Raw genomic sequence first — 54,984 nt, 5'->3', positions numbered from 1 at the left:
TCGCCGCAGTAGAAGTAGTACGCCGGCAGTTTGCCGGTATTCTCGCCGCCGGCGGTCACGGCGGAAACGTCGGCTCCCATCGCGGAGGCGGCGAGCTTTTTCGCGCGCTCGGGCGTTACCTCGGTCTCGCGCTTCAGCATCGCGCTCTCCTTGTTAAGCGCGAAGTCGGAGTAAGGGCCGTCGTAGATCAGCGTCGGGTAGTTCTCGAAGCCGTTCTCGACGTCCGCGAAGCCGCCGGAGATCGCGATCCCGTCGTTGTTTATGCCGGCGAGGAAGCCGTTGGCCTTTTTACTCACCTCGGTCAGCATCACGGTCTTGTCCGAGACGGAGGCGACGAGCTCGTTAAGTCCGGCGTTGACCTTCGACGCGAGCTCTGAAAGCCGCGCAAGCGCCGCCGTTTCCTCGGCGGTCATCCTTTCGCCCGCGGCGACGCGTTCGGAAACGTAAAGCGCGTATTCCCCCGCCTGCGACAGAAACTTATTTACGTTGTCGAGCGAGGCCTCCGTGACCGGAAGCATACCGAGGTTCGCCTTCGCCGCACCCGCGTCGCGCCATATGCCGGAGGCGATCGTGCCGAGCATCGCCGGCGTGGAGGCGTATTTGCTCTTCTGCAGCAGCGTATCCATACTGCTGACGCTGGAGGAAAGGTCTGTCAGCGCGCGGCGGTAGCCGTTCTCGAGCTGTTCGCGGTAGTCCCACGCGAGCGAATATCCGGAGACCGCGAAACCGACCGCGACCAACAACGCCGCGGAAGCGTAGCTGATAATGCGGACGAGCGTCCGGCGCTTCATCTTATTCATAGAATCATCCCTTTTCGCTTTTTCTGTATTTTGCCGCGAAAACGGGGTTTTATGAATTATTGTTTGACATACGCGCCGCCGTTTGCTACAATAGCGGTATGAAGATACTTGTCGCCATGAGCGGCGGCGTTGACAGCACCGCGGCCGCGCTCCTGCTGAAACGGCAGGGGCACGACGTCGCCGGAGCCACGCTCGACCTGCTCCCCGAAAACGGAAATAAGCGCGATATCGAGGACGCCGCCGCCGCGGCGGCCGCCATCGGCATACCGCATTACGTCTTCGAACTAAAGGACGTCTTCGCGGAGAAGGTCATAGGGAACTTCTGCGCCGAATACGTCCGCGGCAGGACGCCCAACCCCTGCGTGCAGTGCAATATGTTCGTCAAGTTCGGCGCGATGGCGCGGATGGCGGCGGAGCTCGGTTACGGCACGCTCGCCACCGGCCATTACGCGCGCGTCTGCCGCGAAAAAGGCAGGTATTTCATCAGGCGCGCCTCCGACGCGAAGAAGGATCAGAGCTACGTGCTCTACGGGCTCACGCAGGAGCAGCTCGCGCATGTCGTCTTCCCGCTCGCGGATATGACGAAGGAGGAGATCCGCGCGCTCGCCGCCGAGGCGGGGCTGAACGCCGCCTTGCGCCGCGACAGCCAGGATATCTGCTTCATCAAGGACGGCGACTACGCCGGTTACCTGCGCGAAAAGCAGGGCGTCGTTCCCGTTCCCGGCGACTTCGTCGACGCGGACGGAAACACGCTCGGAAGGCACGACGGAGTGATTTATTACACCGTCGGACAGCGCAAGGGACTCGGCGTGACCTTCGGCGAACCGCGCTACGTCGTCGCGAAGAACGCGGTTGACAATACTGTTACGCTCGGCAAAAACGAGGATCTGTTCGTCAACACCGTCCGCGTACGCGAGCTGAAACTGCAGAAGCTCGCCGCGCTCGACTCCCCCGTCCGCGTGACCGCGAAAACGCGGTACGGTCAGCGCGAAACCCCCGCGCTCCTCTCCCCCGACGGAGACGGCGCGGCGCTGGTTTTCGACTCGCCGGTGCGCGCGCCCGCGCCCGGACAGTCCGCTGTCTTTTACGACGGCGACGACATTGTGGGCGGCGGGATAATAATCTGAATATACTCATAATAAAAGGCCGCAGTCAGCGACTGCGGTCTGTTTTATTACGCTTTTTTCGCGGTTATTCCGCGGCGCGCTCCTTCTCTTCCGCGAAGGCGGCGACGGCGGCTTCTATCTGCGAGTTGATGTCGTTCGCTTCCATACGGTAGGCCTGCTCGATACACTTGGCGACGGAGACGGCGTTGCTGCTGCCGTGCCCCTTGATGATGACCTTTTTCGTGCCGAGGATGACGCTTCCGCCGTAGTTGCGGTAGTCCATGAACTCTTTCTGTTCCTTGAACATCTTCTTCATAAACAGCGCGCCGACCTTGTTGCGCATACGGGAGGAGATGTCCTTCTTGATCTTTTTGAGCATCAGCAGCGCGGTGCCTTCGGCGCTCTTGACGAGCACGTTGCCGGAGAAGCCGTCGCAGACGACGAGATCGTAGTTGCCGGACATAAGGTCGCGGCTCTCCATATTGCCGACGAAGTTCAGCCCTTCGGCGGATTTCAGCATCTGGTAGGTCGTCCTGCGGAGCAGGTCACCCTTCTCCTCTTCGACGCCGACGTTGAGAAGCGCGACGCGCGGATTCTTGACGCCGAAGACGCTCTTCATATAGATGCTGCCCATAACGGCAAACTGGCAGAGACGCGGCGCGGTGCATTCGACGTTCGCTCCGCTGTCGCAGACGCCGACGATCCTGCCGTTCATAGTGGGCATTATCGGGCAGAAGGTCGGGCGGCTGACGCCCTTGAGGCGTCCGACACGCATTGTCGCGGCGGCTACGAGCGCGCCGGTGGAGCCGGTGCTGACCATGCCGTCCGCTTCGCCCGCGCGCAGCATCTCTATCGCCTTCATCATCGAACTGTCGGGCCTGTGGCGGACGACGTCCGTCGGCTTGTCGTTGCAGTCGATGACGTCGGGCGCGTGAACGACGGTACAGCGTTCCTTCAGGCCGATGCGCTTCATTTCGTCTTTGATGATCGCTTCGGCGCCGGTAAGAACGACCTCGAGGTCGTAGAAGCTTTCGATCGCCATTTTGGCGCCGCCGACGGTCGCGGAAACGCCCTTGTCCCCTCCGAAGCAGTCAACGATTATTTTTATCATAAAGAACCCTCCTTCGAGGTAAAAACGCGGTTCAGCGGCGCTTCGAGTGGAAACAGAGCCCGACGGAGTCGGGGCCGCAGTGCGCGCCCGCGGTCGGGTTGACGGGGAACTTGACGATCTCGACGTCGGGTCCGTACTTCTCGCGGAGCATCTCCTCGACCTGCTCGACGATATCGGGCGCACCGGTGTGAGCGATGATGATGCGGTGACCGGCAACGTCGTCGCCGAGCTCGTCAGCGTATCTGAACAGCGCGTCAATGGCGTTCGCTCTGCCGCGCTCCTTGCCGATGCTGAGCATCTGCCCTTCCTCGTTGATGTGTATCAGCGGGCGTACTCCGAGCAGCGTTCCCATAGTGGCGGCGAGCCCTCCGACTCTGCCGCTGCGCTTGAAGAACTTGAGGTTATCGGCGAAGAAGTATATGGTAAAGTGATCTCTCTCTCTATCGAGGTGCGCGATTATCTCGTCCGCGCTCTTGCCGGCCTTGTAAAGCTCGGCCGCTTCAACAGCGAGCGTATAACCCAGCGCCGTGATGGCCTTCGTGTCGTATTCGCGGAAGACGGCGTCGGGATACTTTTCCTTCAGCTCCGCTACGGCGGCTCGCATATTCACGAACGTCTGGCTCATCAGCTCGGAAAAGTGAATGTAGAGTATTTCGTCACCCTGCGCGAAGAAGGGCTCGAAATACTGCTTATAGCGCTCGGCGTTCACCGAACTCGTGGTCGGGAGCTCGCCGCCCGACGCGGCGCGCTGACGGAGCATATCGTAAAACTCTTTTGAATCAAATTCTTCGTAATCTTCATAAGGGCAGATCAGCTTGCCGTCGACGGTGTAAGGCATGCTGATAAGCTCAAGCCCGTATTCCTTAGCGGTCTTGAGATCGACGTCGCAGTCGGTATCAACAAACAGTCTGAGCATTTTCGCAACCTTCCCTTTTCTTTCTACTCCAGGATAAGCACGAAGTCGTGTATCGGCTGGCCGCCGTCTATCATAATGACTTCGGTGCGCTTGTAGCGCTCGGTAAGCGTCGCGTAGACGCTCTGCGCCTCTTCTTCGGTCGTGTCGCGGCCGCATATGAGCAGCATAACGTCGCGGCTCGCGCTGTCGAGCTTTTCGGCGAGCCCGAGGAGCGCCTCGCACTTGTCGGGACTGTCGACGTAGATCTTATCGTCGGCGAAGCCGATGTAGTCATCCTTGCGGACGGCAACGCCGTCCATTTCGGCGTCGCGGCTCGCGCGGGAGACCATTCCGGTAACGACGCTGTCGATTATACTATCTACGTTTTCGAGTATGCTGTCGGTGTCGCCGGAAGTCGTATCGAGCATCGAAAGCGATGCGTAGCCCTCGCCTATCGTGCGGCTCGGTATGACGCGGACGTCGGCGTCTTTGTAAAGCTCCGCCGCCTGACGCGCGGTCAAAATAACATTGCTGTTATTTGGATATACGAGGATCGTGGATGCGTTGATCTCCTCGAACGCTTCGATAAAATCTTTTGCGGACGGATTCATGCTCTGTCCGCCGTCAACGACAACGTCGGTACCGAGCGATGTGAAAACCTGCTTTATACCATCTCCGGAAGCAACGGCGACGATGCCGTACGCCTTCTTCGGTTTCGGCGCGGATACGGTAAAGCGGTTCCGGATCGTTGCCTCATGATGCTGGAGCATCATGTTTTCGATTTTCAGCGTCAGGAATTCGCCGTACTGCTGGCCGAAATCGAGGATCTCGCCGGGAGTCATCGTGTGCACATGCACCTTGACAACGGTGTCGTCGCGGAAGCAGACGACAGAGTTGCCGAGCTCGTTGAGCTTCGCGGTGAAGGCGTCGACGTCGAAGGCGTCAACGTCGCACTTGGACTGCTGCAGGCGGAGCAGGAACTCCGTGCAATAGCCGAATTCGAGCTGCATATCGCTGGTGAATGTGGCGATGTCAATATTTTTCGCCGCAGATGCCGACGGCGCTGAACCCGTTCCGGAAACGCTGCCTCCTTCGCCGTAGAGAACATCGCGCATACCCTCGACTATGTAAACGAGGCCGGCTCCGCCGCTGTCGACAACGCCTGCTTCTTTCAGCACATCGAGCAGGTCCGGCGTTCTGTCAAGCGAACGGCGCAGTTCCGCCGTGAAATCGTCAAAGTATTCTTCCAGCGTTTTGTACGCTGAAATACGCTCTCCGGCATAATTGGCGGCATCCTTGATCACGGTGAGTATGGTGCCTTCAACGGGCACGGCCACCGCGCCGTAGGCCTCTTTTACAGCGGCGTAGAACGCCGCGCCGACTTCAGTGACGCCTGCTTCTTCCTTACCGTCGAAGCCCTTTGCCAAACCCGCGAATATTCTGGAAAGGATGACTCCCGAGTTTCCGCGCGCGCCCATGAGCATACCGCGCGCCGCCTTCGAAGCTGCTTCGCAAAGCTTCCCTTCACCGCCGACGGCTGAAGCCCCGGAATCCACAGTCATATACATATTGTCCCCCGTGTCACCGTCAGGGATCGGGAAAACATTAAGATCGTTTACGATTGTTCTGTTAGCGTACAGATTCGCGGCTCCGCTTTTTACCATTTCGGCAAAAAGCAGGCCGGTCATACATACGGTATTCATCGAGATTACCTTCCTTTACGGCAAGCAGCGCCGTTGTTATAGTAGACGCAGTCGGAATCCGAATTCGCCTCAAGCGGCGATATTTCGCCGACGTGCGCAATCGGCGTATTATAACGTCTACTTGTGAAGTATATCATATTAACTTGTGAAGTATATCATCTTTTGCTCTAAAAGTCAATAGCAGAGGTTTTTTTTCTTGCCTCCTTCGCGCCTGTTTGTTTTCTTCCATCGGCGCCAATCAGGATTCAACTGCATATAATGCCGTGAAAGGAATGTATCCTTTCAGAACTATTCGGGAGGATAACAAATGGCAACTACCTTTTATAATACGGCAACATTGTCCTATAACGGCGTTACGACAACGTCGAATACCGTCACGGGCGAGATCGCCGACAACCTCACGGTCGCGAAGACCGCGTTGACGGACGGATACACCGCCGGTGCCGAAAAGACCTTCGTGATAAACCTCGTCAATACCGGACAGACCGCGCTTAACGGCCTTACCGTTACCGATGACCTTGGCACTTATACTCTTGAAACCGGAAATGCGACGCCTTTGACTTATGCTGAAGGTACCGCGCAGTATTTCGTTGGCGGCGTTCTGCAGACGGAACCCACCGCGACTGCGGGACCTCCCCTCATATTCACCGGAATCAACGTACCCGCGGGTGAAAATGCCGCCATCGTTTATCAAGCGACCGTTAACGAGTTCGCACCGCTCGACGTCGGCGGCTCAATAACCAACACCGTTACCGTCACCGGCGACGGACTTACAGCCCCGGCGACCGCAAGCGCGACAATCACTGTGGAAAACGAACCTATGCTTTCGATCGGCAAAGCCGTCAATCCCACTTCCGTCACCTCCGACGGAACGCTGACCTACACCTTCACTATCAACAACACCGGAAACACCGCCGCAGACGCTACGGATAATGTCACCGTGACCGACGCTTTCACTCCGGAGCTTTCCGCTCTCACAGTTACGCTTGACGGCGTCCCGCTTTCCGCAGGCACGGGTTACACCTACTCCGGCGGGACGTTCCGCACCGTCCCCGGCGTTATCACCGTCCCCGCCGCGACCTACGCGCAGACGGCAGCCACCGGCGCTTGGACTGTAACTCCCGGGGCCGCGATCCTCACCGTTGCCGGAACCGTGTAACGCAGAGCAAGAAAGCTGTCCTGATATTAAATAACCTTTGCAAGCCGCCTCGTTTCGAGACGGCTTTTCCCTTTTTATAACCATATTATAAAAAAGAGCGATTTATTGTTTTTTCTTCTTGACAACCGCGTTTATATTTGATAGAATATAGTCAGTATTATAAGCAAAGGAGATACTAATATGAAATTCAAGAGATTCCTTTCCGCTATCATCGCCTGCGTTATGCTTATGGCTGTCGCAGTTCCGTTCGCCGCGTTTGCCGAAAGCGCCGTTCAGGTCATAGGCGGCGGCGCCGAGACCACTCCCGGCGGAGAAGCCGTTGTCCACATCAATCTCGACGGCGCCAAGATCGGCGCTTTCGCCCTTACCGTCACCTTCGACGCTGAGAAACTGCAGTATATCGGCTGCGAGACCTCTGAAGAGTTCGGCGCCATTCTCACCGAAGAAGGCGGCGTTTTCCTCGTCAACGACAACGACAAGGATACCGGCAAGCTGATTATCGGCGGCGCCATCACAGTCGGCGCGACCTTCACCGTCGCCCCCCTCGACCTGATCTTCAAGGCCGCGGACGTCAGCGAGACCGCCAACACCGAGGTCGCCATCACCGTCGACAGACTCCGCACCGAGCTGGATGAGCCCCTTGAGAGCGAAGTCACCAACGGCGGCGTGACCATCAACGTCGTCCACATCGAATCCATCACGTTCACCGACGAATCCAAAGAGCTCGAGATCGGCGAAGAGTACACCCCCGAATACACCGTCAATCCCGACGGCTACACCGATGCCTTCAATCCCACCTGGACCTCCGATAACGAAGAGGTCGCAACCGTTGACGAGGATGGTAAGATAACCGCTATCAGAGAAGGCACCGCGAACATTACGATTACCAACGGCGAGATTTTCGCCACCCTGCCGATCACCGTCAAAGCTGCGGCTCTCGATTATATGAAGGGCGATATGGTTGAAAACGGCAAGATCGAAGTTGACGATGCCCTCTCGGCACTCCGCATCGCCGCTAAGCTCGCTGAGGCCACCGAGAGAAATCTCCTCATCGGCGACATCAACAACAACGGCCTAATCGAAGTTGACGATGCCCTCGCGATCCTCCGCGTTGCCGCTAAGCTCGCTGACCAGTCCTCCCTTGAGGCGTAATCCTCTGACGGCAAGTCGATAACAGGAATATAAAAGCCGCTCCCCGTATAGACTATACGGGGAGTGATTTTTTATGTCTAAATTCAAAAAAGCGCTGCCGTTCATAATCTGCATCACGAAACCGCTCGCGCTCGGTGGGCTGTCCGCCCTGCTGACTATGAACGATATGAAGGCGTACGGCGATATCCCGCAGCCGCCGCTTTCGCCGCCCGCGACAGTCTTCCCTGTCGCGTGGTCGATACTCTACGTTATGATGGGGATCGCCTCCGCGCTGGTATGGAAGAGTTACCGCGACGACGACCGGCAGAACGGGCTGATATACTACGGCCTGCAGCTCGTTCTTAACTTCTTCTGGCCGCTCGTGTTTTTCAGCGCGAAGGAATATTGGTTCGCATTCGCGTGGCTGATCGCGCTGCTCGCGGCCGTCATAGCGACGGCAGTATTCTTCAGACGCGTAAGCAAGGCGGCGTTTTGGCTGATAGTCCCGTATATAGCGTGGCTCGCGTTCGCCGCGTATCTGAACGTCGGAGTGGCGGTGCTCAACTGAAAAGCGCATACAAAAACGCACGCCCAAAGGGCGTGCGTTTTGATTATTCAAGAAGCTTATCTTCTTCTGTTGCGGTCGCCGCCGCGATCGCGTCCTCCGCGGCCGCGGTCGCCGTGTCCGCGGTCTCCGCCGGAGGTCTTCGGTCTGCTGACGTAGGCCTCGATGGGCTTCTCGATGCCGTCCATCTCGTCGAGCACGGCCTTGCGGGAGAGGTTTATGCGGCCCTGGCTGTCGATCTCGACGACCTTGACCATGATCTCGTCGCCGACGGTGGCGACGTCTTCCATCTTCTCGACGCGGTCGCGGTCATACTGCGAAATGTGGACCATGCCCTCCTTGCCGGGAGCGATCTCGACGAAGGCGCCGAAGTCCATAAGGCGCGTGACCTTGCCGCTGTAAAGTCCGCCGATCTCGGGATCGTTGACGATGCCCTCGATGATGCCCTTGGCGGCCTCGGCGGCCATGGAGTCGACGGCGGTGATGAAGATACGGCCGTCGTCCTCGATATCGATCTTAGCGCCGGTGTCGGCGACGATCTTCTGGATGACCTTGCCGCCGGAGCCGATGACTTCGCGGATCTTGTCGACGTCGATCTGCATGGTGATCATCTTGGGCGCGTACTTCGAAAGCTCGGCGCGCGGCGCGGGGATGACCGGCAGCATGACTTCGTCAAGGATGTAGTTTCTCGCCTTGTGGGTCTTCTCGATTGCGGAACGGATGATCTCGGGAGTAAGTCCGTCGATCTTGAGGTCCATCTGGATCGCGGTGATACCGTCGTGAGTGCCGGCGACTTTGAAGTCCATATCGCCGAAGAAATCCTCAACGCCCTGGATATCAACCATCGTCATCCAGCGGTCGCCCTCGGTGATGAGGCCGCAGGAGATACCGGCGACGGGCTCCTTGATCGGAACGCCCGCGTCCATCAGCGCCAGAGTGGAGCCGCAGATGGAGGCCTGCGAGGTGGAGCCGTTGGAGGAAAGAACCTCGGAAACGAGGCGGATAACGTAGGGGAACTCTTCCTCGCTCGGAATAACGGGCTCGAGAGCTCTCTGCGCAAGCGCGCCGTGGCCGATCTCGCGGCGTCCGGGGCCTCTGGAGGGCTTCGTCTCGCCTACCGAGTAGGACGGGAAGTTATAGTGGTGCATATATCTGCGCTCGGTCTCTTCGTCGATGCCGTCGAGCAGCTGAGCGTCGCTGATGGTGCCGAGTGTGCAGACGGTGAGGACCTGGGTCTGACCTCTGGTGAAGAGTCCGGAGCCGTGGGTTCTCGGCAGGATGCCGACCTGCGCGTTCAGCGGACGCATCTGATCGATGCCTCTGCCGTCAACGCGCTTACCGTCGTCAAGCAGCCAGCGGCGGACGACGTACTTCTGAAGCTTATACATGCACTCGTCAAGCTGCGCCTTAGAGTCGGGGTACTTTTCCTCGAACTCGGCGTAGACGGCGTCGTAAACGATCTGGAGATTCGCGTCGCGGACGTTCTTGTCGTCGGTGTCCATGGCGGCGCGTACGCTGTCGATGGCGAACGCCTTGACCGCCTCGAACATCTCGGGGTCGACGTCCTTGCTCTCGAACGCGAACTTCTCTTTGCCGACCGCGGCCTTGATCTCGTTGATGAAGGCGACGATCTTTCTGCATTCTTCAAATCCGCGGTTGATGCCCTCGATCATGACCTCGTCTGGAACCATCTTCGCGCCGGCTTCGATCATAACGACCTTCTTGTCGGTGGCGGCGACGGTAACGGCCATCTGGCTGACCTTGCGCTGTTCGGCGGTGGGGTTGATGACGTATTCGCCGTCAACATAGCCGACGATAACGGCTCCGATAGGTCCGTTCCACGGAATATCGGAGATGGTGATGGCGATTGAGGAACCGACCATGGCTACCTGCTCGGGCTGGCAGTCGGGGTCCACGCACATAACGGTGTTGACCACGCTGACGTCGTTGCGCATATCCTTCGGGAACAGCGGACGGACGGGGCGATCGATGACGCGGGAGGCGAGGATCGCCTTCTCGCTGGGTCTTCCCTCTCTGCGCAGGAAGCTGCCGGGGATCTTGCCCACGGAGTAAAGCTTCTCTTCGTAGTCGACGGAAAGCGGGAAATAATCGATGCCTTCGCGGGGCGTCTTTGACGCGGTCGCGGTGGAAAGGACGACGGTGTCGCCGTAAGTTACCAGCGCGGACGCGTTGGCGAGCTGCGCGAGACGGCCGGTTTCGACCTTGAGCTTGCGGCCGGCGATCTCGGTCTCGAACACTCTCATTTTTTCAAACATTCTTTTACATACCTCCGTTTATTTTCTCCGGTATGTACAGCGTTTAGCAATAAAGCCGAAGTCCGTTTAACGGGCGCCCGCTTTACCGCTAAAACACCGCAATACCGGTAATTAACGACAACTGGGCAGCCGGAACGCTGAGTTCCGACTGCCCCGTGACTTTTACTTTCTGATGGAAAGCTTTTCGATGATTTCGCGATAGCGGTTGATGTCTTTATCCTTCAGGTAGCCGAGCATGTTTCTTCTCTGACCGACCATCTTCTGAAGTCCGCGAAGCGAATGCTTATCGTGCTTGTGCACCTTAAGGTGCTCGGTAAGCTGGTTGATGCGGGTCGTGAGAAGCGCTATCTGCACCTCGGGAGAACCGGTATCGGTCTCGCTCAGGCGGTACTTCTCGATGATCGCCATCTTTTCTTCCTTCAGCAGCATTTGGTTCACCTCCGTAGTATTTTGTCCGCGTGAAGCTGCGTAAGGGGTCGGTGAACGCCGGTTTACCGGCTTTGTCCCCTAACGAAGCAACCGCAACTTTGTATATGATACCACAAGAAATCGATTTTGTAAAGAATTATTTTTGCGATTTTGAGATTTTTTTGGCAGTTACTCAAACTCATAACCGAGAGCGAAGGCGCGTTTGTTGAGGTCGAGGAACTTCGGCGGGACGGTGGCTTCGATCGTACGCTCGAAGAGCGCCTTATCCGCGCCGGTGATCTTCGCCATAACGCCGAGCAGCGCGATGTTGACCGCCTTCGCGGAGCCCGCCTTTTCCGCTATCGCGAGCGCGTCGACGGCGGTGACCCGCGCGCCGGTCGCGTTCAGCTTTTCGATAACGTCCGCGGGGTACTCCGCCGCGCCGGTGACGACAGGCATCGGCATTATCTTCTGCGTGTTGACGATTATCCTGCCGCCCTTTTTCAAGCTCGTGACAAAGCGAAGGGCTTCGAGCTGCTCGAAGGCGAGCACGACGTCCGCTTCTCCCTCGCAGATTATCGGGGAGGCGACCTCGTCGCCGTGGCGAACGTAGGTGACGACGGAGCCGCCGCGCTGGCTCATTCCGTGCACCTCTGATATTTTGACGTTTTCGCCCATCGCGGTATAGAGCGCGCCGAGCACGCGGCTCGCGAGCAGCGTTCCCTGCCCGCCGACGCCGACGATAAGTATGTTTTCAGTCATTTTCAGCCCTCCCTCGCAGAAGTCGATATGGCTCCGAACTTGCAGAGTTTTTCGCAGACGCCGCAGCCGACGCAGAGCTCGCGGTCGATCTGCGCCTTGCCGTCGATAATGCTTATCGCCGGACAGCCGATGCGCATGCACGCCTTGCAGCTTTTGCACTTCTCGCGGTCTACGGAGCAGATGTTCGGGAACTTGACGTATTTGAGCAGCGCGCAGGGGCGCTTGCTGATGATGAAGCTGGGCTCGTCCGCCGCGAGCTCCTCGCGGATGACGCGTTCCGTTTCGTCCACGTCGTAGGGATCTACGGTGACGACGCGCTTGATGCCGATCGCCTTCACGAGCGCGGGGACGTCCACGGCGGCGACGATGTCACCCTTCAGCGTCTGCCCGGTGGTCGGGTTCTGCTGGTGGCCGGTCATGCCGGTGATGGAGTTATCGAGCAGTATCACGTTGGAATTGCCCATATTATAAGCGATATTGACAAGGCCGGTGATGCCGGAGTGCATGAAGGTGCTGTCGCCGATGACCGCGACGCTCTTCTTCGCGCTCTCCGCTCCCCTCGCCTTGTTGTAGCCGTGCAGCGCCGAGACGCTCGCGCCCATGCAGACGGTCGTGTCGATGGCGTTAAGCGGCGCGCCCGCGCCGAGCGTGTAGCAGCCGATATCGCCGCTGACGTAGACACCGAGCTTTTTCAGCACGTAGAAAAGGCCTCTGTGCGGGCATCCGGGGCACATCACCGGAGGACGCACCGGCGCTTTTTCGGCGCATTCGCAGCCCTTTTCGGAAGCGACGCCGAGCGCGTTTCTGACTGTCACCTGCGAAAACTCACCGCACGTCGGGAACAAGCTCTTGCCCTCGACCTCGATGCCGAGCGTTCTGACGAAGCGCTCGATCACGGGATCGAGCTCCTCGATCACGACGAGGCGGTCGACCTTTGCGGCGAAGTCGCGTATCAGTTTCTCCGGCAGCGGGTTGACCATGCCGAGCTTCAGGTAGGAGGCGTTGTCGCCGAGCGCTTCGCGCGCGTACTGGTAGCAATCGCCGGCGGTGATGACGCCGAGCTTCGTATCGTGGTATTCGGCGCGGTTGAACCACGCGGAGTTCGCCTCTTCCGCGAGCTTCGCCATGCGCTCCTCGACGAAGGGGTGTCTTCCCTTTGCGTTGGCGGGCACCATGACGAACTTCGCGGCGTTCTTCTCATATTCTTTAAGCGGCAGCTCGGCGCGGTCGGAAAGCTCCACCGCGCTCTGCGAATGCGCGACTCGGGTGCAGAGGCGCAGGATCACGGGCGTGTCGTACTTCTCGGAGAGCTCGTACGCCTCCTTGACGAAGGCGAGGCATTCGCCCGAGTCGGACGGCTCAAGCATCGGCACCTTCGCGGCGATGGCGTAGTTGCGGGAGTCCTGCTCGTTCTGCGAGGAGTGCATACCCGGGTCGTCCGCGACGCCGATGACGAGTCCGGCGTTGACGCCGGTGTACGACGCCGTGAAAAGCGGGTCGGCCGCGACGTTCAGGCCGACGTGCTTCATGCCGGTGAACGCTCTCGCGCCGCCGATGCAGGCGCCTATGGCGGTTTCGAGCGCGACCTTTTCGTTCGGCGCCCACTCCGCGTAAACCTCCGGGAACTTCGCCGCGAATTCGGTTATTTCCGTCGACGGCGTGCCCGGATAGCTGGATACGAGTTTTACTCCGGCCTCGTAGAGGCCTCTGGCAACGGCTTCGTTGCCGATCATGATTTTTTTCATCGTCATTCCTTCTTTCCCTTGACGAAGTGTATAATAAAAGTATTTTACACCTCTCGCGTCGCTTTGTAAATAGTTATTTTTGTTAAATATTATAATCCTGTGGATATAATTCAAGGCCGCAGAACGCATCTGCGGCCTCCGGACTGTTTTTTCCGCCTTTTGCGGCTCACACGGTGATGTGCTCGTAGATCTTGTTGAACAAATTTCGGGAGATGCCGCTGACGTTCACGACGTCCCATACCGTCTCGAAATCGCCGTGCTCGTCGCGGTAATCGATTATCCGCTCGGCGAGCGCCTCGCCTATCCCGTCGAGCATCATAAGCTCCTCGGCGGAGGCGGTATTGATGTTGACAACCCACTTGGTTTCGACTGTTTTGGTGGTTGACGACGTCGGCTTGAATATCAGATCGTCGTTTGAAAATCTATGTACGGCAAGAAAGACCGCGGCGGCGATGAACACCGCGGCAAGCGCGAAGGCAATCACTTCGGCGGGCCTCAGGCGCAGCTTCGTTTTCCGCGCTTCGGCGGGAGCGGCGTCGCGCCCCTCTTCCCGCTTGTCTTTATCAGGCATACTCCCCTCCCGAAAAGAACGGATCCGGCGGAAGCTTTCCCGCCGGACCCGCGTTTGCGTTCAATTACGCAAGACTGTGCTTGACTCTGTCTTTTTCCTCGGCGCGCTTGGCGTTGTTGAAGCGGTCGGTGGTGCCTACGAGGTAACCGGTGATTCTGCGGATTCTCTCGAAGCCGACGCCCTCGCCGATTCCGGTCTCGGTGGTAACTATGCTCTTGGTCATTTTCTTTCCCTCCTGTGAAAAGTTTGGTTATGTTAATTATTTTACTCCGTAAAACTTGGGCATGTTGGGGTACTTTTTGCGAAGCTCGGCGAGCTTTTCGTAGCTGACCTCTTCGCCTTCATGTCTGCCGCAGCGCGGGCAGGTGTCGCCGATGACGCCGGTGTAGCCGCAGACGGGATCGCGGTCGACGGGGTGGTTGACGGAGCCGTAGCCGACGCCCTTTTCCTTCATGCAGCGGATGACGGACTCGAACGCGTCGAGGTTCTTGCAGGTGTCGCCGTCAAGCTCGACGTAGCTGATGTGTCCGGCGTTGGTCAGCGCGTGATACGGGGCTTCGAGCGAAATTTTGTCGTATGCGCCGATGTTGTAGTAGACCGGCACGTGGAAGGAGTTGGTGTAATACTCCCTGTCGGTGATGCCCGGCAGCTTGCCGAACTTCTGGCGATCGATGCGGACGAAGCGGCCGCTGAGGCCTTCGGCGGGAGTGGCGAGCAGGGTGAAGTTCAGGCCCTCGGCCTTCGCCTTGTCGTCGCACATCTTGCGCATATGGCCGATGATCTCAAGGCCCAGCTTCTGGCTCTCGGGGCTTTCGCCGTGGTGCTTGCCGGTCAGCGCGACGAGCGTTTCGGCAAGGCCGATGAAGCCGACGCTGAGCGTGCCGTGCTTCAGCACCTCCGCGACGCTGTCGTCGTCGGCGAGCTTCTGAGAGTCGATCCACACGCCCTGCCCCATGAGGAAGGGGTAGTTGCGCGCCTTCTTCGTGCACTGGATGCCGAAGCGGTGGAGCAACTGACGGAAGACGAGCTCCATGCGTCTGTCGAGTATCGAATAGAACTTGTCGATATTGCCGTCGGATTCGAGCGCGATCCTCGGCAGGTTGATTGAGGTGAAGCTCAGGTTGCCTCTGCCGCAGGTGATCTGGCGGCTCGGATCGTGGACGTTGGCGATAACTCTCGTGCGGCAGCCCATGTACGCGACCTCGCAGTTGAAATCGCCGGGCTTATAGTACGCGAGGTTATACGGCGCGTCGAGGAAGGAGAAGTTCGGGAAGAGACGCTTGGCAGAGGTCTTCATCGCGAGCTTGAAGAGGTCGTAGTTGGGATCCTCCTTGTTGTAGCTGACGCCTTCCTTTACCTTGAATATCTGCACCGGGAAGATAGGCGTTTCGCCGTTTCCGAGGCCGGCGTCGGTCGCGAGCAGCAGGTTTTTAATAACCATGCGCGCTTCCGGCGAGGTGTCGGTGCCGTAGTTGACGGAGCTGAAGGGGACCTGAGCGCCGGCGCGGGAGTTCATCGTGTTGAGGTTGTGGATGAACGCCTCCATCGCCTGATAGGTCGCTCTGTCGGTCATTCTCGTCGCGGTCTCGACGGACTTCCTGTGCGCCTTCTCGGCGTTCTCGCGCTTGAAACCCTTGGAGACGATGTAGTCGACGACCTTCGCGCCGAACTCGTCGGTGTTCGCCATTCTGACGTCGTCGCCGACGGCCTTTTTCAGCTCGGCGATGAAGTTATCGGCGTCCTGAAGATCGTCGCCGTCCGCGTAGAAGTAGTACTGGGTCAGCGCCTTGAAGTATTCCTTTTTGAAGGTCTTGGCGACGCCGGGAGCCATGCAGTAGTCGAAGTTCGGCACGCTCTGGCCGCCGTGCATTTCGTTCTGGTTCGCCTGGATGGCGATGCACGCCAGCGCGGAGTAGCTGGAGATGCCGTTGGGCTCGCGCAGGTAGCCGTGGCCGGTGGAGAAACCGCCCTTGAAGAGCTCCAGCAGGTTGATCTGGCAGCAGGTCTCTGTCAGCATATAGAAATCCTTGTCGTGGATATGGATGTCGCCGTGGATGTGCGCGGCCGCGATGTCCTTGGGCAGGATGTAGTTGTCGACGAAGTACTTGCCGCCCTCGGAGCCGTATTTCAGCATCGTGCCCATGGAGGTGTCGGCGTCTATGTTGGCGTTCTCGCGCTTGATGTCGGCGTCAGCCGCGGAGGAGAAGGTCAGTTCCTTATATATATCCATAAGGTCGGACTCAGTCTGGCGGATCTTCGCGTGCTCGGCGCGGTAGAGTATGTACGCCTTCGCGATCTTGGAGTAGCCGTGCTCGATGAGCTTCTCTTCGACGAGGTCCTGCACCTCTTCGACGGTGGGGATGCCCGAGGACGGGATCGCGAGTATGACCTTTTCGGTAAGGTTATCGAGCTCCGCGTCGCTCAGACCGCTGGGGTCGGAAGCGTCCGCCGCCTTCTTGATGGCCTCTCTTATTTTAAGCGCGTCGAACGGAACGATGTCGCCGCTTCTCTTTCTGATTTTCCAAATCATGAACAGCACCCTTTCATTAATAATATTTTATAAAACCCTGGACTCACTATTTTTTTGGGAACGGCCGGCGGGCAGAAATCTCCCCTCGCGGAGCCGTTGTGCTTTATATACTATCATCCTTCGCCGGCTTTGTCAAGTACTTTTTTCAAAAAATCCACAATATCTTGTGTTCGTCTCCCTGTTTTTCAACTAAATATGCTAATTGTTAAAGCTTTGTGATGTTGAAAAATTGTATACCTGAAGGGCAAAAAACAGTTTACAACGCTTGTCAAATGTGGTATAATGATTAAGATTCCGGCGAGGGCGCGCATGTTGAAATCCTGTTGAAAACGCTCTCGACTCCGGGAGAAAATTTTTTGAAAAAGTTGAAAATCCGCCCGTGGCGCAGTTGGATAGCGCATCAGATTCCGATTCTGGGGGTCGGGGGTTCGAATCCCTTCGGGCGGACCAGATACGGTCAATGCGAACTCGTGTTGTTTTTCTGCAGCGGGGTGTTCGGGTTGACGTGCCGGATTGACCGGTAAAAAAAAGAGAGAGTTCCTCGGAGCTCTCTCTTTTTTTCAAAAAATATGCGGCTTTTTCTGCAGACTCAAACACTGTGCTTAACTCTGTCCTTTTGTTCCGCGAATTTTCCGTCGTTGAATCGCTGAAGATCTCCAACGAGGTATCCCGTGATACGACGGATCCTCTCAAACTTCATGCCCCTACCTACACCCGTTTCCGTTTGTGCTGTTTTCATTATGCTGTTTTCCTTTCAAGGTCGTCAATCCTGTGGTTGGCGACTTTAATTTTCTCTTCGTGGAGCTCCAGCCGCTCTTCGATCCGGAACGTGCGCTCGATGACCTCGTTGTGCTTATCTTGCTTTTTCTCGAGCTCATCGATGCGGTATAAGATCAAATTCGTCTGCGCCTTATTCTCGGCGGCGGCCTTTTCGCGCTGTGCAAAAGCTTCCCTATTTGCCTTACGAAGCGACGCCCACGTCGTCAGAACGACGCCGGCAAACGTGAAAATCGCGCCGATAATGGCGACAATGATAGCGTCACTCATTTCACTTCACACCCCCAGCGTAGCGAACAAAGCCGGTTTTCTTCGCAGTAGTGCCGTTGACGGTATAGACCACGAGGTAGCAACCGTCTACGACGCCGAAACACTCGCACACTTCTCTCGGAGCGAGCGATCCTATATGATTCTTCTGCGCCTTGCAGTCCGACGTCGTCTGAAAGACCAGCTCCTTCGTACTGCCGTTAGTCCATGTTTTCACCTCGAAACCTCCTTCATCCGGCCCGGGTGCAGGCTGCGGATTGTAATTTCCGAAGTCGATGCAGTCGCTCGGCTTGACAAGATGCTTGAGATGCTCCTGGTAACCGCACCACTTCGGAGGGAAACCGCGCATATCGATGACTTCAATGTGCAGGTGTCGTCCTTGCGAATTACCCGTGCTGCCTGCAATGCCGACGCGCTGACCGACAAGTACACGCTGGCCGAGTTTGACATCGCGTATCTGAAGGTGAGCGTACAAAATCCAATATCCGTCATCGCGCGCAATTACGACGCAGTTTCCGTAGTCGTCGTAATTGTCGGAGCGGATGACCGTGCCTTCGGCGACAGCGAATAAGCACCAATTCGTTTCGATGCTCTTATTCTTCAGAACGTAATCCTCGCCGTGATGGACGCTGTGGCTCGCGGTCGAGGGGCCGGGCGGGCTGCCATAGTAAGGGAAGCCGCCGGTGCAGCGAACTTCAGCCCTGAATGGACTCGGCATCTTCGCCATCGCCGACCACCTCGCTCTCCTTCGGTACATCAACGATTATCGTCTTGTTCGCCTCGATGCCGGCGACGTCAGACTTGCCCTCTGTGAAAATGTAGAAGCAAATGCTGCCTATTCCGCCGAGAATGCCGACGACCTGTGTTACGATACTATCAGCTATTCCGAACGCCGCACCGAAGCTCGCGACCGCGCCGGCGATCGCCGCCCAAAACTTGCGTGAGGACAGTTTGCGTTTCCAGTCTATCTTACTCATTCGTGGAAATCCTCCCGTTTCGGCTTGATATTATTATCCTTCATAAGTTTAATGCGGTTCTCTGCTTTAGCCTTGGCATAATACCATCCTGTGCCGGTCGCGGTTTCGGCCGCGACCGCGGGGATCAGATAAGCGAGCGGCGAACCGTCCTGCGTGGCCTGAACATACCAGAGCGTGAACCCGATGACAACGACGTTAATAAACGCCGCGACGTACAATATCTTCTTTGAGAATTCCATATGTGCACCTCAATCTTCTACAATAAAGATGTGACCGTAATCCCCCGGGCTTCCGCTTATGGTTATCGTGACATCGCCGTGAACGATGTAATCATACTCTGCGGGGCTATCGTTGCTGACGACCGTCCCGTTTAGATAAACTTTATTGTCGGCTGCAGAGAACCAGGCGTAGCAATGGATTGTATCGCCGTCAGAAACGGAAAACACGGCGTCATCTTCTATGACGGTAGTACCGTATTGCACATACAAGGCCGTCGGACTTGACAAACCATCGAGCACTACAGTGACAGTATGCTGCGTTCCGGAAGAAGGCGTACCGAGATAATACTGCCCGTTGGCATTAACCATCAGGACCTTACCGACATCCGAAGCCGTCGGCGTCGGCACTTTGTTGTTGGCAGTCGCCGCCAGATCATAGGCGGCTTTGACCGCTGAAGGAGTCGCAGCGAGCGTTGTAGAGGTCGAGTTAGTCTCTGAAGAGAGCTTCGTCACACCGTAATACGTTGTCGATGCGATCCCGCCGTCGAGTATGATGAAATTGGTGCCGTCGTAGACGAACCCAACGACTTCGCCGGCGAGCCAGGCATAGCGCACAGAATTAGTCGTTCCTACTGACTTGACCGATTTCGCACCGGCGCTATTGACGTTCAGCGTCGGCGCCCCATTGTATGACTGACCATATGTGAACTTGACGAAGATGATCGCTCCCGTGGCGAGCGTGAAATTCGCGCAGGTAACGGCCTTTGCCTGCGTGGCCGCCGCTGTCGCGCAGGTGCCGTAATAGACGCCTGCGTTACGGTAATCCTTCAACTTGAAGGTGTCATCTTCATATGCGATTTTGCTTACTGCGTACTCCGCCATATAATCACCGCCTTAAGACACTGTGACAGTGCCCTCGTTGCCGGTGAACGTCGGCTGCGAAACCGAACCCGCGGGCGTGTAGCTTCCAGTCGAAGTGATCCCGTCCTTCGCGATGCTGCCGGTGAGTCTTGCGCCCGTACCGGTAAAGCTGGGCTGAGACACCGTTCCCGCCGGAGTAAACGGGCCGACGAGCTCCGCGTGGACGCCTTCGCCGGCAAGTCCGATCACGGCACTGAACTGTGTTTCCTCGCCAGTAAACGTCGGCGCCGAAACAGTGCCCGCGGGAGTAACATCCACGGAGCCCGTTCCGGTCCCAGAAGAAAGGCTCACGGATCCGGAAGGAGTGAAGCTGCCGGTCGACGTCGTAGATCCTCCGGTAAATGTTGCTTTTATACCTGCTGCTGTTCCGGAGAACGAAAGATTGCCCTTTGTCGAGCTTACTCCTGTTACAACTGTTACGTCGGCACCCGCCGTCGGCAGCGTTCCCTGGCTGAAGGAGAACTGCAGTGTTTCGTCCAATACTGAAGTAGTAAGCGTCGGCAGTGTTCCCACTCCGGAGATGGGCTTGACAGTCCCGGTCGTCGGCGTAACCGATTTTACGACCGCGCCGTTGGCGTTGTCCGCGCCCACAGAAACCGAGCCGGCTGGCGTAATAGCCGTGAAACCCGTACCGGTGCCGGTGCTTAGCGACACGGATCCCGCAGACGTTCCGGAGACACTGACATTCCCCGCCGTTCCGCTGAAGGATCCTTTTATGCTTTTAGATGTGCCGGTAAAGGTCGGAGCGGAAACCGTTCCCTCGGGAGTGTAGTTCGGTCCGGTGTCTTGTCCTGCGTATATTTGAACGTCTCCTGTTATCGTTCCGCCCACTTCGACAGTTCCCTGTGTGCCTGTGAACGTCGGCTGCGAAACGCTGCCCTCCGGGGTATACGTCGCAGTTCCGGACGAAGCCTTTGATACAGTGAACGATACAGCCGCATTATTCTTTACGGTGATCGTCGCGTTTGTTCCGGTAAACGTCGGCTTGCTCACTGAGCCGCTTGGAGTAAGCGGTCCGGAAGCGGTATCCTTGAAAGCGAGCGCCTTCAGCGATCCGGTCGAGCCGAACTCTTGCCATTTCGTGCCATTCCAGACGAACTCTTTTTCTCCGTAAATGACGACTGAACCGGCGTCGCTCGCCGTCAAGGTTTTGCTCGCGCCGTCGATCGAGATCGTCGCCGTAGTGCTGCCATCCGAAATAGCGGTGGTCGTGATCCCGATATAGTGCATCGCGCCGGTCAGACTGCTCTGCATATCGGCGATCTGCTGTCTCGCGGTCGCGTCCTTGATGTTGTAAGTGGTCCCGTTTGTGGTTTTTACTTTTGATACATCAGCCATAAAAGCCTCCTCAATTTTTGGTGAATATCAACTCCTCGGGATCCCCCAGAGGAGTTACGTAACACCGTTCTTTATTATTCCAAAACGCCCTCTCCTCGGGCGTGATATGGACGTCGGTATTATTGATGTGTGCAGCGAAAAAATGATCCGAAAACGGCATATCGATCAGATAAGCGTTTCCGTCGCCGATTTTGAAACCGGGTATGTTCCGCCCATCCGCATCCTCTTCGTGATCCGTATAAACGTACAACGTGTTCTCTGCCCCGACGAGCTCAGGTGTGGCGTCCCACCCGGCCGTAGTGTTGAACTGCACAGCTGTAAAAGACAACGTCCCTACCCGCCTTATTCCCAGCGCGTCATAAAACACCTCGCCGCTCGCGACCGAAGCCGGCGTCGCGGTAGTATCGGCAGTATTTGTAAGCTCACGGATCCGCGCGATATAATCCTCGGGCCACCCGAGCTTTGCTGCGGTATTAAACTTTTCGCGAAGTTCATCGGCGACGCTCTCGAACTCGCTGCCGAATGCCATATACTCGTCCGCCATTGCGCCGCCTCCTTTTCTTTATCATAACAAGTCGTCTCTGCTTTTTCGCCTCAAAACAGCAAAGAAAAAAGAGGAGGTTTTACCCTCCTCTTTTTCGTACTGTTTGCGCAGTTAATTCCCCTTCGCTATTTTTACAGCTGCCGCTTTTTCTTTATCTGTGTACGTACCGTATTTCCCGTCTTTATTGGGCTCGTCTACGATATCGAGAGCGAGTTTGTAAAGAACGTATTGCGTCGCGGTGAGGTTGTTTTCCTTCGTGACGGCGTAATCCCTCCACTTATCCGACGCAACGACGTCGTAGGCGAGATCGCTTATTTCTATCTTTGCGGTAGCGCTCAATTTGGAGTATATACTGCTCTTCTCGACGCTCTCGACGATACTGTCATACTGTTTATCCTGCGCCGGAGGAAGGTATCGGCTGTCAAGTTCGTCAACTCTGTCGACTTTCTGTTCGGCCTTCATCCTCTGTTCCATCGCGTTCTTGATCTGCGACTCGGTCAACCCATCTTCGATGAGATCTTCGTATATAGTCTTGTATTGCTCCTGGTCGTACTTGTAAGCCTTATAGAGGTTGTCGTAGTGAGCTTTTTTGTGAGCCTCCACGGTCCCCATGACGCGCAGCGTCAAGTATTCTCCGACGTATTTGCCTTGAGTGCGGAACACCTGCCGCAGGGCGGCTTTCAGCGTTTTGTTCAAATTGCCGCTCGGTATACCGAAGATCTCTCCGGTGTCGACAGCCGTCTTCCATAACGCTCTGCCTATCTTTTCCCAGTCGGATGCGTCCTCTGCGTCTGCGACGGCGGCCAGAGCTTCAACCAGCTTATCAATAGTGCTCTGCACATTGTTCAGCGTTTCGACCTCCGGCACCTTCAATCCGTAGGAATAAGTGTCGAACAGTTTATTCCCGGAAATAATGTTCGCCGTATTCTCCACAGTTTCAAGTATCGCACCGCCGAGCGGGAACATTCCGGCGCCGGTCGAGGCAAAATTGAGCCCGAGCCCCTTGAGGAAGGATAAGAGAGTGACGTCGCCGTCCTCATCCTGATACTTCTTTTTGTTGCCCGTGACGAGGAAATCGTTGAGCACCATGATCGCCGATATTGCCAAACCCGACAGTATCTGCGAAACGAACGCTCTTACGACGCGTTTCTTCGCCTCGGTATACTCGCTCCTTGCCTGCTCGTATTCGGCCTTGCCTTGCTCGTCCGTATAGCGGAACTGCTCCGCGTCGTTCAGAGCGTTGCCCTTTGCCCGGAGATTGCCGAGCGCGGTATACAGTATCGTGTAGTTCTTATACGGCTGCGTCTTGAACATATTCAGAGCGCGCCATATCGGGCTGGGATTGCGCAAAGCGTTGGCGCGGTACATAACGTCATAGGTCGGCTGCGTCTCGTTGATGATCTTATCGTATACCTCGGCGACCTTCTGCTTGTATGCTTCCGACCCGACCTCCAGCGTTTTGAAGTTACGGCGGACGTAGAACGCTGCCGCGCGCTTGAGAAGCGGGCCTGTCGTCACGAGGTCTGCGGTCTGATACCATATAAGCCATTTGGGGAGCTTTTTGCCCTGCTTGGCGAGATCCCCGAGTTCCGTGGAAGAATAACCCTTCTTGCGGATCGCATAGGATGCGGTATATTCGTCGATGAAGGACGTATCGATACTGTATCCCGGATTCGCGGCTTTTGCAAGCGAGCGGAAATCGATAACGGGAGCCGCGGCAATGCCGGACGGCATCTGCTTCAGCGCCGTTCCGAGCCCTGCGGCAAGCCTCGCCTGTGCGTAGTTGCCGCGGATCTTATTGAGGGCGCGCTCCGCTTTGCTGTTCTTTCCTCTCGGCTTGCCGACGTATTCGTCAAGCATCTGCTGCACGACGTCGACGGAGTTTTGCCCCCACTTCGCCTTGAGCGTATCCTTCACGCTCGTCCCGAGACGGAACATCGTTTCGTCCGTTCGCGTTACCGGGTTATAGATACTGTCCTTGCCCCACATATTCGCGTTCCATATCTTATTGAAGTTGCTGACGGGGATCGAGTAAGCGACGAAACGCGCGTGATCGTCTATCGCTCTCTTGATCATCATATCCGCGGGGTAGGCGTATATCGGCAGTTTGGAATCCTTGCGTTCCTTGAGCCATCCGGGACTGCCGATATCGGTCGTGCCGTCTATCTGCATCTGCTCAAGCCCGTCGATGGCGGAGCTGCTCGGCATCTTGGTACGTATCATAAAATAGCCCTCGTCAACCATCTTCGGCGGAGTTCCGTACTGCTCCTCGTGGACCTGTGCTATCCCCGGCTGTGCCATTTCGGACTCATACTTCGCCCAGGCGCGGGCGAACTGCAGCTCCTTTGCGGTCATGCCGGCGGTGATCCTTTTTATCTCCTCCGGAGAGAGAAGGACTCTCTTCGAGTTCTTCTCGCTGAACGCGTCGGCGTATTTGCCTTTTCTCAGGAGGTTGAGATCAGGGAATATCGCGCCGCCGGTCTTGATATGGTTGAGGTTATCCGCGTTGAGGCTGTTGAGATAAAGCCAGGTGCGGAGCGCCGGGGTTATCTGCACTTCGATCTCGCCGCCGGGCATACCGTCTCCCCCGACTCCTCTCGCCTTGAAGACGATGGGCTTGCCGGCGTCGCCGCGGAAAAACTTCACGAACTGCTTATCGTTCAGCAGCTCGTCGAAGAGGGCGTTCGCGTCGGTCGTGTACTTATCGTATACACCCTCGGCTTTCGCGAGCTCCTCCGCGCGCTGATAGAGCGGATCGTTATCGTTGAACCCCGTGTAGCGCTGTATCGATGCGATCGGAGACAGCACCTCGGTATTGACAAAGTCGGCGGCGGCTTCTCCCGCGCGGACGAAAGGCCGCAGCATTCTCTTGAAGCCCTCCGCGGGATCGCTTTCGTTCCCCTTCGTGGTCGCTATATCCGTTATGGTATGGTAAGCGAGATCGTGTATCTCGCGCTTTTCCATAACGCCCGCGAGCTTTTTGCTGTTCTCGATCGTTTGCGCGAACTCCATTAGCAGCGCTGTGCGGTCGTATACCTCGTCAAGCTCCATCGAAGCGATATCCGTCTTCTTTCCCGTTATCTCCTGAAGCCTCGCGAGGAGACGCGGCGACGGAGCGTAGTTCGGATCATAATCCGGGCTGTTCTCGTCCGTGAGTGCGGCGATCCTGTTCTTGATATCCTCCGCTGCTGCGAGCTTCTTGCCCGTCAGAGTCTTTGAAAGCGTGTAGATGTCGCCGAAGTGCTGTTCGAGCCATGCTTTGTTCGGGGTCGACAGCTTCTTATTGTTGATGCGGCGGAGCATCTTCAGGAGGCGATCCTGCGCCTCGCGGAGCTCTCTGCCTTCGCGGAGCGCGTCCACCTTCGCGCGTTCCTGCTCCCTTGCGCGTTTATACGCTTTCGCGCGTTCGCGCTCAACGACACGCTGCAGGGGCTTGCTCGCCTCGATCGCAGTCATCAGTTTCTTATCCCAGTAGTTGAGCTTGTTTTCGAGATGCTTCCTTTGTGCAGTGAGCTCTTCGATCCTTGCATCGTCGCGGGTTCCGCTGAAGATCTTTTTGCGCAACTCGGCGCGCACCTCTTTGAGTTCTGCTTCCGTCTCGTTGAGCGTTTTTATCTCATCGCGGTATCTTTCGATAAACTGCGCCTCCGCGCTGTCCTTGGTGACGGTTTCGAGAGCGTTTGCGAGCAGCTCGCGGTTCGAGAAGTTGAGGTCGCCCATCTCGTTCGCCAGCTTGCGGTTCGCCTCGGCGAGCTGCTTCCACAGGTCCGCGTATGCGTCGGCGACGGCAGCCGGTTCATCGTCGTGAAAATATTTTTTAATTTCCTCTTGACTTTTCGCAGAAGGTGTGGTAGTATACTTGTTGGTGGTTGTTGAGGGCCATGACAGGCCCTCCGCCACCATTTTTATTGGGTTAATGTCATAAAGGATTTTTCTTCCGTCTGTTGCGTTCGCGATATTAAGTGTCGCAAGCCAGACGGTTTTGTTTTTATCCTGTATGTATGTCGTCCAGTAATCCCAATCATTTTGCCCGTTATTATCAAGCCAGTCGTGCGCTTTCCTCGACTTTTCCGGTTCACCCTGCTTCGCTGTGAGAAGCAGCTCGTCGGCGAGGACAACGGATTCTTGTTTTGCTTTAAACTTGTTATTCTTACCATAGAGCTCTTTAAGAACCTTTTTCTTTTTGCCGTTTTCGTCTGTGAATCTTTCTCCGTATTCGGCGATGGCGACATCAACAGGTGCACCGTTGCTGTTGTAGGCGAGGAGATGGCTTCCGGCAAGTTCCGTCTTCACATATTCCTTGACCATATCGCTGCGCTCGGCGTCGGTAAGACCTTCGAGTAGAATGGAATCGAGGTATACGCCTATTCCGTAGTCTTTTCCGTCCACGTCAACGATCTTGGATATACTTTGTTTAATCTCCGAAGTGTTCGCTCCTTCGGCCGTGGTAACAGCCCCATTCGCCCTCATCCCGTCAAGCAACGACTTCTCCTGCAGCAAACGCGCGAACTCTACGTATTGTGCCGTGGTGAAATGATCGTCGTAGCTGTTATACTCATAGTTGCTCATACGGTATCCCGCAGCAACATTCTCCGTCCACTCCACAAAGCGCGCGACGAAACGGGCGAATACCTCGGCGCGGTCGTTGGAATAACTGCTGTATGCGTCGTTGACGTCCGTCAGCCCGTCCATAAACACATTGAAGTTATCGACAAACCTTACCCCGTCTTCGCCGTATCTTTCACGGACTATATCCTTATTGACGCCCCTCGTGAGATAATGCCTCGAGTCTTCTCTTCCTCCGACAAGATCACGCGCAAAGCGCGTATCGAGATAGTGCCCCATCTCGTGTGCGACGGTGTTGGGCGCCATATACTTACAAGCTATCGTGTCATATCCGTTATAAACGCCGTTCGTCCTGCCGGAAAAGCCGTGCTTTTTATTCAGCTCCGCCTTTGACTCAAATATGAAGTTGAGTCCTTTGTAGTCGATATGCGTATCGAGCGCGAGCATCACGCGGGCGATGTATTTGCGCTCCGCGCCGTTCGGATCACCGGTAACGCTCTTGACGAGCATATCGATATCCTTCTGCGATATAGACGCCTGATTGACAAAAGAGCTGTTCTCAATGCCGGTCCATCTGTTCTCGAGCGGCACGCCGGCGTTGATGCGTTCACTGATCTCTCTTGCGGAAGCGGAGTAGCGCGTCCAACTGCGCAGCTTCTTATTCAGCTCCGCCTGCGAAATCCCGAGCAGCTCGGCGGCGTTGCGGTTATGCGCGAATAGCACGATATCCGCGCGCGCCTGGATAACCTGCTGTTTATTCGCATTCGTTATACGCTGCTGCGCGAGCTCGAACCTTTCCTTCGCGTTCTCGATCTCTCGCGGCGCGTAGAAGCGATCGTCCTTCAGACCGGTCTCTTTCTTGATGTCGAGCCGCTGTGCCTTTTTCTTTTCCTTTCCCACAAGCGTGCCGGCTTTATAAGCGTCTATGACATCTTCTATCTGGTATTCATCATCAAGGATAGCCGTGTTGCTGTTAATATACTTACGCTGCAGATCGAAGTCGTTCTCAATAATCATTGCGATATCATCGCTGCCGACGTTCTTCAGCCATTCGTCAACGGTCTGGTTGGTGCCCTCATCAGCATACCACTCCTTGATCTCGCCGACGCGGTAAGCTGTCTCGATCATACGCCGCGCTTCAACCATTGTCATAGCGGTATTCGCAGGATTATCAGATTTTTCAGAAACGGTATTGACTTTTTCGGTGTTGTCGGGTATAATATCAGGTGTAAGAGGTACTGCTTCCAGGGCGTAAGTCTGAGTGACGCGCCCCACACCGTTAAGTCGGTGGGCGGTAGCTCTTAATTTATGCGTAATATCGTATATGTGATAAGAACCGTCATTTTTCGCTATTCCGACGTTTATGTATACAGGGAAAGTATTATCGTGATAGCGCACTGAGGCCTCATAGTATCTGAAGTCCCTAAATTTGTTATTGTCAACACTTTTTTCCGTTGCAACAAGCTTCGCGTGCTCGACAAGTCGTTTAATCTCTGATATCGCCCTTCTCTTTTTATCCCCCGCTTTGTGCGCAATATGCTGCGCGTCTTTTCTGTCGACAATCGCATTATTGCCATCGCTTAATACAACATCAATGCCGCTGAGTTCTTCGAGTATATAATCACGTATCGCGTTATACTTTTCAGAGCCACTTTTCCCCGCAATTCTCTTCGCGAGTTCGGTATCGTCCGAAAGATCAATAACCCCATCGTCAGCAGCCCTGTCCTCGACAAGGCTGCTTTTCATTTCAGCATCGGCGCGGCCGGCAAGAACGGCCGCACGCTCCATTTCAAACGCCGCGTCCGTATCGTTTCCGTATACCTCGAGCGCCGCCTGCATCAGCTCGCGCGAAATGGAGTCAAGTCCCGTATTGTTTTTGCCGGCGTTATAAAACGCCGTGAATGTCTCCGCGAGCGTGCCGAGCTCTCCCTTCGTAAGCTCCGGATCAAAAACGTCCGCGAACGCCTTCTGCCCGTTCTCGCCGAAGTCGCGCCCGATGATCTCCCAGCTCTTCGCGCTCTCGGTGCGCGCCGCTGCCTCCTGCTCGTTTCTCGCAGGAGGCGTTATTTGCGCGTTTCTCGCGTTTATTTCTGCGGACGGCAAAACTCCTTCCGCCTGCGCTTGCGCGGGCGAAAGGTCTATTGCAATTTGCGCGGCGGCATTCTGCGCAGGGTGCTGCTCGGTAGTGGTGAGAGCAGACACGGATTCCGAGGCGGCAGCAGCGGCGCCCGGTATATATTCGCTGTTGATCTCCGCTGCTTCCGTTGCCCCGATCGCGCCGTCATTGATCCCGCTCTCCATAGAATACGCCACCAGATCAGTGATCGGAGCAACAGCTGAAGCTTCGGGCAGACCGGTCATATACGCTTCAGAAGCTCCATAAGTTCCGATTTTGACATATTCGCCGAGGGTTTCCTGAAGCGCAACGAGATAATAATCTGTGACAGCGAGATCGTTCAACGTGTTCGGATCTGACGCGATGAAGTTTTCTACCAGTCCCCTGCGCAGTCTTTCTATTTCCAGAACGAGTTTCGATGCCGCTTCGGATAGATCATAGCCACGGGCTTCGGTATTCGCGGCAGCCCCCTTAAATGAATCTATACTTTTGTTGATTTCCGCTATTTTCCCTTCAATACTGCGTGCATATTCACGCTGACCGGCAGAAAAGCTGTGTGCGGAAATAAAGGAATGCAAAAGAGATGTAACAAAACCGAAAATAAGCTGACGCGCCATCTCCTCTTCGCTCTGCTTCTCATCGGCAACCGCCGCGTTCGCGGCTATATACGCACCGGTTCCTGCAAGCCCTGATGCCATATTTCTGGTAAAGATATAAAACGGTGTTTGCGGGTTCTTTACCGATGCCACGAGTGGCATTCTGTTTCCGCCGTACAAAACATCATAGGCATTATCAGGAACGGCCGTGGTATAGTTCACCCCGGCTTTTGTTCCTATCTCACTTTTCAGTTTCCCTGTCAGAGCTTTGTCGAACCGCAAGCTGACGAGCCCGCTGGCGAGCGCTGACGCCGCGCCCGTTACTTCAGCCTCGCCTATCCTTTTGCCGTATTCTCCAAGCGAAATATCGCCTGTAACATATCCTCCGAGGTTTTGAACGGCGCTCATTCCTCCGAGCGCCATAGCGCCACTAAGAGCCGACGTAGCGAGACGGAGTCCACTGCTTGCCGCAGGTATGTTAAGAAGAGAACCCGCCGCGCCTCCTATGCTTCCCGCTGCGCCGCCGCTAACATATGCCAGGGCTGTATAAAGCGCAACAGATCCCGCTGTGCTCGATATTTCCGCAGCGGTCGGAGATAAAGCGGCAGCCTTCGCGAACGCTCTGTCGCTCTGTTCTTTGACGTCGCTGTTTATAAGCGTCGCTACGCTCTCCGCCCCGATCCCTTTTGAAAGGCCGAGCATTATCGCCTCCGCAGTCGGATGTGTCACGGTGCGAATATCCGCAGCAATCCTTCCCCAACCGTCGCCGGCCTTCAGCAGATCCTCATCCGCGCTGAAGAAATTGTTAAAGAGGACGTCGTACATATCCTCTGCTTCTTTTTCCCATTTTTTGTTAGAGGAAGGATCTATGCAGGTAAGAGCTATCGCCCTCGCCTTATATCGCATTATGTTTTCCTTTGTGTAACCCTCCGCTGGCGCGGAGGTGTTTTTGAGTACAGCGAGCGCATAATCGGGAGTCCATCTGTAGATAGCTTTCGGTCCGTATCCATAACGGTCTCCCACACCTGTATCGCGTATTTGTCCGTCGATATACTTTACGATTTCATCTTGATTTGAGCCATCGCTGGAGGTAAGCATCTTTTTGAGATCGCTGTTTTGGTACGTTGCGAAAATACCGCGCGCCTCATCCTCCGTAAGATTAAACCGCTTGGAATCGTAAATAAAGCTGTTTATATCAGCCCTGTCTGTACGCGAAAGCATTTCGTACGCCTGTCTGTACGCGCCTTTCCTGTTTTCTGCAGCATAATTTCGCAACTCATCTTCTGATATGTTTGTCTTTTTTGCAAGAGCGGTATAATCAACGTCAGTAGCTCCTGCGACATATGAGCCGAATTCATTTCTTCCGCCGAGAGCTTTCCTTATTTCTTTCTCGCGCTGATTAGCCACTTCTTGCGCTTGAGCAACGAGTTTATCTGCCGGATTAGGTATCTTCGGCATACCGATCGGCGCCTCCGGGAGTGTGGTATACCCGCGCAGCTTGTCCGAAGTATCGCTGTACGCCTTTGCTTTTTCTGCTTCGCGCGCGATCCTCTCAAGCGCCGTGACCGTCGGCACTACCTCTTTTTCGTAAAACTCGCCCACGTTCAGCGGCATAAAAGGCGTAGCGGGGGTAGCAGAAGAAACGGGAGCTGTTCCAGTCCCGTTTCTGCTTCTGCTCTTCTGTATGATCTCATCGAACGTCGCGCCGCCGGAGTTTGAACTCTCGCTCTGGTTTTCGCGGCTCTTACGGATGATTTCGTCAAAAGTTGCCATATGATACTCCTTTATTACATCAGGTATTAACGTGCATCAAAGATGCACGTTAATGAGCTTCTTGAGATAATCGTCGGCTCTGGCGCCGTAAACTTCCCTGAAGCGGCTCACGCCGAATTTTTGAAGGAATTGTGCCGGACTATTCTTGAGAAAGCGCTCTTCGTCCGTCAGCACTACCGCCGCTTCCTCAACGAGATCGAGATAGCCGGCGATCTCGGCGACTTCCGTTTCCGTCAGAACGCCTTGATTATAATAATCGGCGAGCTTGTCCTGTTTGGCGGTATCATTGCCCTTCATCTTCGAGACTTCGTCGAGGATGGTCCACTTATCCTTCGCCGTATCTTTCTTCGAGGAACTGCTGCCGCCTCCGCCGCCGCTGTTCGAGTTCTTCGCCTTTGCCGCAGCCGCCTGCTGCGCGAGGGTAAATATCTGCTTATAAGCGTTTGCGCGGTCCCTCGTCATCCCCGCGGCGCGGAGTTCGTCGTCCGTGGGTGTGTATCCGCCGTTCTCGATCAGATCAGCGAGGTATTTATACTGCTGTTCCTCTTCCGCCTTCGCCGTCGAATAGAGCCCCTGCGCGTCGCTGTACTGATCACGCCAGCGGCTGTAACCGAGCGCCTCCTGCTGCATCCTGTTACCGTACTCTGTCGCAAGATCGCTCTGTTCATCACGATATCGTGAATATGCTATCTGTTCGAGCTGCGGGATGATACTATCCAGATCCGCCATATACCGCTGATACTGCTGCTGTGCGACTGCGGCGGCGTAGGAGGAAGCGAGCCCGCCTGTTCTTGAGGCGACCTGACCGAGCGTGTCTTCCATCGCTCTGCGCCCGTTGCGCTCATACTGTGCCGCATACGCCTGGTATTTCGGATCATTTTTCGCGTCATAATTGAACGGACCGAGCGCGTCCTTTTGCGAGAGGTATTCCCGGTATATCGCCTCGGGGTCGCCCGTGTAAGGCGTAAGCTGCGGCGCGATCGCCGCCAGCTTCTGCTGCAGCTCGTCACTCTGCGATTTATACGTTGCGGCGGCCGGCTGCGCCGAGGAGGAAGACGGCGCAGCTCCTGCCGTCGCAGGCGAACTCGCCGCCGCCGGCTGTGCGGCCGGTCTCGTCAAGCCGCTGTACTGATTCATTGCCGAAACAAGCTGCGCGTTCTGCGTAGCTGTGCCCTGGTATTCTGCGGCGCTGCCAAGTCCGAGCTCCTCCCAGGTGCGGCGTCGGTCGGCAAAAGTACCGCTGCCGCCGTAATACTTATGCACGTCCATCGCGCTGTTCATATTGTAAGCCATATCCCTTCACCTCTTAAAAGCTGTATTGATTTGCCGGCGGCACGGCTTGTGCAGCCCACTCGCCGCCTGCGTTTACCCTCAAGAACTTTCCGGAGTCGGCGCTCGTCACGTCCGGCAGCTCCTTACGTGCTTCGAGAATGGTTATCCGGCTCTCGTCTGCGGAGATCTTCATCTCCGCGTTTTTTATCCGCTGCTCAAGCCCGACGCTTACGCCTCCGCCTATGCTCCGGATCGCAAAGTCGGAACGTTCGCATACGTACCTCAGGTAGCTTTCGAGCTGCCGTATCGCTTCCCTGGTGTCTCTGGTATCAACGGGGTTCAGTGCCTCCGGATAGACGTCGGCCATTATCTCTCACTCCCTATCCTATAAAGCCGCTCCAGACCCAGCACCGTGAACGGTCCCTCTCCGGAGAGCTTTAACTCGAACTTATCGCACGTTTTTATCGGAACGACCATAGTGTGCACACCGCTCGCGGCACCGACGATCCTGCCTGCTTCCGTCCATCTGCCGCTGTCCTGACGGACCGAAGCGACGAGGAAGCTCCCTGCAGGCAGCTCCGCACGTATATGTATCTTCCCGTATCGTTTCTTGGTGAAAACCGCACGCGCCGCGCCGTAGTTTCCGGTCGTCGTTTCGAAGAACGGCGCGAACGTCAGCGACCACGGCGTGTCGCCGTCTATCTGCCCGCTGCCGTTGACCTTGCGTACAAAGCCGCCTATAATAGCATAAAGATCGACGCCGTCACGGGCAAAGTCGATAACGCGTGAGTTGTCCTCGCGTACCCAGAGTCCCGTCTTCAGAGAAAAAGCCCACATATTCCACTCGCCCGCCGTCCTTGCGGATAGGTAGTAGTTCTCCCCGTCGCTCCCCGCGACCGCGTCATCAAACGCCGTCTCACCCAGCGCCTCGCTGATGAGTCGCGCGGAACCCCCGGAATACGCGTACACCCCGTGCAGGCCGACGTAGAAGAGCGTATCGTTGACGTTCGTGATGCTCTTGTAGCATCCGTCCTTAACGCCTTCCATTGTATAGGTGTATATCTGATACTCCGTAGGATTGCTTCCAAGGACCTTGTGCAGCCGCTCCTCTTTCCAGAAAAGGACGGAGGATGAATACGCCGCGCAGCCGGTAAAAGCGTCGTCTGTGCCGACGGGGATGACGTAGGAGTCGGTAGTGAGGCCGGAATAGGTATAGAAGTTCGTCGGATCGCCGAGTGCTGACGCCCATATGGTCTGCGTCGCGCTGGAGCAGCCCCAGAGGCGGTTCTCGCTCGCGCAGATGTAGTCCATATCGGGAATATCGCGGTCGAGCGTCATATCCGTCTCGCTGCCGCTCTCGAGGACGAGCGAGGTATAGGCGTCGTCGAAGGTGATGACGTTGCCTGCCACGGAGTATATACGCAGGTAGATGTTGTTGTCGGTATTCACGCAGCCGCTGACAAGGATGACGTCGTTGAGTTTGAAGCCGCTGACGTCGCCGCTTGTAACGGTCAGCGTGTTGGCGTCCGCGTCGAAAGTTCCGGCGACGCCCGTGACCTTGTGTCCGAGCGGGCGCAGCGTCCTCGTCTGCTCGCTCATATCGATATAGACCTTGTCCGGCCATATGACGAGCTTGGTGTTGACGACGGCGAACTGCTTCGGCTGCGTGGTAAGTAAAATACCGCCGCTCCGCACGACCTCATCTCCGATCTTTATCCGTACCTCGCTCGTCAGCGGATTGCCGCGTTCGACGACCACGAGGTCGTCCCACTCGGTCAGAGAGAACGCCACGTTGTAACCCTCAACGAGTTCCCTTGCGTTACGGCTTGTGATATACGGATAGCGCCTCGAGGAGATGTTTTCGGACTCAACAATGCTCCCCGCGGAATAGTTATCCGTCAGATCCAATCCTCGGAACTGCAGGATCTGACTTTCTTTCTGCTGCGTCTGATACGGCAGCTTCGGCAAATATCTCAATCCCAAAGCCCCCTTATCCTCTTTACGTCGGGCGGAGTATGACCGCGCCTCCACCACGCGCAGGCGGCGACGAACGCGTTGTTGGCGACCGTCATATCGTTGGCATAAAGCGACGTATCCTCGTTCGCCTGGTCGATCATCGCGCAGAGGCGGTAAACGTAAATATATTCGTGCGGCGCCGGCATAAGCAGCTCCGTATCCTTCGGATAGTCAAAAACCGGCATTTCGGCGCCGATCATTTCGGCAACTTCGCATTCAAGCTCTCTCACCCATTGCGCCTTAAACTCATCCCGGATCGTATTCGGCCGCAGCTCGTTCGCTTTCGCTATAGCGTCAAGTAGTTTCATAGGCGCCTCCTTACTGCATCGTTATCGAGATAAGCCCATACGAACCCGGACTCCCGGTCGCGGTTATTCTCGCGTTGGCAGTTACCTTCAGTAAGTATTCCGCCGGCCCTTCCGAAGGATAGCCGCCCGCCACGATATCGCCGTTAAGCTTTACGGTGTTATTATCCGCAGAGTAACTTACATAGCACTTGAGCGTTTCACCATCGAGAACGGTCACGACCTCGCTTGAGTCTGCGCCGTGGTGCTTTGTCCCGTCAGGTTCCTCAATATAAATCGCTGACGGGCTGTAATTCTCGTCAATATCGATATTCACCGTATGATTCACACCGGACGAAAGGAAGTATTCACCCTGCGCGTTAACCATCAAACTCTTCCCGGCGTCTGCTGCCGTCGGCGCCGGCAAGCCGGGCACCGTCGGAAAATCGGTAATCTGTGAAACGGTATGCGTATGCGACGCTGCGGCAAAATCCGCTATCGCTTTTCCGCTGTCGGTGAGGTTGCCGTTGCTGTTGAGCCCCGCAAGATGACCGCTTACAGCACCGGATACCTTGTCAGCCTTGCGCGTGATGCCGCTCGTGAAATCAGTGATCTGCGAAACGGTATGCGTATGCGTGACCGGAACGGCCTTCGCCTCCCACAGATCGTCGTACGGACACCAGTAGATCTGTCCGTTGCCGGTGACATAAATATTGCCCATTTTCAGTTTTGCGTCAGTCACGTCGTTCCAGGCGTAGCCGCTGCCGTCGGTATAAGTGGAGAAATAGAGCTTACCCTCGCTCGGCGCGAACCAGTACTCGTTCTCGTCATAATTCGTCGGCATTTCATCCTGAATGTAGTCGATCGGGAGAATGACCTCCGCCTTCTCGCTCGCGTCGATCGCTGCAGCTTCGGCGGCGGCCTGCGCCGTCTCAGCGGCCGTCTTGGCGGAAACAGCCGCGTCCTTTGCGCTCACCGCGTCATTTTTCGCAGCGACAGCTGCGTCCTTTGCGCTTACTGCGTCATTTTTCGCAGCGACAGCTGCGTCCTTTGCGCTCTCGGAAGCCGTCTGAGCCGCTTCCGCTCTGCTTTTCGCGGTAAGCGCCGCTTCTTTGCTGTTGAACGCCTGCGTTGCATAGTTTAACGCCTGCGTTGCGCTGATCTGGGCGTCGCTTTTCGCACTAACGGCGGTGTTTTTCGCGCTTACAGCCATATCCTTCGCAGCTTCGGCGGCGGCCTGCGCCGTCTCAGCGGCCGTCTTCGCGCTCAGCGCCGCCTCTTTATAGTTGAGCGCTTGTGTTGAGCTCTGCCGCGCGTTTGTTTCCGCGCTTTGCGCGGCGAGTTTCGCCGCTACAGCCGTATCCTTCGCCTCGATTGCGTCGTTTTTCGCGGCGACCGCGTCTTCCTTCGCGTTCACGGCAACGTCTTTCGCCGCTTCCGCGTCATCCCTGGCGGCAACGGCCTCGTTCCTCGCGTTTCGCGTGATATAAAGCTCCGCAAGGAGCTGCTCGACGACCGTACTGTCAAGCTCGTCGTCGGTCACTACGGAATAATCTGCCGGAAGGACGCGCAAAAAACAGTTCACGGTGCGTCTGATTCGCGCCGTCACCGTCTGTTTGTATCCGACTTCGATCACCGCTCCGCTCGCCGGCGCGACGGCGAAAGTCAACGTACCGGTAGTATACTCATACGCCCACTGAGTCGGAGCAAGCTCCGCGCCGCCCACCGTTACACCGGTCAGCACAACGGGCATCGTATCGATAACGAACTGCTTCCCGCTGCCGTCTCCGGTGAAAGAGGCGGTGCCGTCGGTTCCCGGCTCCTGCTCGTACTCTGTCAGCACGAGCGAGAGATCGCCCTCGTATTTTTTTGCTCCCACCGGGATCGGTATAAGATATGCGTTGTCCTCGCCGTCCAGCATACTCGGCAGGAGCAGCACCGTCGAGGCGGTCTCGCCCCTGGCGTCGGTAAAGGTGGCGATAAGAGATTTTATCTCGCCTTCCCCGACTGCCCAATCCCCCTCCAGGACCGCGCGTATGATGACGTCGTTGAAGCTGCTCTGCGCTCCGGCGACGTGGTTGTCTGCACTGATATAAGAACCGCTTACTTTCGCGGGAATTATCACGCTCATAATATAATTCTCCTTCCTTGTCTGAAACAGCGCGGCACCGGCCGGAGGAAAGCCGGTCGATGCTGCGCCGTGTCACAGCGATATTTCGGTATCGCGGGTATTCTGTTTTATTCCCCTATGACCTGCTGTTTGCCGGAGTAGTAGGTTATGACTGCTGCGGCAGCCTTTTTCTGTGCAAGACTACGCTCGACTTCGAGTGCGATATAACGCGGCACAGTCACCCTGACTCCGCGCTGGATCCTGAACCTCTTGCCGTTGACCGCGACGAAGACGTCGTCCTTGTAGCGGTCCTCATCCTTAAAAAGCTCGATCTCCACGGGCTCGTTGAAATACCTTTCCTGTTCAACTTTCGTTGTTTCCTGTTCGGCGTTCTTCTTTTCGGTAGCCATAAAATATCCTCCTTATTTTTACGTCGGGGCTGCCGATGTGACAGCCCCGACATTATGACGGGATTACTTGTCGTCCTCGTCGTAGGTGCTGGTGGATTCGATCCTGCAGAGATACTCGTCGACGAGGATCACTGCGGTCTTGATCGCCTTCCAGCCCGCGGTGGCGCGCTGGTTGAGCGGATCCTCACCGGCGCCGAGCTGCTTAACGATGTGCTGCAGGCCGCCGCCTTCGATCTCGGTAACGCCGTAAGCGTTCTCGCCGATGATCAGAGTGGAATAGACCGCTCTGCCGGCGGCACCGCCTTCTGCGGGATAGATGACGGTGTTGTCCGCGATGGCGGGCAGATTGGCGGATCCGGAAACGGTGATAACCGTCGGGGTATTGCTCGCGACGGTGTAGATCTTACCGTCGACAAGGATCTGCCTGCCCTTGAGCGCGTTCGAGGCGACGGTGCCGCCGTCGAAGGTGATCGTCTTCTGCGTGTTCGCGGTGACCGCGCCGTTGACAGCAAGGTTTCTGGTCTCGCCGGCAAGGTTCTTGCCCTTGAAGATCTTCGCCTCGGTCGTCTCGACGAAGCGGACGCCGCCGATCTCGCCGATCTCGTCGGTGTAGATGTTGGTCGTGTCCTTGTACTGGTGCGGATACTTCCAGTCGGGATCGTTCATAAGATCGAAGGCGACGTCGGGATGGATGATACCAACGTACCGGCCGTCGATCTTGGGCGCGTTCATTACCTTCAGCGCACGGACGGCCTTGCGGACGTCGACGACGGTGATGTAGTTGTTGCCGGAACCGGCGCCGCCCACGAGCGCGGAACGGTCAAGTCCGCCGCCGGCGTAAACGACCTGCGTACCGCCGTTGACGACCTCTCTGGTGATTGTGTCGAGCGTTCTGCCGGCCTGGGAAGCGAGGAGCTTCGTGGCTTCCACGAGGTTCTTGTCGATCGCGGTCAGCAGCAGTACGTCGGAAAGCGCGATGTAACCGCCGTACTGATGCACCTCGGAGGTGATTACGCTCACGGAGAGCTTCTGGCCGTCGGGAGTAACGCCCTCGGTCAGAGGCGTGGTCAGCTTCGGAAGGGTGCTGTACTTACGGAACTCCACCTGCTTGCCGTTGTTGGCGGGGATGGGGCGCTTCTGTCCGAACTGATCGTGCACGAGCAGGGGCTCGGCGAGATCGATCAGATAAGCGGAGTAATAGGTCTTCATTTCGCTGGAAAGTTCAGCGTCGGAAGACCTGTTGACGTTGTAGTCGGCAGCGGCGGATGCGCCGGTATTGACGTTCACCGCATAGCTGTCGAAGAGGTTGAGAATGGTCTTGAAAATCATAACTTTGTCCTTTCCGCGTGCGCGGTCAGAACTCTATATGTTCTCCGCGCATCGCTTTCAGGGCGATTGTCGCCCTATCTTCTTTTGTTAGTTTATTGACGTCGCTTTTGACGACAAATGCGCTTCTCGGAGCCGCGCCGTTCTCGGCGGGCCTCGCGCCCTTAGCGCGAACGCTGTCGACAACGGCCTTTTCCGTGAGCGCGGCGGTCTGCCTCGTGGCGTCCGCCATCAAGCGGTCCATATTGATCACGCGGTATGCGTGCTCCATAGAAACTCCGGCTTTGAGCAGCCGAGTGAACGGCGTTTCACCGCCCGGTTCCTGCGGGAGCAGAGCGTTGAGGTCGAAGTCCGGATAATGTGCCTTCACCGTTTCGGCGTCGGCGACCCACTGCCTGACCTGAGAGTCCACGCGCTCCTTCTCCTCGCGCTGTGCCTGCTCGGCGGCAAGCCGAGCGTTATCGCGCTTCAGCTTTTCCATTGCCGCATACTGTTCGACGGTCATTCCCGCCTCGTATGCCGCCTGCTCATAATAAGAGGTGTCGTTCTCGATCGCACTGAGCACGGCGTCCGCGTCGGCGGCCTTGAGATTATAACGCCTCGCAACTGCGTCGATGACGCTCTGCTGCTTGGCTACCTTTTCCTCAAGACTTTTTGTTTCTTTGAACCGCTTGTTGATTATCCGCTGCGTATCCTCGGTATAAAACTCCTTGTATTCAGCGGAATTGATGAGATCGTTATACGCCTTGCGGCGCTCTTCCGGCGTCGCCTGCTTTTCTTCGGTCTCACCCTGCACGTTCGTCTCCGGAGCAGCCTCCGGCTGCTTGCCGTAAACGACCTGCACCTTTTCATCCTGCGCGGCGGCCGCAGGTGTGTTGCCTTCGCCCGATGCAGCCGTACCCGCTCCGTCTCCGGCGCCGTCGAACAGACGCAGGTCAGCTTCGTAAATACCGGTCATAAAAACCTCCTGAATATCGCGGGATAGTCGCTCCCGTGTGCCTTACTCTTAAATCTTATCAGGCGCTCTTTCTCTTTTCGCCTCAAAAACAGCTATATTTCCGCATTTCTCACGCTGATATATCGGCCGTGTCCCGCCTCTATTTGTTTCAGACCGATCACGGCCATATCAAAAGCGGCCTCTGCCTCGCTTCCGCCGCGGAAGGTAACGAGCGCGTCTCCGGATTCGAGCTCCGTGCGCACGTCGGCCTCCGCGTAATTCTCCGCCCAGCCGGCGAGCGCGTAGACAATCGCGCTCACGCCGGCGCAGACCTCCTCGCTGCCCGTCGCGTGTCCCCTGACGGCAAGGGTAAACAGATCGCCGTCCTTCTCCGCGTAAACGTCGATCATATCAGAGCCCTCCCGGGTTTGCGCCGTTTCCGGAAACGTTCATATCCGGGGCGCTGCGTTTTGCGAGACGCTGGCCGTAGCCCGTCATCGGCGTCTGCGCCTTCATAACCGCTGCTCCCAAGCCGTCCGCGCTGTCGCCCGAGGAGCTTTGTACGGGAGCCATTACCCCCGTCGCCGCAGGAGGAGCGTTTTCGCCGCCTATCCCGAGCAGTGCCGCCATCTGCTGAAGCTGAGCCGCCTGCTGCTCGCACAGCTTCAGCAACGTATCGCCCTGGCGTATGTACTCCCGGATCTTATCGATCCCCTCGAAGTCCATCATATCTATCGCGCCGAGCGCCTCCTGCGCGTGTTCCGGCGCGAAGAAACCCATCTGATAGAGCTCCTTCGCGCGCTCGTTCATCTCCATACGGGAAAACGGGCTCGTTTTTTGCGCCTTTATCTTCAGATCGAAGACCGGCTTGCGATACAGCTGCTCGCCGGTCCCGCTGATAACGACCTGATCTCGCAGCTTCGCGTTGTTGACGTCGACGAATTCATACGCGCCGTCCTCGCCGGTGATGCGGAAGCCGCGGCTCTCGTCGTAAAACTGCCTGATTAGCTCGATAACGAGCGCGGAAACGTCGGTGAACGCCCTGTACGATGCGGCGATCATATCGCGGCTGACCTTGTTGCCGGCTTCCTGGAGCGCGGCGATCGCGGCAGCGGCGGTGACGCCTCCGGACTGCCCGCCCGAATTGACGTCGCGATTCGCCGTCGTGTCCTTCATCTCTTCGATCTTGCCCTGCATCACGTTGTAATAGATCGGAGCGATCGGCGTGGTGCGTATCTCGCGTATCCTCTCCTCGCCGAGCTCGCCCTCTACCCTGACGAGCGGACGGCTCCAGTCGAGGAACTCCGCATCATCGATCGCGGTGTTGCTGGACACGAAAAACCGTTTCTTCGTATCCATCATCGCCGCTTCCATAATATTTGCGGAAAGCTTGTCGATATAGATCTGCGGATCCTTGCTGATCGCAACATAGCCGAAGCCGACGGGCGTCCCCTTCTCCGGGAACATCACGTCGAAGACGACGGGGTATTTGCCGTGGTTATAATACCCGTCGTCACGGTATTCGTCGGTATTCTCGCTGGCGTAAAGCAGCTCGTCGGCGACGAACTTTACGTACTGCAGCACGGTGCGCCCGTCCGGACGCTTCACCTTGTAATACCAGTCCACGACAACGGACTTATCGCTCGTATCCACATTGTCGTCATAGATATACTTCGTCACGTCGATTGCGTCCCCGAGGCTCTTCCCTTCCAGTTGCGGATACATCTCGGTAAGCACGTCGTTGTCGACCAGCTGCGTGATGAAAAGGTTGCGACTTTCCTGGATATCGGTTATCCCGGGCTCCCAGAAGATATTCAGCAGGTCTATCTGCCGGATATCGACATCGCCGAGCCCGTTCTCCTTGCGCGGATCCCAGAATACGCCGTAAACGGCGGTCCCGTGCTTGAGCTTCTCCCACCAGCCGCGGTCATAGGTCTGTTCGAAGCTGTTGTACTCCATAATGACCGGCAGGACCTCCGAGAGCATCTTTGCGCTCTCCTCGTCGCTGCGCTCGCGCGGCAGCACGATCGGCTCGGGGTAATTATCCATAGCGTCGGCGTGCTTGTTCAGAATACCGTTGAAGAGCCACGCGCTCGTCGGCTCGACGCGCGGTTCCTTATTATCCGACTTCTTGCCGCCGCCGATCGCCTGCCAGTGACGGAGCTCCCACCACATCTCATCCTGCACAACGCGCGTCTCGAGCGCACTCTTGCCGGATTTGTACCTGCGCAGGATCTCGCACGCCTTGTCGAGCTCCTCCTTACCGATGATCTGCTGCATCCCGCCGGTGAGCATCGCGGCGGACTGCTCCTCCGTCAGCTCCGGCACCGGCTGCCTTTCAAGCTCTGAAGCTTCCGCCGGTCTTTTTCCGTAAAATACATCTGCCATAATAACCTCCGTTATTAGTAGTTGTTAGCAGTTAATCTGCATATTCCGCAAATAGATGCACGTTAATATCTGATATACCAGTCGTACCTCCCGGGCTGCGCATCGTCCGTTGAAAGCGGATCGTAACGCTTCGCCGGCGGCTCCGTGCGCTTCGGCGGCGCGATCGGGTTCTTCATACAGACGTAGCGCAGCTCGTCGTAGATGTGGTCCTCGCCGTCCGTATCGATATCCTCGACGTTACTTTCGTCATACACGAGTGCCGGAACTGTACGGATAAAGTGCTTGCACGTGCTGAAAACGTAAAGCATCGGAACTCCCGCCTCATCGAACGCGAGCCGGTGATGGATCTGCATCTTCCCGTCGATCCTGGCGTGATCGCCGCGCTCGAAATAAACGCGCTCGCGCTCCATCAGCGCGCCGATACTCTCGGTGCCGTCGCTGCCCCAGATCGCCGGATCGCCCACGCGGTGGATCTTCCGCCCCTTGAGGTTCGGATCCTCGCGTTCGATCTCCTTGATCTTCCGCGCGAGCTCCGTCGGCTCCCACTTGACGCCGACGTTGGGCGCGCCGGTGCAGCCGTAAAGCTCGCGTATGCGGTAAAGACGCCGCGAATGATCCACGGCGTACCACCCGACGGAAAACGGCCGCGAGTAACCCCAGTCGAAGCCGCACCATACCCCCCAGTCTCCCGGGATCTCAAAGGGCGAAATAACGTGCGTGTTGCGCCGCGTTTTGTACTCCGAGGGTACATTGCGCCACTCGGTGAAGACCTGCCCCGAAAAAGTGTCCCAGTCGCCGTAAAGGAGCGCCTGTCTCTCCGCCGCCGGCAGGGACGCCAGCCGCTGCACGTAGAGCGGATCGTTCTGCAGCAGCGCGGGATTATCGAAGACCGTCGAGGGGACGAAAACGCGGCTCTGGCGCGCGGTATGCTCGTTCCCCTCCGGATCCGTCCAGCTCTGCTCCTCCCAGATCGTCGTCATCGGCGGCGCCGGCGTGATGAAACGCTCCTTGACCCAGCCGTGCCCGACTCCGCCTGGGTTGGCGGTCGCCCTGATGTAGCACTCCGTCCCGGGCCCGTTCGGTCGGCAGCGGGAAAAGAGGTAGCTGTACTCCTCATAAGTAAAGTGCGTCAGCTCGTCGAAGGCGATGAAGTCATAGGCCTGGCCCTGATACTTAACGCGGTCCTTCGTGTACTGCATCGCGCCGAAGACGATCTTCGCGCCGCTCGGAAAGGTCCAGGTATGGCTGGACCCGTTATACTTCGCCGCCGGAAAAAGCGCCGTGTAGTATTTTTGAGATTTATCTATCAGCTCGGAGAGCTGCGGATAGGTCTTGCGGAGGATCAGCGCCTTATAATGCGGTATATGCACCTGGCGCAGCGCCTCGATGACGAGCGCGTCGCTCTTGCCGCCTCCGGCAGCTCCTCCGTAGAGCGCTTCGAACTCTCCGCGCTGCATAAACGCCGTCTGCCTCGGCTGCGGCGTCCACACGGTCGCGCCTTCTCCCCGGGAGGAATCATTCATTATCCTCATCCTCCACCGGCACCCGCGCGGGAATAACGACCACCCTGCCCTCGAGCTCTTCGCCGTCGGCTGCGCCTCTGATCTCGCACACGCGCTTGCACTTCTCCAGCGCCGTGGCGTAGGCGGAAGCGTCGGTAGCGCACAGCCGCTCCGCGGCCTCGATCTGAGCCGCGATCTTGCGGATCAGTACGTCGGCGGCGTCATATATCCTGTCCGCGCGCTCCTTGTCCCGCTCGGCAGCGGCGGCGATGATCTTCCCCGTCGCCTTCCGGCGGCGCTCCTCTCGCGCCTGCGTCCATTTTTCCCGGGCCATATGCGCCTTGACGGCGCTCCCTGATATTCCGTACTTCTCCGCGAGCCTTCGGTAGCTCGTGTTACCGCGGATGTACTCGGCCTTGATCTTGTCCCAATCAATCACAAGTATCACCTCACGCGCTCAATATAACATCTCCGCAATATTTTTTCGCCTCAAACGCATTTTGGTGTTGACAAACACACATTGAGTGTGTATAATATGATTGTGAGAGGGAAAAATAAACCTGCGGAGGTGAGCTTTACGAAGCGAAGAGATCTTATCAAGCTCCTTGAAAAGAAAAGCTGGCGGTTTCTCCGGAGCGGCGGAAGCCATGACGTGTATACCGACGGCAAAGAATTCGAGATCATCCCCCGGCACAAAGAAATAAACGAGCAACTCGCGAAAGCGATCATCAGGAGGAGAAAGCTGTAACCGATAAAGAGGAGTTACGACCTACAGGAGGAAACATTATGACCAACCCCAAAAAAGTGGTGTATCCCATTACGCTGACGCCGATAGAAGGCGGATATCTCGTCTACATTCCGGATTTTGACGTCAATACCGAGGGCAAAGACGAAGCAGACGCCATGCTTATGGCGAGAGACGCCATCGGACTGCTCGGCATCGTTTATGAAGACGAAGGGCGCGCACTTCCCTCGTCTACGCCCATCGAAAACGTCGCGGCAAAAAAGAAAGATATCATAACTCTTGTCGACGTCGATCTCGCCGACTACAGACGCAGGCATGATAATCGCACCGTGCGCCGCAACGTAACGCTTCCGATGTGGCTTGATACGGCCGCGTCCGAGAGCGGGATAAACGTCTCCGCGGTTCTTCAGAAGGCACTTCGTTCTGAATTGAAAGTATCGGGCAGATAATGCGCGTATAATAAGTGTGTAATAAAAAAAGGACGGCTCAACCGTCCTTTTTTTGTTTGCCTGTTTTCCCTCACGAGCCCTTCACTTCGGGCATATTTTGCCCCCGATCGGGTATATCCTGCACATTTCCGGAGGTTTTTTCGGCAGATTTTTGCATTTTTTCAAAATCTGCCGTGACCACGGCGCCGATTATATACTTCCCGTCGCGCTTTGTCGCCTTGATCCGGCAGCCGTCGAGCGCCGGCTCCGGGATCTCTATCCGCCAGCCGATCGGCTCGAACTCCCTGCCGGTGCTGACGAGCTTCCCCTCTGTCACCGGAGCGCGACCGTTCCCTTCCGTAAGCTCCCGGCTTTCCGGATCATCCTCATAAACCGGCACTCCGTACTTCTTGCAGATCTGCACGAGCGTCCCGTCAAGGATCGCGCTGAGCTGCCCCGTTCCCCTCAGCAGCTCCTCCTTCTCCTTCATCAGCGCGCGGCATTTACGGCGGTAGAAATCCGCCGTCTGTTTATTGTTTGACATCTTTACCTCCCATTATTTACTTTTCCCGTTTCCGGAAAAACTCGTCGTACTCCTGCTCCAGCTGGGCCGCGATCGGGCACTGACGGTACCCGTCGACGCTGCAGCAGTATGCGGCGGCATATTTTTTCAGCTTTTTATCGTTCGGGAAAATTAACCTGTACCCGCCCTCGCACAGGATCTCTTCCTTCCGGTCGTCCGTGAAATACGGACAGCGCCAGTAAATATGCCGGTATCCCATTACTCCTCCGTCGATCTGTACCATCCGACTGAAATCTCGCCGGTCACCGAATTACGCAAGATCTGCACCGTGCAGTTCGGGATCTCCTCGACCTCGTCGTAGATATTCGTCTCCACATACACTCTCACAGCAGGCCCCTTCGTACAAGCCGTGATCGTGCAGCGTCCGTCATACGTCGCGTGAGGACACTCGCACCCCTTCGTTGTACACCAATAGTTCATTTTCTCACCTCTCCTTTTCCAGCACGGTTATATCCACGGTCACGCCGTAGCGCGGGCCGCGGAAGAAGCTGTCTTCGAAGCTGTCGACGTAGTCCCAGGCGTCCGAGAGCAGCACCTTCTCGGCGACGAGCGCGTCAAGGACGAACTTTTTGGCGAACGCGATGTTGTCCTTATCCCTCGGGCGCTTCCCTGCCTCAGTCCAGCGGAAATACACCTTCACCGGAGCACGCGCCGGCAGCTTTTTATCCTTCACGAGCTTGCCGAGCTGCGCGCGGATGAACCACCGCAGCGCGTCCTCGGTATCGCGCTTCAGCGCGGCGCCGACCTGAGCGTGCGACCTGCAGGCGTATGTATACTCATTCAGCCCCGGCAGCTTGATCGGGGCGCTGAAGGTGTAAGATCTCACGTTTCACCCCGCACCTTCTTCTTTCCCCACTCCTCATAAGCGCTGACGTCTGAAGCGGAAAAGGAACGCTCCTTCGGCCGATCCTTTTTATGCTGCTCCGCGACTTTGTCCGCCACCCAGCCCTTCAGCGTGATAAGGTGGTTCGCGCTTTTATACTCCGGCTTCGCCTCGATGTATTCGTCGAGCGTCCGGATAAGCTCGTCGGGCGTGGTGAAGGAAAGCTCCTTGCCGCAAAGCGCGCAGAGCTCCTTCAGTTCAGATTCCGAAAGCAAAACGTGGCCGTATTTTCCCCGGGGCGTGCGCGGATCGGCCCCCGCGGCCGCGGGAGCACGTTCACGCTCACGCTCACGTTCACGATCACGAACACGTACAGGATCACGAACACGTTCACGTTCACGTACACGTACACCGTCCGACTCAAAAGCATTTGTATCTTTGCTTTCGTTTGCTTTTTCGTCGGAAAAGCATTCAAAAGCATTTGTTTCTTTGCTTTTTTTCTCAAAAGCATTTGTATCTTTGCTTTCGTTTGCTTTTTTTGTTTTTTTCGGAGGCGTTTCCGGCGCGCTTTCCTCTTCGGAGGGCTCATCGGCCGGCTCCGCGGGATCTTCGTCCTTTTTCGGTCTGCCGCCTCTTCGGCCCGCCGAGGCGCGGCGCTCGTACCGGTCGCTGTTGCGGTCCATCCCCTGTCTTATCGCGATCCAGGCGAGCTTCAGTACGCCTCTGAAGGCCGGCTCTTCGCCCGTGGCGGCGTATTGAAATATAGCGCGGGTGAGCTGACCGACTTCTTCATCGGTCAGCTCGTTGAGATATTCCGCATAATCGCAGTATAATACGAATGAATTACGTTCCATACTTTCTCCTTACACTTTATTTATACTGACGGCAGATAGTAAGCTCAGAACGGGAGATCGTCTTCCGGATCATAAGAGGCGAAATCTTCGTCCGAGGGCTCCGGCGGCTCCGGTTCACGCCGACGTCCCGCCGGCGGTTCGAACCCCGGATAAGACGGCGCCGGCTCTCCGGAACGCTTCCCCTCCTCTTTTTTCTCGCCGGTGAAAGAGATCTGTTCGCAGACGACCTCGTAAGCGGTGCGCTTCTGCCCCTCCTTCGTTTCGTACTGCCGGCTCTCGAGCCGGCCGCAGACGGCGACCATCGCGCCTTTGCCGAAGTATTTACATATGAAATCGGCTTTTTCGCGCCAGGCGACGCAGGGGATGAAATCCGCCTTGCGTTCGCCGGCGTCGTTTTTGAAGTCGCGGTCGACCGCTACTGTGAAGGAGCAGACGGAAATATCGCCCGGCGTCTTCTTTAATTCGGGGACGGCGGTCAGGCGCCCCATTATCACGACTTTATTCAGCATTTTTACACTTCCTTTTTATAAGTTCTCGAACTGTCCGGAAAGCCCGGATAGATCGCATTCAGATAGCGCCGGACAAAGCGCAGCATTCCCCGGCGCTTCGTTGAATTATCAAGCAGGTCGTGACACTCGCGGCAGACAGTCACGACGTTCTCCTTTATCCCGAGCCCTCCCTGCGAACGCGGGATATAATGCGCCTCCGGGAGCCCGGGGCGGCCGCAGAAGATACAGCGGCCGCCGTCGCGCTCCATAACCGCCGCTTTGACGCGCGGCGGGATCATCAGGGCCTTAGTCCGTCTGTTCATTGATTACCTCACGATCTCACCTGCTCCGGAACGTCCTCCCAGAGCTGCGGAAAAAGGGTTCTGAGCTCACTCCAGCTGCAGGGCAGGTCTGTATATCCCTTCCCGTCCGCGCCCGCGAAAATGAGCGTGCCGAAGTATCTGCGGTGCGCTATCTGCGCCGTCAGCCCCTCGCCGGCGAACTCCGCGTCAGCGCGGGAGATCAGGATAAGATCCTTCGCAAGAAAAGTGTTCACCACCATACCGCCGACGTGCTTTTCGAGGTTTTCCCTCGTCGGCGAGATCCAGACGGAGCGCGGCGCCCTGCCGAGCTCCTTTATCGCAACGTGGATCTTCCTCACGCTTCGCCGCCTCCCCGCTTCACGCGCTTTACCAGCTCGTTCATCGCGTCGATCGCGTCGGTAAAGACGGAAACGCCGAGCTGTGAGGGCATAGCCGTTTTCACACTGCCGAACGCGTCGTAAGTTATACTCACCGCGCCGGCGGAGTTGATCGTCAACTGCGTTACGTCGTGACCGACGACGCAGGGCCTGCCGTGGAGCTGCTCGATGGTATATACCGTGCCGTTCGGCTTCACGGGTACGTTTACGCTTGTCATTTTTGTCCTCCTTCGTTTAACAGGTAATTTTCAGGTTGCTCCTTCTTATAATCGAGTATTTCGTGTTCGCGCAGCTGTATATATCTGTCGAGATACCACCGCGCCTTGCGGAGATCCTGAAGCTCGTCATCCTTCTTACCGGCGCGGCTTATGTACTTCACCGCGTTCCCGAGATGATAGGGCAGTTGTTTGGCTTCGATGAAATCGATGGTCTCAATTCCGCCGTCACAGTAGTGCGACGGATGGTTGACTGGATCGTGTATCATACTTCTTTCTCCTCTCGCGTTGCCGGGGCGAGTCCGAGAATGACGTAGCCCTCCTTGCAGTAGTCGGGATCGTTGAGTATGTAGGTAATTACCTTACGCGTGGTTCGCAGCGTATACACATTGCCGTACCATTCGCGCAACCGCAGCACATCGCCTACACTGAACAACCTATCGATTTTGCGCACCTCGAACGGTTTGATACCCTGCGCGACCGCGTCAAAGCATACGGGCGATATTTTCAAATCGTGTATCATTCTTCCGCCTCCTTCAGCTCGAATGAGGAGCACGCCTCGTCGTATTGGTCCACGCGGTTGTTATCGAGATCGCAGGTGTAGGCGTCGTCGTATTCCTCGGGCTTGTACGGCACGGCGTGCGCGCAATCCTCGCAGTGCGCCTCCCTGCAGTCGTACTCGCCGCAGCAGGGCGCGACGCTGAAGCTCTCGTACGCGGGCTGTCCCCAGCATTCGCCGACGCACTGTGTTTCGGTGACGAACTCGTCGTCCTCGAACGTTGCGCCGCAGTTGTTGCATATCATTATCATTCGCTTTCTCTCTCCTTCCATAACGATTTCATCCGGGCGAGCGCCTCGGGCGTTTCCGTTTCGATCCCCAGCTCCTTCGCCTCATAGACGACGCCGTCGATGAGGCGGGACATTTCAGCCGTGTTCAGCGTATGCGTGCGCTTGTAGAGCAGCCAGCAGTTGAACTCGACACCGTTATCCGTGCGGGTATCGAACAGCTTGCAGTATGGATATATGAGCGTAGGATCGTTCGCCACCGGCAGCTTCAGACCGACGGGTCCGCCGTTCTCGGTCAGGACGGCGCCGTATTTGAGCACCATATCGCGCTTTACGTCGTCGTCAGAACCGCGCACCTTAGCCGCGATCCTGTTGACGAGCAGATGAAAATACGAATTTGCGTTCAGCGAGCGCGGCGTTTCCTGCGCCTTCGCGACGCTTATCCTGCAGGCGCCTATTTCCTTCGCCGCCTGCGCGGTCTGACGCGCGGCGCTGCGGTCTTTCGAGAGGAAGGAAACGATCGTGTTCCCCTCGTCGTCGAAGCTCACGCGCTCAAGTGTTCCGACAAACATCACTCGCTCCTTTCACCCTTGACCGATATACGCACCGTGCCGGCGGTGATCGATTCGACCGTGTACTGTTTCGCCAGCTCCGGCTGCTCCTTTTTCAGCTTCGCCGTATCGATACGCTCGGTCTTGCGGGGCGGCGTGAAGGTTATCTTCACGTCGCCGTGGGAGGCGACGCCGGAGCCGGACTTGACGAAAAGGTCGTGCAGCTCCCGTTTTACGACCTCGAAGGCGTCCTTCGCCGCCTGCAGCTCGTGCTGCGTCTTCGCCGCCTTCAGTATCAGCTCCGGAGAGATCACCTCCGGCGGCGCGTAAAGCACGCTCTGCGCCTCCGCCTCCAGCATTTCCGCGATCTCGTCCTCCGAAGGCGGCGTCAGCTGGATAAACGACGCCTTCTCCGGCCGCAGGTGGATGACGGCGAACTCCTCGGCGTTCAGCTTGCCGATGTAGTTATAGACGCCGAGCTGCCAGCGCCAGTATTCGCGGTCTTCGGTCGCGGTCGTCTTCAGATCGGCAAGCAGACGCTTTTTGTCGTGCGTGCCGATCAGGTCGGCGGTGCCGGCGACGGATCCGTCGCACAGCACCTCCTCGCTGGCGTAGAACTCCAGCCCCTCCTTTTCGCACAGCTCGACGAAAAGCGCGAACTCCTCGGTCATTCCGATCTCGCCGTCCTCGATATACCGCTGTATCTCCTCGTGGATCAGCGTGCCGCGCGCCGCCGCCTTCTCAAGCACGCCGGGCGCGACGTCGGAATACTCCGGCGCTATCCCCTGCCGGTGCAGTATCTGCGTTACCGACGGGACGGGCTCGCCGTCGCAGTAATATGTGTGGTTTTCCGGAATAAACTCAACGTACATCCGACACCACCCCGAATTTGCCGAGCAGCGCGGAAAGCTGCCGGGAAAGCGTCTCCTGCTCCGAAAGAGCTTCCTCCTTCTCCTTTATCTCGCGCTTGATCCGGAAGATCTCCTGCGAGCAGCGGGCGGCGGTGTGCTCCAGCACGGTAGCGATGATCCGCGCCTCTTCGGCGGAGACGTCGAGCGTATGGATAGGGATGGCCTCTTCCGCGCCGCCGGTTTCGGCGGGGGATCCCTCGGGTTTCGCCCTCGGGATGACAGAGAGAGGTGCGGGATCCTTCGCTCGCTCCGGATGACAGACCTGCGGGGTTTCCGCGACCGGCTGCGGCGCTTCAGCGGGCGCCGGCACGGCCTCGGCGAGCGTGAAGGGCGCGGGCTTTTCGTGTTTCTTATACGGGCGTTTTTCCACTTCGATCCCGCGCTCCTTGAGGAAGTCGATTATCTTCTGATTCGAGCAGGAATTGAGATCCGCGAGTATGCTTATCTGCTGGCGCTTGTTCGTCGCGTGGCGGTAGGCGTATTCGATCTCGTGCGGATCCATCACGAATAAATTATCAGTCATCACTTGCCCTCCTTTGCCTTCATCTTCTCGAGGGCGGCGCGCTTGCGTCTGACGGCGCTCTCGACCTCCGCCGGCGTCAGCTTGTCGACGGTCTTCTTCAGATACGCAGCGAGCTTGTCAAGGTCGAGGTCGAGCTCCTCGCACGCCCTCAGAAGATCTTCCGGGATCGGCTCGCGCTCCTCGTCGCCCTTCAGCTCCTCGGCTTCGCTGTCCGACAGGACGCCGTGGTATGCGATCTTCGTCAGCTTCAGCACGACGCGGTCGAAGCAGCGCTTGAGCGCCATCGCGTAAGGGTAAGCGACTGTGCAGTTTTTCGCGTTCACTTCGCCGACTTCGAATATCCCCTGCTCCGGACAGGAATAGGTATAGACGAGACTGCCGCCGTAGCCCTCTTTGTCGAGCGTCATACAATCCGGACGGAAGCGGCGCGCCTCCGGCTGCCCGTCGTTGAGCTTCAGACAGGCGGTGTGCGCGATGATGAGGCCGTCATAGCTCATTTTGTCGCCGTTCGCCGTCTCGTGCATCAGGATCCAGAAGTCGCCCTCCGTGAGCGCCTCGTGCTTTTTCAGCAGTTCCTCCGCCTCTTTCCGCGCCTCGTTATACTTCGCGGTTTTGTAGACCGGCAGGTTCGTGCGCTGTTTGCGGGAATACTCTTCAGTTTTTTCTCCGAACACTTGTTTTCACTCCTTTTAGTTTTTTTGTGACGGTTGTCACGTTATGAGAGTCGTAAGAGGCGCCCGCCGCCGCACCGGCGGGCTCATAAGCAAAAAGACAGTATAGGAAATCAAATTATGAAGGAAGTCAAACCCATTTATGAAGGAAGTCGGCCCCCGCCGCCGTGCGGAGCGGACGAGGAAGAAAGGGGTTTCGGTCAGGCCGCCTCGACGGAAACGGAGAAGCGCTGACCGCCGAGGTGAACGACCTGCGCCATATGCGATCCCGGCAGCAGCATTTTGCGCATTGCGTAGCCGCCGTAGTCCATCCAGCTCGTCAGCCCGACGACGAAGTAAGGGCGCTGCGTGACGATATTCTTCTGCTTATTGATCACGAGCTTGCCCGGCTTCGTCATAAACGCCTTGTGCGAATGGCCGGTGATCAGAACGTCCGCGCCTTCGAGCACGTTGCCGAAGCGTTCGGCGCGGTTGACCGTCGCGCCGGTGTAGATACCGCCGCCGGCTCCGTGCACCGTGGCTATGGTGTATGTGGGGTTAAGGTTGCTGTTGCTGTAAACGTCGCCGCACTGGATCTTGACAACGGCGAGGTTGGGCCGGTAGAGCTCCTCGAGATCGAGCTTCGCCATAATGTCATAGATCGGATCATCGTCCGCGTCCTTGCCGCTGCGCGCCTCGTGGTTGCCGGGCACGGCGCAGAGGATCCGGTCCCGCAGCGGCTCCAGCATTTCCGTCATCAGACGCTTCTGATCCATAGGCCGCAGCGTCTCTTCGAAGACGTTGGAAACGGAAGAGCGCGTCGCGTTGTTGATCAGATCGCCGGAGAGGATCAGATAAGCGTTCGGGTTCGCGCTGATCGCCGCCAGGAACGCCTTCCACTCCTTCGCTTTGTGCTCCGCCGCGCCGAGGTGGACGTCGGCGATCGGGAAAATATCAAGCGTCTCCGGCGGCGTCGGGAAGTGTCTCACGATCAGTTCGCTGTCTTTTTTCATCAGTGCTCCTTTCCGCGGCGCACGCCGCGCAAACAAATTGACCGTTGTATTCGGTCTCATCCACGGGCACTACCTTCCCGCAGACAGCGCACTTCGTCCATTCGCGCCGATTAAATCCGAGCTGCATCACATTTATCCCTCCTTTCGCTTGTGTTCGCCGTCACTCTTCCCGCTTCTTCGGGACCACGACGGTCGTCTGCTTGTACGATTCGCGGGCCGCTTTCACGGTTTCCTTACTCACCTCGTCGATTATCCCGCGGTCGATCGCGTCTTTTATGAAGGGGTTCGCCTCCGCGATGGTATCGAGGTTGATCTTGGCGCTCGTCCACGCCGCGAGCAGATCGAGACGATTTACTCCGCCGGCGAGCGCGATCTGGAAGTTGCCCCTCTTCCCCGCGTCCCCCCCCGCGATAATGATGCTGCAGTCGAGATCTTCGAGGACCTTGCCTGTTTCTTTATCCGTTATTGTCAGATGATACATTCGTTACTCCTTTCTTTCGTCGTCGCTCCTTATCGCCTGGCCGCACCAGCAGCAATACAGGTCTCGGCTCTTTTTGGCGACGGAGCTTTTCCCGTTTCCGCTGCGTATCTGACGGCCGCAGGAGGGACAGTACACACGCACGTCCCCCTTGACGACCGGCGGCAGCGGCGTTCTTTTCCGGATCGCGCCTATCGCGATCTGAAGCTCGTCACAGCACACACGCTCGAGGTTTTCCGCGGTCTCCTCGAGCTTGGCGACGAGATTATCGTATGTGCCCATCACGACGCCTCCTTATTTGTCGATTTCCGCGCAAAGCGTGCTTCTGTTTTCCGGTTCGTCGATGGTGCAGCCGTCGTAAAACGGGCAGTATTCACACTTTCCCTTTTCAGCTGTGTTATTGCACCTGATAGCCGCCTGCGCGAGCTCGAATACGCTATCATACGTTACTCTCATAGCTGCGCCTCCTCGATATACACTTCCGCGAAGTCCCCGCCGAAGCACTCGTCCAGCCAGTCTATGCCGGCGGCGATGCGCCCGTCGAAGAATATATCCACCCAGCGGCCCGAAAAGCCGCCGCAGTCGACCGCCTTGAACCGGTGCTCCTCGCCGTCCTTATCGATAACGATGACGTTGCTGCCGTAAGGGATGACGGACGGATCCACGGCGCAGGTCATAAGATGCGCGGACGTCGCGCCGGTCGCGGTCTGATACCCCCAGCGGCTCTCCTCCGCGTTGTAGACGGTGAGCCGGCAGCTGCCGATATAAGTCCTCGGCGGTATTTCCGCTTCGACCTCCGGCTCCGGCTCGTATTTCGCCGGAGCTCTGAACTCATCAGCCGCGCTTACGGCTTCGGCCGCGGGCGCCGGCTCCGGCGCTTTCTCTTCATCGGCGCGGCAGGATTTGAAAGCCGCCATTATGACGCAGATCACGCCGACCAGGATAAAAGCGGTAAGCACCGCCGCCTTCCAGCTTGTTTCCCTTCTCATACTCCCGCCTCCAGCAATTCGAGCTTGCGCTCCAGCTTGTCTTTCGCCTCCTGCGCCGTGCGGCCGGTCGCGTTGACGTGCTTTCCGTTCCTGCAGGTCTGCACGCGCCAGCGGCGGCATTGGAAGTCCCACCTCGGCGTCGCGAGCGAACGGGGCGGCTTCGGCACGGTGACTTTGCAGGGGCGGTACGCCTTCAGCAGCTCAGTCATACCCGCAAGCTGCTCCGGCGTGAGCGGCAGCAGCTGCTCCCCTTCCTCGCGGCAGAGGAACGCCGTGCCGACGACGTCGTAAGGCAGCCGCGCAAGCTCAGTCGCGATGCGGTTTATCTGCGGGTTCGCCTTCAGCTTGCCGTCATCATCCATAACGAGCACGAGCCCGCGCTTCAGACGCAGCACCTCGATATACCCGCCGACAACGCTCTGCATAAACTCGAGCGTCATATCCACGGGCGTGTGGACGATCTCCGCTTCATCATTCGGTCTGATGATGATAATTCCGTTTTTACCTTTCAATCTGATCACCTCCCTGGAAATAGTCTTTCAGTCTGTACTTCAGCAGCTCCCGCTGCCCGTCGGTCAGCTTGCTCCAGTATTCGCCGTAGAAGTCGCTCAACGTCTTTTCCTCGCAGTCGTCGCACATTCCGAAGCAGGCGTAGGTCGGCGAAATCCGCGCGCCGCACACTTCGCACTGCACGGGCTCCTCGAGCTTCTCGCCGCAGCATTCACTGAAGCCGTGCTCGTCCGCCGTCGCCGGCGCTCCGCAGCACCTGCACATTTTCATTCACGTCACCCCCTCCCTGCAGCGCGTCCGGCTTCTCCGCCATAAAGCGCCTTATCGCTTCCAGCGTTGCCCGCGCCGCGCTCTCGATGACGTAATTCGGGTATTTCCTCTTCGCCTTCGCCATTGTTATGCCTCCTCGCCCCCCTTCCTCTCCGCGCGTGACGAAACCGTCCGCGTCACTTCGATAACCTCGTGACAGCGCGCGCCGAAGTTGCCCAGATGGTACATATTTGTTTTCTCGAACTCTTCCTCGCTGTAGACGCTGCTGCAGTTGAGCACGCCCTCGGTCTTGTCGGGATGGACCGCGCGGAACAGCGCGCATGCGGTCTTTCGATCCGGCGCCCATATCACCGTCCACCCGCCGCGG

61 protein-coding genes, 1 tRNA gene and 1 pseudogene (1 of these 63 only partly in view) are annotated in these 54,984 nt (G+C 57.1%); 7 read left to right on the top strand and 56 right to left on the bottom strand.

What is annotated here, in order from left to right:
- Positions 1-800 carry the 5' portion of a germination protein YpeB gene (locus IJL83_02405; protein ID MBQ6552455.1) on the bottom strand. Its footprint begins 553 nt before the window's first position, so the window shows 800 of its 1,353 coding nt (coding positions 1-800); its start codon is at positions 798-800; the stop codon falls past the left edge of the window.
- A gap of 98 nt (positions 801-898) precedes the next feature.
- Here IJL83_02405 and mnmA point away from each other — a divergent pair, with 98 nt between their 5' ends.
- Positions 899-1,927, top strand: a complete 1,029-nt coding sequence (gene mnmA, locus IJL83_02400) for a tRNA 2-thiouridine(34) synthase MnmA (protein MBQ6552454.1) — start codon at positions 899-901, stop codon at positions 1,925-1,927.
- 64 nt (positions 1,928-1,991) lie between these two features.
- On the opposite strand, the gene plsX is transcribed toward mnmA, so the two are convergent.
- Genes plsX through IJL83_02385 form a run of 3 tightly spaced genes read right to left on the bottom strand, consistent with a single transcriptional unit; the run spans position 1,992 to position 5,615 of the window.
- Entirely contained in the window at positions 1,992-3,017 is a 1,026-nt protein-coding gene (gene plsX, locus IJL83_02395; GenBank protein MBQ6552453.1) for a phosphate acyltransferase PlsX, read from the bottom strand.
- Positions 3,018-3,048: 31 nt separating this feature from the next.
- The gene (locus IJL83_02390; protein ID MBQ6552452.1) at positions 3,049-3,933 is read right to left on the bottom strand and encodes a DegV family protein; all 885 of its coding nucleotides are present in this window, start codon (positions 3,931-3,933) and stop codon (positions 3,049-3,051) included.
- A 23-nt stretch (positions 3,934-3,956) separates the two neighbouring features.
- Positions 3,957-5,615, bottom strand: coding sequence for a DAK2 domain-containing protein (locus IJL83_02385; GenBank protein MBQ6552451.1), 1,659 nt, complete (start codon positions 5,613-5,615; stop codon positions 3,957-3,959).
- 307 nt (positions 5,616-5,922) lie between these two features.
- On the opposite strand from IJL83_02385, the gene IJL83_02380 reads away from it, so the two are divergent.
- From IJL83_02380 to IJL83_02370, 3 genes are all read left to right on the top strand, one after another.
- Positions 5,923-6,774 carry a hypothetical protein gene (locus tag IJL83_02380; GenBank protein MBQ6552450.1) on the top strand — a complete coding sequence of 284 codons (852 nt, stop codon included), beginning with the start codon at positions 5,923-5,925 and terminating at the stop codon, positions 6,772-6,774.
- A 180-nt stretch (positions 6,775-6,954) separates the two neighbouring features.
- Positions 6,955-7,926, top strand: a complete 972-nt coding sequence (locus tag IJL83_02375; protein ID MBQ6552449.1) for an Ig-like domain-containing protein — start codon at positions 6,955-6,957, stop codon at positions 7,924-7,926.
- Positions 7,927-7,999: 73 nt separating this feature from the next.
- The gene (locus IJL83_02370; GenBank protein MBQ6552448.1) at positions 8,000-8,473 is read left to right on the top strand and encodes a tryptophan-rich sensory protein; all 474 of its coding nucleotides are present in this window, start codon (positions 8,000-8,002) and stop codon (positions 8,471-8,473) included.
- 56 nt (positions 8,474-8,529) lie between these two features.
- Here IJL83_02370 and IJL83_02365 read toward each other — a convergent pair whose 3' ends face one another.
- From IJL83_02365 to IJL83_02335, 7 genes are all read right to left on the bottom strand, one after another.
- On the bottom strand, positions 8,530-10,746 hold the full coding sequence (locus tag IJL83_02365; GenBank protein ID MBQ6552447.1) for a polyribonucleotide nucleotidyltransferase: 2,217 nt from the start codon (positions 10,744-10,746) through the stop codon (positions 8,530-8,532).
- A gap of 162 nt (positions 10,747-10,908) precedes the next feature.
- Complete coding sequence (gene rpsO, locus IJL83_02360; GenBank protein ID MBQ6552446.1) at positions 10,909-11,175, bottom strand: 30S ribosomal protein S15; 267 nt, start codon at positions 11,173-11,175, stop codon at positions 10,909-10,911.
- Positions 11,176-11,343: 168 nt separating this feature from the next.
- Complete coding sequence (locus tag IJL83_02355; GenBank protein MBQ6552445.1) at positions 11,344-11,916, bottom strand: indolepyruvate oxidoreductase subunit beta; 573 nt, start codon at positions 11,914-11,916, stop codon at positions 11,344-11,346.
- A gap of 2 nt (positions 11,917-11,918) precedes the next feature.
- Positions 11,919-13,661 carry an indolepyruvate ferredoxin oxidoreductase subunit alpha gene (gene iorA, locus IJL83_02350; protein ID MBQ6552444.1) on the bottom strand — a complete coding sequence of 581 codons (1,743 nt, stop codon included), beginning with the start codon at positions 13,659-13,661 and terminating at the stop codon, positions 11,919-11,921.
- 166 nt (positions 13,662-13,827) lie between these two features.
- Positions 13,828-14,232, bottom strand: a complete 405-nt coding sequence (locus tag IJL83_02345) for a helix-hairpin-helix domain-containing protein (GenBank protein ID MBQ6552443.1) — start codon at positions 14,230-14,232, stop codon at positions 13,828-13,830.
- Positions 14,233-14,296: 64 nt separating this feature from the next.
- Positions 14,297-14,455, bottom strand: coding sequence for a ribonucleoside-triphosphate reductase (locus IJL83_02340; protein ID MBQ6552442.1), 159 nt, complete (start codon positions 14,453-14,455; stop codon positions 14,297-14,299).
- Positions 14,456-14,491: 36 nt separating this feature from the next.
- Positions 14,492-16,762 (bottom strand): anaerobic ribonucleoside triphosphate reductase, encoded by a 2,271-nt coding sequence (locus IJL83_02335; GenBank protein ID MBQ6552441.1) that lies wholly within the window; start codon positions 16,760-16,762, stop codon positions 14,492-14,494.
- 373 nt (positions 16,763-17,135) lie between these two features.
- Between IJL83_02335 and IJL83_02330 the strand changes: the two genes are divergently transcribed.
- A tRNA-Arg gene (locus tag IJL83_02330) sits at positions 17,136-17,212 on the top strand.
- A 139-nt stretch (positions 17,213-17,351) separates the two neighbouring features.
- Here the strand turns inward: IJL83_02330 and IJL83_02325 are convergent.
- From IJL83_02325 to IJL83_02225, 21 genes and pseudogenes are all read right to left on the bottom strand, one after another.
- Positions 17,352-17,501 (bottom strand): hypothetical protein, encoded by a 150-nt coding sequence (locus IJL83_02325; protein ID MBQ6552440.1) that lies wholly within the window; start codon positions 17,499-17,501, stop codon positions 17,352-17,354.
- Complete coding sequence (locus IJL83_02320) at positions 17,501-17,809, bottom strand: hypothetical protein (GenBank protein ID MBQ6552439.1); 309 nt, start codon at positions 17,807-17,809, stop codon at positions 17,501-17,503. The genes IJL83_02325 and IJL83_02320 overlap by 1 nt, the downstream gene beginning before the upstream one ends.
- Before the next feature lies 1 nt (position 17,810).
- Positions 17,811-18,533, bottom strand: coding sequence for a M23 family metallopeptidase (locus IJL83_02315; GenBank protein MBQ6552438.1), 723 nt, complete (start codon positions 18,531-18,533; stop codon positions 17,811-17,813).
- Positions 18,502-18,783: a hypothetical protein gene (locus IJL83_02310; protein MBQ6552437.1), complete on the bottom strand. Its 282-nt coding sequence runs from the start codon at positions 18,781-18,783 to the stop codon at positions 18,502-18,504. Before IJL83_02310 ends, IJL83_02315 begins: the two co-directional genes overlap by 32 nt.
- Positions 18,780-19,022: a hypothetical protein gene (locus IJL83_02305; GenBank protein ID MBQ6552436.1), complete on the bottom strand. Its 243-nt coding sequence runs from the start codon at positions 19,020-19,022 to the stop codon at positions 18,780-18,782. Before IJL83_02305 ends, IJL83_02310 begins: the two co-directional genes overlap by 4 nt.
- Before the next feature lie 408 nt (positions 19,023-19,430).
- A pseudogene (locus tag IJL83_02300) lies at positions 19,431-19,538 on the bottom strand (tail fiber protein).
- A gap of 357 nt (positions 19,539-19,895) precedes the next feature.
- Positions 19,896-21,260, bottom strand: a complete 1,365-nt coding sequence (locus IJL83_02295) for a hypothetical protein (protein MBQ6552435.1) — start codon at positions 21,258-21,260, stop codon at positions 19,896-19,898.
- A 10-nt stretch (positions 21,261-21,270) separates the two neighbouring features.
- Positions 21,271-21,804: a hypothetical protein gene (locus tag IJL83_02290; protein ID MBQ6552434.1), complete on the bottom strand. Its 534-nt coding sequence runs from the start codon at positions 21,802-21,804 to the stop codon at positions 21,271-21,273.
- Between the two features lie 111 nt (positions 21,805-21,915).
- Positions 21,916-30,855: a hypothetical protein gene (locus IJL83_02285; protein MBQ6552433.1), complete on the bottom strand. Its 8,940-nt coding sequence runs from the start codon at positions 30,853-30,855 to the stop codon at positions 21,916-21,918.
- Between the two features lie 36 nt (positions 30,856-30,891).
- On the bottom strand, positions 30,892-32,148 hold the full coding sequence (locus IJL83_02280; GenBank protein MBQ6552432.1) for a hypothetical protein: 1,257 nt from the start codon (positions 32,146-32,148) through the stop codon (positions 30,892-30,894).
- Between the two features lie 13 nt (positions 32,149-32,161).
- Positions 32,162-32,494 carry a hypothetical protein gene (locus tag IJL83_02275; protein ID MBQ6552431.1) on the bottom strand — a complete coding sequence of 111 codons (333 nt, stop codon included), beginning with the start codon at positions 32,492-32,494 and terminating at the stop codon, positions 32,162-32,164.
- Positions 32,494-34,110, bottom strand: coding sequence for a hypothetical protein (locus IJL83_02270; protein ID MBQ6552430.1), 1,617 nt, complete (start codon positions 34,108-34,110; stop codon positions 32,494-32,496). Before IJL83_02270 ends, IJL83_02275 begins: the two co-directional genes overlap by 1 nt.
- Positions 34,101-34,451, bottom strand: coding sequence for a hypothetical protein (locus IJL83_02265; protein MBQ6552429.1), 351 nt, complete (start codon positions 34,449-34,451; stop codon positions 34,101-34,103). The genes IJL83_02270 and IJL83_02265 overlap by 10 nt, the downstream gene beginning before the upstream one ends.
- A gap of 10 nt (positions 34,452-34,461) precedes the next feature.
- Complete coding sequence (locus tag IJL83_02260) at positions 34,462-36,558, bottom strand: hypothetical protein (GenBank protein MBQ6552428.1); 2,097 nt, start codon at positions 36,556-36,558, stop codon at positions 34,462-34,464.
- A 107-nt stretch (positions 36,559-36,665) separates the two neighbouring features.
- Complete coding sequence (locus IJL83_02255; protein MBQ6552427.1) at positions 36,666-36,947, bottom strand: hypothetical protein; 282 nt, start codon at positions 36,945-36,947, stop codon at positions 36,666-36,668.
- A 63-nt stretch (positions 36,948-37,010) separates the two neighbouring features.
- Complete coding sequence (locus IJL83_02250) at positions 37,011-38,276, bottom strand: N4-gp56 family major capsid protein (GenBank protein MBQ6552426.1); 1,266 nt, start codon at positions 38,274-38,276, stop codon at positions 37,011-37,013.
- Between the two features lie 25 nt (positions 38,277-38,301).
- Positions 38,302-39,231 carry a hypothetical protein gene (locus IJL83_02245; GenBank protein ID MBQ6552425.1) on the bottom strand — a complete coding sequence of 310 codons (930 nt, stop codon included), beginning with the start codon at positions 39,229-39,231 and terminating at the stop codon, positions 38,302-38,304.
- A gap of 92 nt (positions 39,232-39,323) precedes the next feature.
- A complete protein-coding gene (locus IJL83_02240) occupies positions 39,324-39,620 on the bottom strand; it encodes a ribosomal-processing cysteine protease Prp (protein MBQ6552424.1) in 297 nt (98 codons plus the stop codon).
- A 1-nt stretch (position 39,621) separates the two neighbouring features.
- On the bottom strand, positions 39,622-41,598 hold the full coding sequence (locus IJL83_02235; GenBank protein ID MBQ6552423.1) for a hypothetical protein: 1,977 nt from the start codon (positions 41,596-41,598) through the stop codon (positions 39,622-39,624).
- 62 nt (positions 41,599-41,660) lie between these two features.
- Positions 41,661-43,121 (bottom strand): phage terminase large subunit, encoded by a 1,461-nt coding sequence (locus IJL83_02230; GenBank protein MBQ6552422.1) that lies wholly within the window; start codon positions 43,119-43,121, stop codon positions 41,661-41,663.
- The gene (locus IJL83_02225; GenBank protein ID MBQ6552421.1) at positions 43,114-43,539 is read right to left on the bottom strand and encodes a hypothetical protein; all 426 of its coding nucleotides are present in this window, start codon (positions 43,537-43,539) and stop codon (positions 43,114-43,116) included. Before IJL83_02225 ends, IJL83_02230 begins: the two co-directional genes overlap by 8 nt.
- A 96-nt stretch (positions 43,540-43,635) precedes the next feature.
- Here IJL83_02225 and IJL83_02220 point away from each other — a divergent pair, with 96 nt between their 5' ends.
- Positions 43,636-43,848, top strand: a complete 213-nt coding sequence (locus IJL83_02220) for a type II toxin-antitoxin system HicA family toxin (protein MBQ6552420.1) — start codon at positions 43,636-43,638, stop codon at positions 43,846-43,848.
- Positions 43,849-43,886: 38 nt separating this feature from the next.
- A complete protein-coding gene (locus IJL83_02215) occupies positions 43,887-44,294 on the top strand; it encodes a type II toxin-antitoxin system HicB family antitoxin (GenBank protein MBQ6552419.1) in 408 nt (135 codons plus the stop codon).
- A 70-nt stretch (positions 44,295-44,364) separates the two neighbouring features.
- Here IJL83_02215 and IJL83_02210 read toward each other — a convergent pair whose 3' ends face one another.
- The 24 genes from IJL83_02210 to IJL83_02095 form a co-directional block, all read right to left on the bottom strand.
- Positions 44,365-44,817 (bottom strand): hypothetical protein, encoded by a 453-nt coding sequence (locus tag IJL83_02210; GenBank protein MBQ6552418.1) that lies wholly within the window; start codon positions 44,815-44,817, stop codon positions 44,365-44,367.
- A 16-nt stretch (positions 44,818-44,833) separates the two neighbouring features.
- Positions 44,834-45,055 carry a hypothetical protein gene (locus IJL83_02205; protein ID MBQ6552417.1) on the bottom strand — a complete coding sequence of 74 codons (222 nt, stop codon included), beginning with the start codon at positions 45,053-45,055 and terminating at the stop codon, positions 44,834-44,836.
- Between the two features lie 225 nt (positions 45,056-45,280).
- Positions 45,281-45,682, bottom strand: a complete 402-nt coding sequence (locus tag IJL83_02200; protein MBQ6552416.1) for a hypothetical protein — start codon at positions 45,680-45,682, stop codon at positions 45,281-45,283.
- A complete protein-coding gene (locus IJL83_02195) occupies positions 45,679-46,533 on the bottom strand; it encodes a hypothetical protein (protein MBQ6552415.1) in 855 nt (284 codons plus the stop codon). Before IJL83_02195 ends, IJL83_02200 begins: the two co-directional genes overlap by 4 nt.
- A gap of 44 nt (positions 46,534-46,577) precedes the next feature.
- Positions 46,578-47,042 carry a single-stranded DNA-binding protein gene (locus IJL83_02190; GenBank protein ID MBQ6552414.1) on the bottom strand — a complete coding sequence of 155 codons (465 nt, stop codon included), beginning with the start codon at positions 47,040-47,042 and terminating at the stop codon, positions 46,578-46,580.
- Positions 47,043-47,044: 2 nt separating this feature from the next.
- Positions 47,045-47,344, bottom strand: coding sequence for an HNH endonuclease (locus IJL83_02185; protein ID MBQ6552413.1), 300 nt, complete (start codon positions 47,342-47,344; stop codon positions 47,045-47,047).
- 8 nt (positions 47,345-47,352) lie between these two features.
- Positions 47,353-47,682: a hypothetical protein gene (locus IJL83_02180; GenBank protein ID MBQ6552412.1), complete on the bottom strand. Its 330-nt coding sequence runs from the start codon at positions 47,680-47,682 to the stop codon at positions 47,353-47,355.
- Complete coding sequence (locus IJL83_02175; GenBank protein MBQ6552411.1) at positions 47,679-47,939, bottom strand: hypothetical protein; 261 nt, start codon at positions 47,937-47,939, stop codon at positions 47,679-47,681. Before IJL83_02175 ends, IJL83_02180 begins: the two co-directional genes overlap by 4 nt.
- On the bottom strand, positions 47,936-48,205 hold the full coding sequence (locus IJL83_02170) for a DUF3310 domain-containing protein (GenBank protein MBQ6552410.1): 270 nt from the start codon (positions 48,203-48,205) through the stop codon (positions 47,936-47,938). Before IJL83_02170 ends, IJL83_02175 begins: the two co-directional genes overlap by 4 nt.
- Positions 48,202-48,459, bottom strand: a complete 258-nt coding sequence (locus IJL83_02165; GenBank protein ID MBQ6552409.1) for a DUF3850 domain-containing protein — start codon at positions 48,457-48,459, stop codon at positions 48,202-48,204. Before IJL83_02165 ends, IJL83_02170 begins: the two co-directional genes overlap by 4 nt.
- The gene (locus IJL83_02160) at positions 48,456-48,746 is read right to left on the bottom strand and encodes a hypothetical protein (GenBank protein MBQ6552408.1); all 291 of its coding nucleotides are present in this window, start codon (positions 48,744-48,746) and stop codon (positions 48,456-48,458) included. Before IJL83_02160 ends, IJL83_02165 begins: the two co-directional genes overlap by 4 nt.
- Entirely contained in the window at positions 48,743-49,294 is a 552-nt protein-coding gene (locus tag IJL83_02155) for a hypothetical protein (protein ID MBQ6552407.1), read from the bottom strand. The genes IJL83_02160 and IJL83_02155 overlap by 4 nt, the downstream gene beginning before the upstream one ends.
- On the bottom strand, positions 49,294-50,145 hold the full coding sequence (locus IJL83_02150) for a hypothetical protein (protein MBQ6552406.1): 852 nt from the start codon (positions 50,143-50,145) through the stop codon (positions 49,294-49,296). Before IJL83_02150 ends, IJL83_02155 begins: the two co-directional genes overlap by 1 nt.
- Positions 50,135-50,707 (bottom strand): hypothetical protein, encoded by a 573-nt coding sequence (locus tag IJL83_02145; protein MBQ6552405.1) that lies wholly within the window; start codon positions 50,705-50,707, stop codon positions 50,135-50,137. The genes IJL83_02150 and IJL83_02145 overlap by 11 nt, the downstream gene beginning before the upstream one ends.
- Entirely contained in the window at positions 50,707-51,381 is a 675-nt protein-coding gene (locus IJL83_02140; protein ID MBQ6552404.1) for a hypothetical protein, read from the bottom strand. The genes IJL83_02145 and IJL83_02140 overlap by 1 nt, the downstream gene beginning before the upstream one ends.
- Before the next feature lie 197 nt (positions 51,382-51,578).
- Positions 51,579-52,370, bottom strand: coding sequence for a metallophosphoesterase (locus tag IJL83_02135; protein MBQ6552403.1), 792 nt, complete (start codon positions 52,368-52,370; stop codon positions 51,579-51,581).
- 160 nt (positions 52,371-52,530) lie between these two features.
- Positions 52,531-52,851: a hypothetical protein gene (locus tag IJL83_02130; protein MBQ6552402.1), complete on the bottom strand. Its 321-nt coding sequence runs from the start codon at positions 52,849-52,851 to the stop codon at positions 52,531-52,533.
- A 3-nt stretch (positions 52,852-52,854) separates the two neighbouring features.
- Positions 52,855-53,130: a hypothetical protein gene (locus IJL83_02125; GenBank protein MBQ6552401.1), complete on the bottom strand. Its 276-nt coding sequence runs from the start codon at positions 53,128-53,130 to the stop codon at positions 52,855-52,857.
- A gap of 12 nt (positions 53,131-53,142) precedes the next feature.
- Positions 53,143-53,304: a hypothetical protein gene (locus IJL83_02120; GenBank protein MBQ6552400.1), complete on the bottom strand. Its 162-nt coding sequence runs from the start codon at positions 53,302-53,304 to the stop codon at positions 53,143-53,145.
- Positions 53,301-53,837, bottom strand: a complete 537-nt coding sequence (locus IJL83_02115; protein ID MBQ6552399.1) for a hypothetical protein — start codon at positions 53,835-53,837, stop codon at positions 53,301-53,303. The genes IJL83_02120 and IJL83_02115 overlap by 4 nt, the downstream gene beginning before the upstream one ends.
- Entirely contained in the window at positions 53,834-54,349 is a 516-nt protein-coding gene (locus tag IJL83_02110; GenBank protein MBQ6552398.1) for a DUF3846 domain-containing protein, read from the bottom strand. The genes IJL83_02115 and IJL83_02110 overlap by 4 nt, the downstream gene beginning before the upstream one ends.
- Positions 54,339-54,617: a hypothetical protein gene (locus IJL83_02105; protein MBQ6552397.1), complete on the bottom strand. Its 279-nt coding sequence runs from the start codon at positions 54,615-54,617 to the stop codon at positions 54,339-54,341. The genes IJL83_02110 and IJL83_02105 overlap by 11 nt, the downstream gene beginning before the upstream one ends.
- Positions 54,559-54,741, bottom strand: coding sequence for a hypothetical protein (locus tag IJL83_02100; GenBank protein ID MBQ6552396.1), 183 nt, complete (start codon positions 54,739-54,741; stop codon positions 54,559-54,561). The genes IJL83_02105 and IJL83_02100 overlap by 59 nt, the downstream gene beginning before the upstream one ends.
- A 2-nt stretch (positions 54,742-54,743) precedes the next feature.
- Positions 54,744-54,984, bottom strand: a 241-nt coding sequence (locus IJL83_02095) for a hypothetical protein (protein ID MBQ6552395.1), incomplete at its 5' end; no start/stop codon positions are given.

The organism is Clostridia bacterium (assembly GCA_017438525.1).
Taxonomy (GTDB): Bacteria; Bacillota; Clostridia; order Oscillospirales; family RGIG8002; genus RGIG8002.
The sequence above is the reverse complement of the archived record's forward strand: the minus strand, read 5'-3'. Positions and strand labels throughout refer to the sequence as shown.

Bases quoted from the DNA above. Each gene is read 5' to 3' on its own strand.
- IJL83_02120 (MBQ6552400.1), bottom strand. From the start codon at position 53,304: ATGAGAGTAACGTATGATAGCGTATTCGAGCTCGCGCAGGCGGCTATC.
- IJL83_02390 (MBQ6552452.1), bottom strand. From the start codon at position 3,933: ATGCTCAGACTGTTTGTTGATACCGACTGCGACGTCGATCTCAAGACC.
- IJL83_02170 (MBQ6552410.1), bottom strand. From the start codon at position 48,205: ATGATACACGATCCAGTCAACCATCCGTCGCACTACTGTGACGGCGGA.
- IJL83_02325 (MBQ6552440.1), bottom strand. From the start codon at position 17,501: ATGAAAACAGCACAAACGGAAACGGGTGTAGGTAGGGGCATGAAGTTT.
- IJL83_02305 (MBQ6552436.1), bottom strand. From the start codon at position 19,022: ATGGAATTCTCAAAGAAGATATTGTACGTCGCGGCGTTTATTAACGTC.
- IJL83_02105 (MBQ6552397.1), bottom strand. From the start codon at position 54,617: ATGAAAATGTGCAGGTGCTGCGGAGCGCCGGCGACGGCGGACGAGCAC.
- IJL83_02255 (MBQ6552427.1), bottom strand. From the start codon at position 36,947: ATGGCTACCGAAAAGAAGAACGCCGAACAGGAAACAACGAAAGTTGAA.
- IJL83_02195 (MBQ6552415.1), bottom strand. From the start codon at position 46,533: ATGGAACGTAATTCATTCGTATTATACTGCGATTATGCGGAATATCTC.
- IJL83_02130 (MBQ6552402.1), bottom strand. From the start codon at position 52,851: ATGTATCATCTGACAATAACGGATAAAGAAACAGGCAAGGTCCTCGAA.
- IJL83_02290 (MBQ6552434.1), bottom strand. From the start codon at position 21,804: ATGGCGGACGAGTATATGGCATTCGGCAGCGAGTTCGAGAGCGTCGCC.
- IJL83_02175 (MBQ6552411.1), bottom strand. From the start codon at position 47,939: ATGACAAGCGTAAACGTACCCGTGAAGCCGAACGGCACGGTATATACC.
- IJL83_02165 (MBQ6552409.1), bottom strand. From the start codon at position 48,459: ATGATACACGATTTGAAAATATCGCCCGTATGCTTTGACGCGGTCGCG.
- rpsO (MBQ6552446.1), bottom strand. From the start codon at position 11,175: ATGCTGCTGAAGGAAGAAAAGATGGCGATCATCGAGAAGTACCGCCTG.
- IJL83_02115 (MBQ6552399.1), bottom strand. From the start codon at position 53,837: ATGAGAAGGGAAACAAGCTGGAAGGCGGCGGTGCTTACCGCTTTTATC.
- IJL83_02245 (MBQ6552425.1), bottom strand. From the start codon at position 39,231: ATGACCGGTATTTACGAAGCTGACCTGCGTCTGTTCGACGGCGCCGGA.
- IJL83_02150 (MBQ6552406.1), bottom strand. From the start codon at position 50,145: ATGTACGTTGAGTTTATTCCGGAAAACCACACATATTACTGCGACGGC.
- IJL83_02235 (MBQ6552423.1), bottom strand. From the start codon at position 41,598: ATGGCAGATGTATTTTACGGAAAAAGACCGGCGGAAGCTTCAGAGCTT.
- IJL83_02295 (MBQ6552435.1), bottom strand. From the start codon at position 21,260: ATGGCTGATGTATCAAAAGTAAAAACCACAAACGGGACCACTTACAAC.
- IJL83_02375 (MBQ6552449.1), top strand. From the start codon at position 6,955: ATGAAATTCAAGAGATTCCTTTCCGCTATCATCGCCTGCGTTATGCTT.
- IJL83_02185 (MBQ6552413.1), bottom strand. From the start codon at position 47,344: ATGAACAGACGGACTAAGGCCCTGATGATCCCGCCGCGCGTCAAAGCG.
- IJL83_02365 (MBQ6552447.1), bottom strand. From the start codon at position 10,746: ATGTTTGAAAAAATGAGAGTGTTCGAGACCGAGATCGCCGGCCGCAAG.
- IJL83_02155 (MBQ6552407.1), bottom strand. From the start codon at position 49,294: ATGTTTGTCGGAACACTTGAGCGCGTGAGCTTCGACGACGAGGGGAAC.
- IJL83_02285 (MBQ6552433.1), bottom strand. From the start codon at position 30,855: ATGGCAACTTTTGACGAAATCATCCGTAAGAGCCGCGAAAACCAGAGC.
- IJL83_02385 (MBQ6552451.1), bottom strand. From the start codon at position 5,615: ATGAATACCGTATGTATGACCGGCCTGCTTTTTGCCGAAATGGTAAAA.
- plsX (MBQ6552453.1), bottom strand. From the start codon at position 3,017: ATGATAAAAATAATCGTTGACTGCTTCGGAGGGGACAAGGGCGTTTCC.
- iorA (MBQ6552444.1), bottom strand. From the start codon at position 13,661: ATGAAAAAAATCATGATCGGCAACGAAGCCGTTGCCAGAGGCCTCTAC.
- IJL83_02160 (MBQ6552408.1), bottom strand. From the start codon at position 48,746: ATGATAATGATATGCAACAACTGCGGCGCAACGTTCGAGGACGACGAG.
- IJL83_02125 (MBQ6552401.1), bottom strand. From the start codon at position 53,130: ATGGGCACATACGATAATCTCGTCGCCAAGCTCGAGGAGACCGCGGAA.
- IJL83_02240 (MBQ6552424.1), bottom strand. From the start codon at position 39,620: ATGATCGACGTTTACGCGGAGAAGGACGGCGATCTGTTTACCCTTGCC.
- IJL83_02370 (MBQ6552448.1), top strand. From the start codon at position 8,000: ATGTCTAAATTCAAAAAAGCGCTGCCGTTCATAATCTGCATCACGAAA.
- IJL83_02230 (MBQ6552422.1), bottom strand. From the start codon at position 43,121: ATGAATGATTCCTCCCGGGGAGAAGGCGCGACCGTGTGGACGCCGCAG.
- IJL83_02135 (MBQ6552403.1), bottom strand. From the start codon at position 52,370: ATGAAAAAAGACAGCGAACTGATCGTGAGACACTTCCCGACGCCGCCG.
- IJL83_02280 (MBQ6552432.1), bottom strand. From the start codon at position 32,148: ATGGCTTACAATATGAACAGCGCGATGGACGTGCATAAGTATTACGGC.
- IJL83_02215 (MBQ6552419.1), top strand. From the start codon at position 43,887: ATGACCAACCCCAAAAAAGTGGTGTATCCCATTACGCTGACGCCGATA.
- IJL83_02260 (MBQ6552428.1), bottom strand. From the start codon at position 36,558: ATGAGCGTGATAATTCCCGCGAAAGTAAGCGGTTCTTATATCAGTGCA.
- IJL83_02310 (MBQ6552437.1), bottom strand. From the start codon at position 18,783: ATGAGTAAGATAGACTGGAAACGCAAACTGTCCTCACGCAAGTTTTGG.
- IJL83_02265 (MBQ6552429.1), bottom strand. From the start codon at position 34,451: ATGAAACTACTTGACGCTATAGCGAAAGCGAACGAGCTGCGGCCGAAT.
- IJL83_02250 (MBQ6552426.1), bottom strand. From the start codon at position 38,276: ATGATTTTCAAGACCATTCTCAACCTCTTCGACAGCTATGCGGTGAAC.
- IJL83_02315 (MBQ6552438.1), bottom strand. From the start codon at position 18,533: ATGGCGAAGATGCCGAGTCCATTCAGGGCTGAAGTTCGCTGCACCGGC.
- IJL83_02275 (MBQ6552431.1), bottom strand. From the start codon at position 32,494: ATGGCCGACGTCTATCCGGAGGCACTGAACCCCGTTGATACCAGAGAC.
- IJL83_02345 (MBQ6552443.1), bottom strand. From the start codon at position 14,232: ATGCCTGATAAAGACAAGCGGGAAGAGGGGCGCGACGCCGCTCCCGCC.
- IJL83_02340 (MBQ6552442.1), bottom strand. From the start codon at position 14,455: ATGACCAAGAGCATAGTTACCACCGAGACCGGAATCGGCGAGGGCGTC.
- mnmA (MBQ6552454.1), top strand. From the start codon at position 899: ATGAAGATACTTGTCGCCATGAGCGGCGGCGTTGACAGCACCGCGGCC.
- IJL83_02205 (MBQ6552417.1), bottom strand. From the start codon at position 45,055: ATGGGATACCGGCATATTTACTGGCGCTGTCCGTATTTCACGGACGAC.
- IJL83_02320 (MBQ6552439.1), bottom strand. From the start codon at position 17,809: ATGAGTGACGCTATCATTGTCGCCATTATCGGCGCGATTTTCACGTTT.
- IJL83_02190 (MBQ6552414.1), bottom strand. From the start codon at position 47,042: ATGCTGAATAAAGTCGTGATAATGGGGCGCCTGACCGCCGTCCCCGAA.
- IJL83_02100 (MBQ6552396.1), bottom strand. From the start codon at position 54,741: ATGGCGAAGGCGAAGAGGAAATACCCGAATTACGTCATCGAGAGCGCG.
- IJL83_02335 (MBQ6552441.1), bottom strand. From the start codon at position 16,762: ATGATTTGGAAAATCAGAAAGAGAAGCGGCGACATCGTTCCGTTCGAC.
- IJL83_02220 (MBQ6552420.1), top strand. From the start codon at position 43,636: ATGATTGTGAGAGGGAAAAATAAACCTGCGGAGGTGAGCTTTACGAAG.
- IJL83_02380 (MBQ6552450.1), top strand. From the start codon at position 5,923: ATGGCAACTACCTTTTATAATACGGCAACATTGTCCTATAACGGCGTT.
- IJL83_02355 (MBQ6552445.1), bottom strand. From the start codon at position 11,916: ATGACTGAAAACATACTTATCGTCGGCGTCGGCGGGCAGGGAACGCTG.
- IJL83_02210 (MBQ6552418.1), bottom strand. From the start codon at position 44,817: ATGTCAAACAATAAACAGACGGCGGATTTCTACCGCCGTAAATGCCGC.
- IJL83_02145 (MBQ6552405.1), bottom strand. From the start codon at position 50,707: ATGACTGATAATTTATTCGTGATGGATCCGCACGAGATCGAATACGCC.